The 57,009-nt window shown below is 71.7% G+C and carries 46 protein-coding genes and 1 pseudogene (1 of these 47 only partly in view); 22 read left to right on the top strand and 25 right to left on the bottom strand.

Annotated features, from left to right (window positions below):
• From ACIBJG_RS06945 to ACIBJG_RS06915, 7 genes are all read right to left on the bottom strand, one after another.
• Positions 1-3,849, bottom strand: the 5' end (the start) of a protein-coding gene (locus ACIBJG_RS06945; protein ID WP_399304765.1) for an amino acid adenylation domain-containing protein. Its footprint begins 7,053 nt before the window's first position; only the first 3,849 of its 10,902 coding nucleotides appear in the window; its start codon is at positions 3,847-3,849; the stop codon falls past the left edge of the window.
• Between the two features lie 58 nt (positions 3,850-3,907).
• Positions 3,908-5,698: an ABC transporter ATP-binding protein gene (locus ACIBJG_RS06940; RefSeq protein WP_399304762.1), complete on the bottom strand. Its 1,791-nt coding sequence runs from the start codon at positions 5,696-5,698 to the stop codon at positions 3,908-3,910.
• 40 nt (positions 5,699-5,738) lie between these two features.
• Positions 5,739-6,800: an iron-siderophore ABC transporter substrate-binding protein gene (locus tag ACIBJG_RS06935; RefSeq protein ID WP_399304759.1), complete on the bottom strand. Its 1,062-nt coding sequence runs from the start codon at positions 6,798-6,800 to the stop codon at positions 5,739-5,741.
• Between the two features lie 114 nt (positions 6,801-6,914).
• Positions 6,915-7,754, bottom strand: a complete 840-nt coding sequence (locus tag ACIBJG_RS06930; RefSeq protein ID WP_399305385.1) for an ABC transporter ATP-binding protein — start codon at positions 7,752-7,754, stop codon at positions 6,915-6,917.
• A gap of 45 nt (positions 7,755-7,799) precedes the next feature.
• Positions 7,800-8,861 carry a FecCD family ABC transporter permease gene (locus ACIBJG_RS06925; protein ID WP_399304756.1) on the bottom strand — a complete coding sequence of 354 codons (1,062 nt, stop codon included), beginning with the start codon at positions 8,859-8,861 and terminating at the stop codon, positions 7,800-7,802.
• On the bottom strand, positions 8,858-9,916 hold the full coding sequence (locus ACIBJG_RS06920) for a FecCD family ABC transporter permease (RefSeq protein ID WP_399304753.1): 1,059 nt from the start codon (positions 9,914-9,916) through the stop codon (positions 8,858-8,860). The genes ACIBJG_RS06925 and ACIBJG_RS06920 overlap by 4 nt, the downstream gene beginning before the upstream one ends.
• 63 nt (positions 9,917-9,979) lie before the next feature.
• Positions 9,980-11,314, bottom strand: a complete 1,335-nt coding sequence (locus ACIBJG_RS06915; protein WP_399304750.1) for a lysine N(6)-hydroxylase/L-ornithine N(5)-oxygenase family protein — start codon at positions 11,312-11,314, stop codon at positions 9,980-9,982.
• Between the two features lie 248 nt (positions 11,315-11,562).
• Between ACIBJG_RS06915 and ACIBJG_RS06910 the strand changes: the two genes are divergently transcribed.
• The 6 genes from ACIBJG_RS06910 (at position 11,563) to ACIBJG_RS06885 (ending at position 16,248) form a co-directional block, all read left to right on the top strand.
• Positions 11,563-12,510, top strand: a complete 948-nt coding sequence (locus ACIBJG_RS06910; protein WP_399304747.1) for a methionyl-tRNA formyltransferase — start codon at positions 11,563-11,565, stop codon at positions 12,508-12,510.
• 216 nt (positions 12,511-12,726) lie between these two features.
• Positions 12,727-13,068, top strand: a complete 342-nt coding sequence (locus tag ACIBJG_RS06905; RefSeq protein ID WP_399304744.1) for an ArsR/SmtB family transcription factor — start codon at positions 12,727-12,729, stop codon at positions 13,066-13,068.
• A gap of 68 nt (positions 13,069-13,136) precedes the next feature.
• Positions 13,137-14,780: a SulP family inorganic anion transporter gene (locus ACIBJG_RS06900; RefSeq protein WP_399305382.1), complete on the top strand. Its 1,644-nt coding sequence runs from the start codon at positions 13,137-13,139 to the stop codon at positions 14,778-14,780.
• A complete protein-coding gene (locus ACIBJG_RS06895) occupies positions 14,777-15,241 on the top strand; it encodes an ATP-binding protein (RefSeq protein ID WP_399304741.1) in 465 nt (154 codons plus the stop codon). The genes ACIBJG_RS06900 and ACIBJG_RS06895 overlap by 4 nt, the downstream gene beginning before the upstream one ends.
• A gap of 62 nt (positions 15,242-15,303) precedes the next feature.
• Positions 15,304-15,678, top strand: coding sequence for a zinc ribbon domain-containing protein YjdM (locus ACIBJG_RS06890; protein WP_399304738.1), 375 nt, complete (start codon positions 15,304-15,306; stop codon positions 15,676-15,678).
• Positions 15,679-15,879: 201 nt separating this feature from the next.
• On the top strand, positions 15,880-16,248 hold the full coding sequence (locus ACIBJG_RS06885; protein WP_399304735.1) for an ArsR/SmtB family transcription factor: 369 nt from the start codon (positions 15,880-15,882) through the stop codon (positions 16,246-16,248).
• Positions 16,249-16,667: 419 nt separating this feature from the next.
• Here the strand turns inward: ACIBJG_RS06885 and ACIBJG_RS06880 are convergent, their stop codons facing one another.
• From ACIBJG_RS06880 to ACIBJG_RS06865, 4 genes are all read right to left on the bottom strand, one after another.
• Complete coding sequence (locus ACIBJG_RS06880) at positions 16,668-19,418, bottom strand: alkaline phosphatase family protein (RefSeq protein ID WP_399304732.1); 2,751 nt, start codon at positions 19,416-19,418, stop codon at positions 16,668-16,670.
• Positions 19,419-19,422: 4 nt separating this feature from the next.
• Positions 19,423-20,796 carry an ABC transporter permease gene (locus ACIBJG_RS06875; protein WP_399304728.1) on the bottom strand — a complete coding sequence of 458 codons (1,374 nt, stop codon included), beginning with the start codon at positions 20,794-20,796 and terminating at the stop codon, positions 19,423-19,425.
• Positions 20,793-21,737, bottom strand: a complete 945-nt coding sequence (locus tag ACIBJG_RS06870) for an ABC transporter ATP-binding protein (protein ID WP_399304725.1) — start codon at positions 21,735-21,737, stop codon at positions 20,793-20,795. Before ACIBJG_RS06870 ends, ACIBJG_RS06875 begins: the two co-directional genes overlap by 4 nt.
• 371 nt (positions 21,738-22,108) lie before the next feature.
• Positions 22,109-22,720, bottom strand: a complete 612-nt coding sequence (locus tag ACIBJG_RS06865) for an endonuclease (RefSeq protein ID WP_399304722.1) — start codon at positions 22,718-22,720, stop codon at positions 22,109-22,111.
• A 291-nt stretch (positions 22,721-23,011) separates the two neighbouring features.
• Between ACIBJG_RS06865 and ACIBJG_RS06860 the strand changes: the two genes are divergently transcribed.
• A complete protein-coding gene (locus tag ACIBJG_RS06860; protein WP_399304720.1) occupies positions 23,012-23,338 on the top strand; it encodes a plasmid stabilization protein in 327 nt (108 codons plus the stop codon).
• A 71-nt stretch (positions 23,339-23,409) separates the two neighbouring features.
• Here ACIBJG_RS06860 and ACIBJG_RS06855 read toward each other — a convergent pair whose 3' ends face one another.
• The 4 genes from ACIBJG_RS06855 to ACIBJG_RS06840 all read right to left on the bottom strand — a co-directional run bounded on the left by ACIBJG_RS06855 (position 23,410) and on the right by ACIBJG_RS06840 (position 26,748).
• Positions 23,410-24,378 (bottom strand): LLM class F420-dependent oxidoreductase, encoded by a 969-nt coding sequence (locus tag ACIBJG_RS06855; protein ID WP_399304718.1) that lies wholly within the window; start codon positions 24,376-24,378, stop codon positions 23,410-23,412.
• A complete protein-coding gene (locus ACIBJG_RS06850; RefSeq protein WP_399304715.1) occupies positions 24,354-24,950 on the bottom strand; it encodes a cysteine hydrolase family protein in 597 nt (198 codons plus the stop codon). Before ACIBJG_RS06850 ends, ACIBJG_RS06855 begins: the two co-directional genes overlap by 25 nt.
• Positions 24,951-25,202: 252 nt before the next feature.
• Positions 25,203-26,183 (bottom strand): iron-containing redox enzyme family protein, encoded by a 981-nt coding sequence (locus ACIBJG_RS06845; protein WP_399304712.1) that lies wholly within the window; start codon positions 26,181-26,183, stop codon positions 25,203-25,205.
• 82 nt (positions 26,184-26,265) lie between these two features.
• Positions 26,266-26,748, bottom strand: a complete 483-nt coding sequence (locus ACIBJG_RS06840; protein WP_399304709.1) for a hypothetical protein — start codon at positions 26,746-26,748, stop codon at positions 26,266-26,268.
• A gap of 517 nt (positions 26,749-27,265) precedes the next feature.
• Here ACIBJG_RS06840 and ACIBJG_RS06835 point away from each other — a divergent pair.
• On the top strand, positions 27,266-27,844 hold the full coding sequence (locus ACIBJG_RS06835; protein ID WP_399304706.1) for a type 1 glutamine amidotransferase domain-containing protein: 579 nt from the start codon (positions 27,266-27,268) through the stop codon (positions 27,842-27,844).
• A gap of 134 nt (positions 27,845-27,978) precedes the next feature.
• Here ACIBJG_RS06835 and ACIBJG_RS06830 read toward each other — a convergent pair whose 3' ends face one another.
• Positions 27,979-28,548, bottom strand: coding sequence for a DUF5133 domain-containing protein (locus ACIBJG_RS06830; RefSeq protein WP_399304703.1), 570 nt, complete (start codon positions 28,546-28,548; stop codon positions 27,979-27,981).
• Between the two features lie 451 nt (positions 28,549-28,999).
• On the opposite strand from ACIBJG_RS06830, the gene ACIBJG_RS06825 reads away from it, so the two are divergent.
• Complete coding sequence (locus ACIBJG_RS06825) at positions 29,000-29,782, top strand: VOC family protein (protein WP_399304700.1); 783 nt, start codon at positions 29,000-29,002, stop codon at positions 29,780-29,782.
• A 48-nt stretch (positions 29,783-29,830) separates the two neighbouring features.
• On the opposite strand, the gene ACIBJG_RS06820 is transcribed toward ACIBJG_RS06825, so the two are convergent.
• Positions 29,831-31,318, bottom strand: coding sequence for a SulP family inorganic anion transporter (locus ACIBJG_RS06820; protein ID WP_399304697.1), 1,488 nt, complete (start codon positions 31,316-31,318; stop codon positions 29,831-29,833).
• 408 nt (positions 31,319-31,726) lie between these two features.
• Between ACIBJG_RS06820 and ACIBJG_RS06815 the strand changes: the two genes are divergently transcribed.
• The 3 genes and pseudogenes from ACIBJG_RS06815 to ACIBJG_RS06805 all read left to right on the top strand — a co-directional run.
• Entirely contained in the window at positions 31,727-32,149 is a 423-nt protein-coding gene (locus tag ACIBJG_RS06815; RefSeq protein WP_399304695.1) for a MerR family transcriptional regulator, read from the top strand.
• A gap of 72 nt (positions 32,150-32,221) precedes the next feature.
• Positions 32,222-32,992, top strand: coding sequence for a uracil-DNA glycosylase (locus tag ACIBJG_RS06810; RefSeq protein WP_399304692.1), 771 nt, complete (start codon positions 32,222-32,224; stop codon positions 32,990-32,992).
• A 152-nt stretch (positions 32,993-33,144) separates the two neighbouring features.
• Positions 33,145-34,281: pseudogene (locus ACIBJG_RS06805) on the top strand (MFS transporter); the annotation flags it as partial.
• A 34-nt stretch (positions 34,282-34,315) separates the two neighbouring features.
• On the opposite strand, the gene ACIBJG_RS06800 reads toward ACIBJG_RS06805, so the two are convergent.
• Positions 34,316-35,551, bottom strand: coding sequence for a cytochrome P450 (locus tag ACIBJG_RS06800; RefSeq protein ID WP_399304690.1), 1,236 nt, complete (start codon positions 35,549-35,551; stop codon positions 34,316-34,318).
• Positions 35,552-35,835: 284 nt separating this feature from the next.
• On the opposite strand from ACIBJG_RS06800, the gene ACIBJG_RS06795 reads away from it, so the two are divergent.
• The 5 genes from ACIBJG_RS06795 (at position 35,836) to ACIBJG_RS06775 (ending at position 41,937) form a co-directional block, all read left to right on the top strand.
• The gene (locus tag ACIBJG_RS06795) at positions 35,836-36,024 is read left to right on the top strand and encodes a hypothetical protein (RefSeq protein WP_399304687.1); all 189 of its coding nucleotides are present in this window, start codon (positions 35,836-35,838) and stop codon (positions 36,022-36,024) included.
• 109 nt (positions 36,025-36,133) lie between these two features.
• Positions 36,134-37,330 (top strand): radical SAM protein, encoded by a 1,197-nt coding sequence (locus tag ACIBJG_RS06790; protein WP_399304685.1) that lies wholly within the window; start codon positions 36,134-36,136, stop codon positions 37,328-37,330.
• Positions 37,327-38,640 carry an MFS transporter gene (locus ACIBJG_RS06785; RefSeq protein ID WP_399304683.1) on the top strand — a complete coding sequence of 438 codons (1,314 nt, stop codon included), beginning with the start codon at positions 37,327-37,329 and terminating at the stop codon, positions 38,638-38,640. Before ACIBJG_RS06790 ends, ACIBJG_RS06785 begins: the two co-directional genes overlap by 4 nt.
• A gap of 55 nt (positions 38,641-38,695) precedes the next feature.
• Positions 38,696-40,828 carry a prolyl oligopeptidase family protein gene (locus tag ACIBJG_RS06780; protein WP_399304681.1) on the top strand — a complete coding sequence of 711 codons (2,133 nt, stop codon included), beginning with the start codon at positions 38,696-38,698 and terminating at the stop codon, positions 40,826-40,828.
• Positions 40,825-41,937 carry a glycosyltransferase gene (locus tag ACIBJG_RS06775; protein WP_399304679.1) on the top strand — a complete coding sequence of 371 codons (1,113 nt, stop codon included), beginning with the start codon at positions 40,825-40,827 and terminating at the stop codon, positions 41,935-41,937. Before ACIBJG_RS06780 ends, ACIBJG_RS06775 begins: the two co-directional genes overlap by 4 nt.
• 67 nt (positions 41,938-42,004) lie before the next feature.
• Here the strand turns inward: ACIBJG_RS06775 and ACIBJG_RS06770 are convergent, their stop codons facing one another.
• From ACIBJG_RS06770 to ACIBJG_RS06745, 6 genes are read right to left on the bottom strand one after another with little or no spacing between them, the layout of a single operon-like run.
• The gene (locus tag ACIBJG_RS06770) at positions 42,005-42,670 is read right to left on the bottom strand and encodes a GAF domain-containing protein (RefSeq protein WP_399304677.1); all 666 of its coding nucleotides are present in this window, start codon (positions 42,668-42,670) and stop codon (positions 42,005-42,007) included.
• Positions 42,667-43,527, bottom strand: a complete 861-nt coding sequence (locus tag ACIBJG_RS06765) for a S8 family peptidase (protein WP_399304675.1) — start codon at positions 43,525-43,527, stop codon at positions 42,667-42,669. Before ACIBJG_RS06765 ends, ACIBJG_RS06770 begins: the two co-directional genes overlap by 4 nt.
• Positions 43,524-46,679 carry an AAA family ATPase gene (locus ACIBJG_RS06760; protein WP_399304673.1) on the bottom strand — a complete coding sequence of 1,052 codons (3,156 nt, stop codon included), beginning with the start codon at positions 46,677-46,679 and terminating at the stop codon, positions 43,524-43,526. The genes ACIBJG_RS06765 and ACIBJG_RS06760 overlap by 4 nt, the downstream gene beginning before the upstream one ends.
• Positions 46,679-46,888, bottom strand: coding sequence for an aroma-sacti cluster domain-containing protein (locus ACIBJG_RS06755; protein ID WP_399304671.1), 210 nt, complete (start codon positions 46,886-46,888; stop codon positions 46,679-46,681). The genes ACIBJG_RS06760 and ACIBJG_RS06755 overlap by 1 nt, the downstream gene beginning before the upstream one ends.
• On the bottom strand, positions 46,881-47,573 hold the full coding sequence (locus ACIBJG_RS06750) for an iron-containing redox enzyme family protein (protein ID WP_399304669.1): 693 nt from the start codon (positions 47,571-47,573) through the stop codon (positions 46,881-46,883). The genes ACIBJG_RS06755 and ACIBJG_RS06750 overlap by 8 nt, the downstream gene beginning before the upstream one ends.
• Positions 47,570-48,619 carry a radical SAM protein gene (locus tag ACIBJG_RS06745; protein ID WP_399305379.1) on the bottom strand — a complete coding sequence of 350 codons (1,050 nt, stop codon included), beginning with the start codon at positions 48,617-48,619 and terminating at the stop codon, positions 47,570-47,572. The genes ACIBJG_RS06750 and ACIBJG_RS06745 overlap by 4 nt, the downstream gene beginning before the upstream one ends.
• Before the next feature lie 406 nt (positions 48,620-49,025).
• On the opposite strand from ACIBJG_RS06745, the gene ACIBJG_RS06740 reads away from it, so the two are divergent.
• Positions 49,026-50,903 carry a BTAD domain-containing putative transcriptional regulator gene (locus ACIBJG_RS06740; protein ID WP_399304667.1) on the top strand — a complete coding sequence of 626 codons (1,878 nt, stop codon included), beginning with the start codon at positions 49,026-49,028 and terminating at the stop codon, positions 50,901-50,903.
• Positions 50,904-51,205: 302 nt separating this feature from the next.
• Here the strand turns inward: ACIBJG_RS06740 and ACIBJG_RS06735 are convergent, their stop codons facing one another.
• Entirely contained in the window at positions 51,206-52,150 is a 945-nt protein-coding gene (locus tag ACIBJG_RS06735) for a LuxR C-terminal-related transcriptional regulator (RefSeq protein ID WP_399304665.1), read from the bottom strand.
• A 208-nt stretch (positions 52,151-52,358) separates the two neighbouring features.
• On the opposite strand from ACIBJG_RS06735, the gene ACIBJG_RS06730 reads away from it, so the two are divergent.
• The 4 genes from ACIBJG_RS06730 to ACIBJG_RS06715 all read left to right on the top strand — a co-directional run bounded on the left by ACIBJG_RS06730 (position 52,359) and on the right by ACIBJG_RS06715 (position 56,873).
• A complete protein-coding gene (locus tag ACIBJG_RS06730; RefSeq protein ID WP_399304664.1) occupies positions 52,359-52,547 on the top strand; it encodes a hypothetical protein in 189 nt (62 codons plus the stop codon).
• A 178-nt stretch (positions 52,548-52,725) separates the two neighbouring features.
• Entirely contained in the window at positions 52,726-53,787 is a 1,062-nt protein-coding gene (locus ACIBJG_RS06725; protein WP_399304662.1) for a TauD/TfdA family dioxygenase, read from the top strand.
• Between the two features lie 3 nt (positions 53,788-53,790).
• Positions 53,791-54,957 carry a capreomycidine synthase gene (gene vioD / locus ACIBJG_RS06720; protein ID WP_399304660.1) on the top strand — a complete coding sequence of 389 codons (1,167 nt, stop codon included), beginning with the start codon at positions 53,791-53,793 and terminating at the stop codon, positions 54,955-54,957.
• Positions 54,954-56,873 (top strand): amino acid adenylation domain-containing protein, encoded by a 1,920-nt coding sequence (locus tag ACIBJG_RS06715; protein ID WP_399304658.1) that lies wholly within the window; start codon positions 54,954-54,956, stop codon positions 56,871-56,873. The genes vioD and ACIBJG_RS06715 overlap by 4 nt, the downstream gene beginning before the upstream one ends.
• The last annotated feature ends 136 nt before the right edge of the window (positions 56,874-57,009 follow it).

Genomic DNA, 57,009 nt, shown 5'->3' with positions numbered 1-57,009 from the left:
GTCGGTGATGCCGGGGCGGTCCAGCGTGGTGAAGGGTGCCTCGGCACCACTCTCCAGCACGGAGACCACCCGGCCGTCGGCCAGGGCCACGAACCGGGCGGCCAGGTTGGGGTACAGCGTCAGCAGCCGGGTGGCCGCCGCCGCGAGCCGTCCGGCGTCCACCTCGCCGTCCAGCGTCAGCAGTTGCTGCTCCACGTAGCTGCCCGCCGAGTCCTCGTCGAAGACCGAGTGGAAGTACAGGCCCTCCTGCAACGGGGTCAACGGCAGGATGTCGTACAGCCCGGGGCCGTCCAGGGCGTCGACATCGGCCTGGGTGAGCGGAAGCGGGCCGAAGTCGCTGGGCGAGTGGCCGCCGCGGTCGAGCGCGGCGAGCCCGGCCAGGGCATCCCGGAGGTACTCACCGACGACGGCGATGTCCTCGTCGGTGAACATGCCGTCGGGCCAGGAGATGGTGGTGACCAGCTCGTACCCGCCGGTCGCGGCCGGTTCGGCGATGAGGTTGAACTCCAGGGCGCGCGGCAGGCGCATCCTCGGGTCGCGCTTCTCGCCCAGCTGCCCCGCCGTCCCGGCGAGCTGCCAGTCCCCGGAGGTGCCCGAGTCGAAGCGGCCCAGGTAGTTGAACAGCACCTGGGGCGCGGGCGTGTCGAAGCGGGTGCCGGCCATGTAGCGCAGGGCGCCGTAGGAGAGACCGTTGCCCGGTACGCGGGCGAGATCCTCCTTGACCGCCTTCAGCGCGGCGGCCAGGTACTCGGATGAGGTGAAGGAGGCTGCGGTGCCGGGGTCGACGGTCACCGGGAAGAGAGTGGTGAACCAGCCCACGGTCCGCGAGAGCTCCGGTTCGAAGCCGGCGGTGCCCGCGACGAACCGCCCTTCGCGGCCGTGGCCCTCCAGTTCGATGTGCGCGAACGTCTGCTCCTGGCCGAGGTCGCGGCGCCAACGGGCGAGGGCGACCGCGAGCGCGGTCAGCAGCACGTCGTTGACGCCCGCGTGGAACCTGGCGGGGATCTCGCTCAGCAGCGCCGACGTGATGTCGGCCCCCACCGATACGGTGCGCTCCCGCTCATGGGCGACGGTGTCCGTCTCGGACAGCGAACGCCTGCCCAAGGGGCCGTCCACGCCCGGCAGGGGATGCTGGAAGTAGGTGCGGCCCGTGTCGAACGGGGTGCGTCCGAGCAACTCGGTCCAACGTCTGAACGACGTTCCCACCGGAGGCAGTTCGACCGGCGTGCCCGCGTGGCACTGCCGCCATGCGGTGGCCAGGTCGTCCATCAGGATCCGCCAGGAGACACCGTCGATCACCACATGGTGGACGACCACGACCAGTTGCCGCGCCTCTCGGCGCCAGACGGCGCGCAGCATGACGCCGTTGTCCGGGTCGAGTCCGGCGGTGGCCGAATCGACGCAGGCGTCGAGCGGCAGACCACTCTCCTGCCACGCGGCGACCGCCCCGTCCGCCGCCGGGATGTCGAAGCTCCAGCGCTCCCCGCGCACCAGCCCGGCCCGCAGCATGTCGTGCCGCCGGACCACGGCGGTGAGGATCTCGTCCAGGGCGTCCGCGGTCAGCTCCGGCGGAGTGTTCAGCACCACCGACTGTACGAAGCCGTCGACCGCGTCCGTGGTCTCCCCGAGCCACTGGACGATCGGCGACCCCACCACGGGCCCGGTCGCCATGTCGTCGTCCTCCACCGTGGACACGTCCTCACGGCTCGCGACCGCGGCGAGGGCGCCGACGACGCCGTGGGTGAAGATCTGCCGTGCCGTGACGTGGAGACCGGCGTCGCGCAACGCGCTCAGCAGCGAGATCGCCAGAATGCTGTCCCCGCCGAGCCGGAAGAAGTCCTGGTCGACGCCGACCTCGTCCAGCCGCAGCACCGCCGCGACGGCCGCACAGACCACGCGCTCCTTCTCGGTGGTGGGCGCGACGAACTGCCCGGTGGATGTCACGGGTTCCGGCAGCGCGGCCCGGTCGAGCTTGCCGTTGGCGGTGAGCGGGAACTCCTTCATCACGACGGTGTGGGCGGGCACCATGTACTCCACCATGTGCGCGGCGGCCCACGCCCTGACCTCGTCGGCGCGCAGGTCCTCGTTCCCGGCCGCCGGGATGACGTAGCCGACGAGGTAGGTCCCACCCGCCGTGTTCTTCTTCGCGACGACGCAGGTGTGCCGTACGCCGGGGTGCTCGGCGAGACCGGCCTCGACGTCCTCGATCTCCAGGCGCATCCCCCGGATCTTGATCTGGTTGTCGGCCCGGCCGAGGAAGTCCAGGGAGCCGTCCGCGGCGAACCGGGCGAGGTCGCCGGTCCGGTACAGCCGGGATCCGTCGGCCGCGAACGGATTCGCCACGAAGCGCGACGCGGTCAGGCCGGGCGCGTTGACGTATCCGCGTCCCAGGAGGAAGCCGCCCGCGTACAGTTCGCCGCCGACCCCGACCGGGACCGGGCGCAGTTCGTCGTCCAGTACGTACAACTGGGTGTTGGGGTTGGCCTTGCCGATCGATGTCGACAGGCGTTCCGCCACGCCCCGGTAGATGACGTGCGAGACGCCGATGGTCGTCTCGGCGGGGCCGTAGCCGTGGTACATGGGGATGTCGAGGCGCGTGCGGAAGCGCTCGTAGAGTTCGGGGGTCAGCACCTCGCCGCCGCACCACACATGACTCAGGCTGTCCAGCCGTCCGGAGTCCCCCACCATCTCCAGCAGGACGTCCAGCATGGACGACACCAGGTAGGTGAAGGTGACGCGCTGTTCGGCGATCACGCTCAGCAGGTGGTGCGGGTCGCGTTCGCCGCCGGGCGGCAGGACCACCAGCCGGCCGCCGCACACCAGCGGCAGGAAGATCTCGTTGATGGAGATGTCGAAGGAGAGCGGCGCCTTGAACAGGGACGCGTCGTCGTGGCCGAAGTGCAGGATCTCGTCGACCTGCCACAACAGACGTTCACTGATGGCCTCGTGACGGATCATCGCGCCCTTGGGGCGGCCGGTCGAGCCGGACGTGAAGATCACGTAGGCGAGGGCGGGTCCGGGGACGGCGACCTCAGGGCCCTCGGCGGGGTACGAGGCGAACCGCCATTCGTCGAGGTCGACGGCCACGGCCTCCGGCTCACAATCGGCTTGCTCGCCCGAGCTGTTGAGCTGGAGCACCACCCGGGCGTCCTCGATGACGACGGCCCGGCGCGCGGCGGGCCACAGCGGATCGAGCGGGACGAAGGCACATCCTGCCCGGAGCACTCCGAGCAGTCCGATGACCATGTCGGCACTACGCCCCAGGGAGATTCCCACGACCTGCTCGGCCGTCAGTCCGCGCTCGACCAGATGGTGGGCCAGCTGGCTCGCGTGGGCGGCCACTTGCCCGTACGTCAGCGAGCGGTGCCCGTCCACGATCGCGACCGCGTCAGGGCGTGCCCGCGCCTGCTCATGGAACATCTCCACGATGGTCGGACGGACTCGGCCCGCCCCGGTGTCGTTCCACCGGGCGAGGGCCTCGATCCGTGCCGCGACGCCGGAGGTGCTGATGGTCCCGAGGGGCCGGTCGGGGAATTCGGCGAGGTCGTCCAGGGCGAGCTGGGCATCGGCCGGAGAGACACCTTCAGGGACGGCGATGCTGCGGCCGTCGGTGCCGACCTCCCAACCGGCAGCCCCGGAACCGCCGTTGCCGACCCATCCGAGGACGTCGGCGAACAGGGTGCCGGGGACGAGGCCCATCCCGTCAGGGCCCCGTCCCGTTGACCAGTAGGCCAGACCGATGGCGCACGCGGTGGCGAGGGTCCGGTCGCTGTGGTCACCGGTTCGCCGGCGCAGGGCAGCGAGGCCCGATTCGGAAAGCAGTACGAGACGAGCGCCCGGTTCCATCATCGAAGACTCCGCATCCCATCCGAGGTGTTCAACTTAGCCTAGCCTAACTAAGGTTCACCTAACTGCCTTCTTGCCAGGCCCGCCACAACCGTGCGTACCGGCCGTCCAGAGCCACCAGCTCCTCGTGCGTCCCCTGTTCCACGACCCGCCCCGCGTCCAGGACGGCGATCCGGTCCGCGGCCATCGCCTGGGTCAGCCGGTGCGCCACGAACAGCGTGGTCCGGCCCGCACACGCGGCGAGCACGCCCCGCTCCAGCTCAGCGGCGCCCTCACTGCCGGCCTCCGCCGTCGACTCGTCGAGGACCACCACCGGCGACCGGGCCAACACCAGCCGCGCCAGGGCGATCTGGGCGACCTTGGTGACGTCCAGGCGCTCGCCGCCCTCGCCGACCGGGGTCCGCAACCCGTCCGGCAGCGCATCGGCCCACACTCCCGCACCGACCGTCCGCAGCGCGTCCGTCAACTCGGCGTCGGTCGCCTCCGGCGCGGCCAGCCGCAGATCATCGGCGAGCGGACCGGAGAACACGTGTGTCTCCTGCGTCAGGATGCTCACCAGGGCCCGCGCCCCGGCCTCGTCGAGATCCGCGAGATCGTGCGGCCCGATCCGCACCGAGCCGGACTGCGGCACCCCGATGCCGGCGATCAGTGCGGCGAGAGTCGACTTGCCCGCGCCCGTCGCCCCCACCAGAGCGAGTGAACCCCCGGCCGGGATCGTCAGACCGACGTCCCTCAGGACCGGGTCCTCGGTATCGGGGTATCTGAACGTCAGCCCTTCCACCGTCACCGGGTACGGGGCCGCGGCCGCGGCCGCCACGGTGGCATCTCCCACCAGGCGGTCCTCCGCGTCCTCACCCAGCACCCCGACCAGCCTGGTCAGGCTCGCGCCCGACTTCTGCGCCTCGTCGAACGTGAACATGATGGCGCCGAGCGGCGTGAACAGCCGGTGGAACATCAGCGGGGCGGCCGACACCTCGCCGAGGGTGGCCACATCGCCTTCCAGCAGGGCGTATCCGACCAGGAGGATCAGGACCAGTCCGATGAACTCGGCGCGGTTCTCCCTGCCGACGAAGCGACCGAAGAACCGGAACACCTCGATGCCGAGCTCACGCACCCGCCACGACTCATTCGTGACCTTCTCGCGGAACGCGTCCTCCAGGCGGTACGCCCGGACCGTGTCGATCCCGTTCAGGCCGCTGATCAGCGCCTGGGCCCGGTCGGCCTGCGCCGCCCGCTGCTTCCGGTAGAGCGGTGCGGACCGGGGAAGGTACCAACGCAGGGCCAGTGCGTAGGCGGGGAGCGCGCCGGCGCCGGCCAGGCCGAGCCGCCAGTCAAGACCGAACATGCCGGCCGTGGCGATGGCGACGAGCACGCCCGCCGTGAACACCGTGGGAATGGCTGACCGGATCCCCCGGGACAGCACGGCCACGTCGTCGCCCACCCGGGACAGCACGTCCCCCCGGCCGACCTGCTCGATCCGCGCGCTGGGCATCCCGAGCACCGCACGGACGGCGTCTTCGCGCAGCTGGGCGAGCAGATCCGCGCCCAGCCGCCCGATCAGATACGTCGATCCCGCGGTGGCCGCCGCTCCGAGGAGCGCGGCGGCCACCATCAGCACCCCGATCCTGACGAGGAGCGAACGAGGTTCACCCTCGACCACCCCGTCGACCACCTGGCCGAGCAGCAGCACCGGAAGGACCTGGAGCGCCGCACCGGCCACCGTGGTGAGCACGGTGGCGGCCGTCAACCACGGCACCGCGCGGCAGTGGGCCGTGAGCCACCGGGTGGCCTCGCCCCCGGTGGCCGTGCGCAGGGTCGCCGGGGCGATCGCGCGGGTGCCGGCGGCGCTCACACGCGGACCGGGGCGGGCCGGCCGCGGGTGTCGGGCGGTGTCACTGGCCGGCCGACTTGACGAGCTCGTCGATGGCGTACGGCATGGACAGCAGCGTGCCCTGGGAGATGGCCGCGCCGACTGCCGGACCCTCGCTGTCGAGCAGGTACGACACCCGGCCGTCCTTGACCGCCTTCAGGTTGTTGAACAGCTCGGACTTCTTCAGGGCTTCCTGGTCCGCCTTGTCGTTGATGACGAAGATGCGGTCGACATCGACGAGGTCCATGCGCTCGGGCGAGAGCACGGTGTAGAACTTGCCGCCCGCGATCTTGTCGATCTCCGTCGCACCCTTGTAGCCGATGCCCGTCACCAGGCGTCCGCGTACGTCGGTCGTGGTGAACGGCGCCACGGACTTCTCGTACCAGGACAGTGCGACACCGGTCTGCGTCGCGAACTCGGGGTGGGCCTCGGCAGCGGCGTCGAGCTTCGCCTGGATGCCCTTCACCAGGGCCTCGCCTTCGGCCTCCTTGCCGAGCGCCTTGGCGATGTGGACCGCGTTGTCCTGCCACGGGGCGCTGAAGGGCTCCTTCTCGGCCCTCGTGCGGCCCACCGTCGGGGCGATCTTCGAGAGCTTGTCGTACGCGGCCTGGTCGACCTCGGAGTAGACCGCGATGATCAGGTCCGGCCGAAGGACAGCGATCTTCTCGTAGTTGGGGCCCGCGTCACCGTTCTTCATGATGACCTCGGGGCGCGCGTCTCCCCACTTGCCCTTCACCCAGGGCCACTGGGTGTTGATGTCGGGGGACTTGCCCGCGGGGTTGGGGTACTGATCGACCATGCCGACCGGCTTGATGCCGAACGCCAGGATGGTCTGGTCGTCGGTGTATCCGACGGAGACGACCCGCTCGGGCGCCTTGGTGATCTTCGTGGATCCGAACGCGTGCTCCACGGTGACCGGGAACGCACCGGCGGCGGCAGCGGGCACCTTGTCGCCCGCCTTGTCCGCGTCGTCCGTCGAGTCGGAACCGCATCCCGCCAGTAGGCCGATGCCAAGGGCCGCGGCGGACACCGTGGCCGCCAGCCGCCGCCAGGGCTTCATGAGCATCGTTCTGTGGAGGAGCATCCGGAATCCCTTGCTTTCGCACTGTCCACTGAGCCCCGTACAAGGGCAGCCAAACCTTACCCCGACGAAGTGAGGGTAGCCTAGCCTAACTGACGTATCCCCTTTGTTCGAGACCTAGTTGAGCCCTACGTGAGTCCGGCCGATGGGAACGATGAGGGGCCGGTCGCCGACCGGATCGTCGATCACCATGGCGCGCAGTCCGAACGCCTCGTGCAACAGCTCGGCGGTGATCACGTCGCGCGGGTGACCCTGTGCCAGGATCGCCCCCTCCCGCATCACGACGAGGTTGTCGCTGTACCGGGTGGCCAGATTGAGGTCGTGCAGCACCATGACCACGGTGCATCCCGACTCGTGCAGGTCGTCCACCAGGTCGAGCACATCGATCGCGTGCGCCAGGTCCAGGTAGGTGGTCGGCTCGTCCAGCAGCAGCAGATCGGTTCCCTGGGCCAAAGTCATCGATATCCAGACGCGTTGACGCTGTCCGCCGGACAGTGAGTCGACGGGACGGTCCGCCAGTTCGGACACCCCGGTCATGGCCAGCGCGTCCGCCACGACGTCGGCGTCGTCCGACGACCACTGCCGCAGCCAGCTCTGGTGCGGATGGCGCCCTCTGGCGACCAGGTCGGCCACGGTCAGGCCCTCCGGCGCGACGGGGGTCTGCGGAAGCAGGCCGAGCTTCTTCGCCACGTCCCGGGTCCTGAGCGCGGCGATGTCCTCGCCGTCCAGCACCACCGCGCCCCTGGTCGGCTTGAGCAGCCGCGTCAGCGTGCGCAACAGGGTCGATTTCCCGCACCCGTTGGGGCCGATGATCGTGGTGATCACGCCTGACGGAATCGTGACGTCCAGCTCGTCGATGACGGCCCGGCCGCCGTACCCGACCGTGACGCCTCTGGCCGCCAGCCGTGGAGCGTCCCTGCGCACCGGCTCGACCTCGGTGGTGGTGCTGTGGTGAATGGCCACGGGGCCTCCTCTGTCCGGGTGGTCCAACTCGTCTGTTATCTATCGGAGGTTCGCCCGCACCAGCAGATACACCAGGAAGGGTCCGCCGATCACGGCGGTGACCACCCCGACCGGCAGACCGATCGGCAGAGCCGAGCGCGCCAGCAGGTCGGATCCGATCAGCAGCAGCGCACCGGTCAGCCCGGAGGCCACCATCGGCGGCGTCGGGCACCTCGCCAGACGCATCGCCACCTGCGGCGCCACCAGCGCGACGAACGGGACCGGGCCGGCCGCGCTCACCGCCACCGCGGCCAGCAGGACCGCGCACAGCAGCAGGACGGCCCGCACCCTCGTGTACCGGACGCCGAGGCCCGCGGCGACCTCGTCACCGAGGTGCATCGGCTTGAACTGGAAGGCGATGCAAGCGACGACGGCCAGCAGGGCGAGCGAGCACCAGGACGCCACCCGCACCTCGTCCCACGACCGGTTGTCCAGCGAGCCGACCAGCCATGCCTGGGCCCGCGCCACGTCCCTGATGTCCGCCGAGACCAGCAGCCACGTCGTGACCGCCTGCGTCATGGCGCTCACGGAGATGCCGATGAGGATGAGCCGGAAGCCGTCGATCCCCCGCCGCCACGCCAGGAAGTACACCAGCAGCCCCGCCCCGAGACCGCCGGCGAGCGCCGCCGCGGAGAGGCCCACGGAGTTGATGACCGCCGCGGCGGTCCCGCCCGACACCGTCACCAGGAACACCGCGACCATGCTCGCACCCCCGGTGATCCCGAGAACGTCCGGGCTGGCCAGCGGGTTCCGCGCGACGGACTGGGTGATCGCCCCGGACACCCCGAGCGCGATCCCCACGACGAGGCCGGCCAGGGCCCGCGGCATCCGCAGATCCATGATCACGAACTCGTCGACCTGCTCGCCCCGGCCGAGGATGGTGGCGATGACCCGGGACAGGCCGATGGGGAAGTCCCCGATGCCGAGGGAAAGGCAGAACACCAGGAAGACCGCGGCCGCCAGCACCAGCGTGACCAGCACGATCCAGGGCCGCCATACGAACGACACCTGGCCGAGCCGTACACCCGGCGCCAACGAGGGCTTCGTCTCTGTCACGTTCATGCGCTCCTGAACTTTCCACGCCACACCAGAGCCGCGAAGAACGGGGCGCCGAGGAGGGCGACGACGACCCCCGCGTCCAACTCGCCCGGCCGCACCATCAGTCGGCCCACGATGTCGCAGACCAGGAGGACCACCGCGCCGAGGAGTCCCGCGTACGGCACCAGCCAGCGGTAGTCCGGCCCGGTCAGATGGCGGGCCACGTGAGCGACCATGAGCCCGAGGAACGCGATGGGGCCGCACGCCGCCGTCGCCGCGCCCGCCAGCAGGGTGATGGCGAGGATGCCGACCGTCCGGGTCAGCGCGATGTTGACGCCGAGCCCCCGGGCCACGTCGTCCCCGAGGTTCAGCAGGTTGAGCGAGGGCAGCATGGTGAGCGCGAGCACCAGCCCGACCGCGACGAACCCGGTCACCGGCCAGATGACCTCGAAGCCGACGCCCGCCACGGACCCCGCGTTCCAGAACCGCAGCGCGTTCAGCGACTTCTGGTCCGAGAGCGCGACCGCGGTGGTCATGGCCGCGAGGAACACGGTGATCCCCTGACCGGCCAGGGCGAGCGTCAGCGGATTGCCGGCGCCCCGGCCGATGCTCGCCAGTCCGAACACGACGACGCCGGCGACCGCCGCCCCGAGGAAGGCGAACCAGACGTACTGGAACGGATCCGTGAACCCGAACACGGCGATCACCGACACGACGGCGAACGAGGCGCCCGCGTTCACCCCCAGCAGGCCGGTGTCCGCGATGGGGTTGCGCGTGTAGCCCTGGATCAGCGAGCCACCGGCTCCCAGGGCGAAGCCGGCCACGACGGCGAGAACCGTCCGGGGCACGCGCACGGTCTGCACGATGAGCCGGATCTCGGTGAGCCGCTGGTCGGACTCCGGCGCCGCGAACAGCCCGTGCCACACCTCGGCGGGACTCAACGCCCTCGCACCCACGGCCAGCGACACCGCTCCCGCGATCACGAGGATCACCAGAAGCGCGCCCATCCCCACAACCCGCCCTCGGCGAACGGTTGTTGTGCCTCTGGGCGCGGGGCGCTCCACTGCAGTCGTGCTCATGTCGGCGTTCGTTATCCCTTTGATCCACTCGGAAGGTGCGGCGGTCCGGACGGTGATGACCCGCTAGCGGGGTGCGCCGGCCGCTCCGCCGACAGCGGGTTCGGCGCCCCGGCCGAGCAGCGAGTCCAGGATCTCGCCGACCCGGATCGCGGTGTTGGACAGCAGCGCCGACGTGATGCCGTGCGTGTGCTCGGTGCCCCCCTGGAGGTAGATGCCGCAGCGCAGGCCGGAGTCGGTCGCGATCCGGTAGTCGCGCTCGACGCGGACACGGCCCTGCTCGTCCCGCAGGCAGCGGTCCGCGACATCACCCAGCAGACCGAGCGGGTCTGCGGGACTGTAGCCGGTGGCGAGCACCACCACGTCGGCGTCCAGGAGCGTCTCCTCGCCCGTGACGAGGGACCTCACAGTGGCGCGGACGTGGTCCGGCGTCTCCTTGACCTCTTCGAGCCGCGACACGTTGAGGAAGCGCAGCCGCTCGGCCCCCAGCACCTTCTCCTGGTACATCTGGCGGTAGAGGTCGTCGATCAGGTCGATGTCCACCACGGAGTAGTTGGTGTTGCCGTGGTAGTCCATCAGCCGGCGCTTGATGCCCTCGGGGGCGGCGAAGTACTCGTCGACCGCCCCGGGGTCGAAGATCTTGTTGGCGAAGCTGCTGTCGTCGGCGGGGCTGTAGCCGTACCGGGAGAAGACGGCGCAGACCTCGGCCCCGGGGAAGCGGCGGTGCAGATAGGCGACGTTCTCCGCGGCGCTCTGCCCGGCGCCCACGACCACGAACCGCGAGGGCGAGGTGCCCTCCAGCGCGTCGACCCTCGCCAGCAGTTCGGAGTTGTGCCAGACGCGGTCGCCGCGTTCCACGCCCTGCGGCATGAGGGGGCGCAGACCGGTGCCGATGACGAGGTTGCGGGCCCGGTGGACGGTGAGCCCCTCGCCCGAGCGGACCGTCACGTCCAGGTACTCCACATCACCGTCATGGACGACGGGCGTGACCCCGACGACCTCGTGGTCGTAGGAGACCAGGCCGCCCACCTGCTCCGCGGCCCACTCGAAGTAGTCATGGAACTCCACCCGCAGCGGGAAGAGGTTCTTGTGGTTGATGAAGTCGATCAGCCGCCCCTTGCTCTGCAGATAGCAGAGGAAGCTGAACTCACTGGACGGGTTCCGGAGCGTCACCAGGTCCTTGAGGAAGGAGACCTGCATGGTCGCGTCGTCGATGAGCATGCCGCGGTGCCACCCGAACCGCGGCTGCTGCTCGAAGAAGTGGGCGCTGAACGCCTCCTGGGTCCCGCCGCGGGCGTTGTGCTCGCTGATCGCGATCGCCATGGCCACGTTGGACGGCCCGAAGCCGATGCCAATGAGGTCGTGGACCGGTGGTGCGTCGCCAGGACGAACCTGTGACATGTCACTCCCATCGTGCGGGGAAGCCGCCTGTCAGGTGTGGGGAACGTACGAGAGACGGGCCCGCCGAGGGAGCGACCCGGTGAAACTTAGGTGAGCCTAAGCTAATCCTGTGACGCTGTCGATAGACCGAAACCGGCCAACCGGGAACACGGCTCCTGCCAACTGCGGCACCAGGCCCGCCCGTTGCGACATTAGGTAAGCCTTGCTTTACTGATTTCGCTCCATCCCTACGCTGAGGAGGAACCCCTATGCGGGTCGTCATGTTCGGTTACCAGACCTGGGGGCACCGCACCCTGCAAGCCCTCCTGGACTCCGAGCACGACGTGGCGCTGGTCGTGACCCACCCCAGGAGTGACCACGCGTACGAGAAGATCTGGAGCGACTCCGTCGCCGACCTCGCCGAGGAGCACGGCGTTCCGGTCCTGATCCGCAACCGCCCCGACGACGAGGAGTTGTTCGAGCGCCTCAAGGAGGCCGACCCGGACATCATCGTGGCCAACAACTGGCGGACCTGGATCCCTCCGCGCGTCTTCGCCCTCCCGCGCCGCGGCACGCTGAACATCCACGATTCACTGCTGCCGAAGTACGCCGGCTTCTCGCCACTGATCTGGGCCCTGATCAACGGCGAGCGCGAAGTGGGCGTCACGGCGCACATGATGAACGACGAGCTCGACGCCGGCGACATCGTCCGGCAGGAGGCCGTTGCGGTCGGACCGGCCGACACCGCCACCGACCTGTTCCACAAGACCGTCGCCCTCATCGCCCCGGTCACCACGGACGCACTCGACCTCATCGCCGACGGCCGGACGGAGTTCACCCGGCAGGACAGGTCCCGGGCCACCTTCTTCCACAAGCGCTCCGCCGAGGACATCCGCATCGACTGGACCTGGCCGGCCCAGGACCTCGAACGCCTGGTGCGCGCCCAGTCCGAGCCGTACCCCAGCGCCTTCGCCTTCCACCGGGGCAAGCGCCTGGAGGTCCTCGCCGCCGTGGTGTCCCAGGGGCGCTATGGCGGAACACCCGGCCGCATCTTCTACCGCGAAGGGGAGGGCGTGGTGATCGTCGCCGGTGCGGACGCCCGCACCGGCCGCAACCACGGCCTGGCCCTCACCCGCGTACGGACCGAGGACGGCCAGGAGATGCCCGCGACGGAGTACTTCACCTCGATGGGCGGCTACCTGACCAGCCGCCCCTGACCCACGGGGTTCCGCGCGGCCTCGGACTCACGCCGCATCGGCCGCGAACGGAGAGGTGGCGGGATCCTCCGGGAGTCCGCCACCCTGTTCGCGAATCTACGAATTGCACATTTCTGCAATTCACTACATGCTGTTCTGGCTGTGTCCGCAGCCGGCCGCGAGCGCGGCACCTGATGATGCCCCGGTCTCCCGGGGTCGTGAAGGGGGTCCGCCACCGTGCAGGTCCCGCTGTACCAGGCCAAAGCCGAGTTCTTCCGCATGCTCGGGCACCCGGTCCGCATACGCGTACTGGAGCTGCTGCAGGGTGGGCCGATGCCGGTGCGCGACCTGCTCGCGGCGATCGAGGTGGAACCCGCCGCTCTGTCGCAGCAACTGGCGGTCCTGCGCCGCTCGGGCATCGTGTCGTCGACCCGTGAGGGTTCGACGGTGGTCTACGCCCTGGCGGGCGGGGACGTCGCGGAACTCATGCGGGCCGCGCGCCGGATCCTGACGGAGATGATCACCGGGCGGAACGAGCTCCTGGCGGAGCTGCGGGAAGCCGAGGTCTCCGCCCAGTGACGAAGCTTCTGCTCCACCCCTGGACGCGAGTGCGGTCGCTGCTGCCCGCTCGCGCCGATTTCGTCGCGATGGGGAACAACCCTCGCCGCGATCTGCTCGCCGGCCTGACCGTCGCGATTGTGGCGCTGCCTCTCGCGCTCGGTTTCGGAGTCTCCTCCGGACTCGGCGCCGAGGCAGGGCTCGCGACCGCCGTGGTGGCGGGCGCCCTGGCGGCAGTGTTCGGCGGCTCCAACCTCCAGGTCTCCGGCCCCACGGGGGCGATGACGGTGGTCCTGGTCCCCATCGTGGCCCAGTACGGACCGGGCGGGGTGCTGACCGTCGGTCTGATGGCCGGCGTCCTGCTGATCGTGCTCGCGCTGCTGAAGGCCGGCCGGTACATGCGGTACATCCCGGCGCCGGTCGTGGAGGGCTTCACCCTCGGCATCGCCTGCGTCATCGGCCTCCAGCAGATCCCCGGAGCCCTCGGAGTCGCCAAGCCGGAGGGCGACAAGATCCTGGTGGTGACCTGGAAGGCCGTCGAGGCGTTCGTGTCGGCCCCGAACTGGACGGCCGTGATCCTCGCCACGGCGGTGGCGGCCATCATGCTGCTGGGTGCCCGGTGGCGCCCCACCGTCCCGTTCTCCATCGTCGCCGTGGCCGCCGCGACTCTGGCCTGCCAGTTGCTCCCCCTGGACGCGGCCGTTCCGATCGGTGATCTGCCCTCCGGCCTCCCCGCGCCTTCGCTGGGCTTCCTCGATCTCTCCGCACTGGGGTCGCTGCTCGCCCCGGCCGTGGCGGTCGCGGCGCTGGCCGCACTGGAATCCCTCCTCTCGGCGACCGTCGCGGACGGGATGACGGTGGGACAGCAGCACGACCCGGACAAGGAACTGTTCGGTCAGGGCATCGCGAACCTGGCCGCTCCGCTGTTCGGCGGGGTCCCGGCGACCGCGGCCATCGCCCGTACGGCCGTCAACGTCCGTACCGGCGCGGGCTCCCGCCTCGCCGCGCTCACCCACGCCGCCGTGCTCGCGGTCATCGTCTTCGCGGCCGCACCCCTCGTCTCCCGGATTCCCCTCGCCGCTCTCGCCGGCGTGCTGCTGGCGACCGCGGTCCGCATGGTCGAGGTCGGTGCGCTGCGCGCGATGGTCCGCGCGACCCGCTCGGACGCGGTCGTCCTCGTGACCACCGCTGTCGCCACCCTCGCACTCGACCTCGTCTACGCGGTGGTCATCGGACTCGCCGTCGCCGGCGCCCTGGCGCTGCGGGCGGTCGGCGCCCAGGCACGCCTGGACCAGGTCGACTTCCGCGCCGATCTTCCCGGCGAGCACAGTGAGGAGGAGCACGCCCTGCTGGCGGAGCACATCGTGGCATACCGGATCGACGGGCCGTTGTTCTTCGCCGGTGCCCATCGCTTCCTCCTGGAGCTCGCCGAGGTCGCCGATGTCCGCGTCGTCATCCTCCGTATGTCGAGGGTGTCGACGATGGACGCCACCGGCGCGCTGGTCCTCAAGGACGCGGTGGAGAAACTGAACCGGCGCGGCATCGCCGTGATGACCTCGGGAGTCCGCCCCGGACAGCGGCGCGCCCTGGACTCGGTCGGCACGCTGGACCTCCTCCGGATGGAGGGCAGGGAGTACGCCACCACTCCGCAGGCCATCGCCGGAGCCAGAGCCCATCTGCACCGGGACGGGTTCCCGGTGCCCGCTCCCGTCACGGAAGAGGTGTCCCGATGACCGGAGTTCCGCCCGGCCCGTGCGGAGACCATCCGGTGGACACACGGTCCCGAGCCCTGCCGCTGCGGCACGTGCTGACCCTGCCCACGATGGGCTCGGCGGTGCGGATCGCACGCGAGACGACCGAACAGGTACTGGCGGAGTGGGGGATCAACGGTCGCCACCCCAGCGTGGGCCCGGCGCTGCTGATCCTTTCGGAGCTGGTGACCAACAGCGTCCGGCACGCCGCCGGTCTGTCCCCGACGGTCACCGTGATGTACGCGGCGGGGGCGGACACGTTCGCGTTCGCCGTCCACGACCGGCATCCGTACCGGCCCGTGCTCCTCTCGGCGGGCACCGCGGCCGGCGCCACCGGGCTGGGGACCGTCATGGAACTCACGCTCGGACTGGGCGGCTCCGCCGTTGTCCGGGGTGACGCGGACGGCAAGGGAAAGAGCATCTGGATCACGCTCCCCCTGTGACAGGTGGCGACCTGACACCTGCCATACCAGATACACAGGAACGAACAAGGCAAGGAATCACCATGAGCGATGCAACCGAGGCACTTCCCCCGTGTCCCGAATGCTCCGGCGCGTACACCTACGAGATGGGCGCGCTCCTGATCTGCCCCGAGTGCGGCCACGAGTGGTCACCCGCAAGCACCGGCCCTGCGGAAGCCGGTGAGGACGGCGGCGCAGAGGGGACGATCAGGGACGCTGTCGGCAATGTGCTCGCCGACGGCGACACCGTCACCGTGGTCAAGGCCCTGAAGGTCAAGGGCAGCCCGAGCGGGATCAAGGCCGGGACCAAGGTGCGCAACATCCGTCTCGTGGACGGTGTGGACGGCCATGACATCGACTGCCGGATCGACGGCTTCGGCTCCATGCAGCTCAAGTCCAGCGTGGTCAAGAAGGCCTGACCGATACCGGCGCCCACGGCCCCGACGGGTGGTCCCGTCGTCCGCGGAGGACGGGACCCGCTGCCCCGAGGTCATCCAGGACGGCCCGGGGCGGGAAGATGTCCCCATGGCGAAGAGTTCTGGGCGGGCGCGATGCGCGGTGCACACACGACTACGGCCGTCGGGCATCCCGGCGGCCCCTCCCGGCGCGGGGCGGGTGCGGTGAGCGCTCCTCTGTACCAGCTGAAGGCGGAGTTCTTCAAAACACTCGGCCACCCGGTCCGGATCAGGGTGCTGGAACTCCTCAGCGAACGCGAGCACGCCGTCTCGGAGATGCTCACCGAGGTCGGCGTGGAGCCGGCCCACCTCTCGCAGCAGTTGGCCGTCCTGCGCCGGGCCAACCTCGTCGTCACCCGCCGGGAGGGCTCGACCGTCCACTACTCGCTGGCCAACCCACAGGTCGCCGAGTTGCTGCGGGTGGCGAGGAGCATCCTGTCCGGAGTCCTGACCGGCCAGGCCGAGCTGCTGGCTGATCTCAGAGCCGCCGAGCCCGGCTCCCGGCCGGCGTCCCGTCGGCGCAGGTCGTCCTGAGCCACGCACGTGACCGGCGGCGGCCGGCCGGCAGGCTTCGTGGAAGCGGCCGACCGCGTCGTCCGGCAGCAGCACCCAGGGCAGCCGGACGGCGAGGTCGCCGCCGAGCCGCCACAACCGGTGGTCCCCGCCACGCGCACCGAGCCGCACGGCAGGCCCGGCCGGATCGGGGTGCTGGTCGCGCAGCGGTTCCCGTACCGGCTCCGCCGTCATCCCGGTCTCGGTGGTGGTGTCGGTGTGCGTCATGCGGACCCACCGCAGCCGGACCTGCCGCCCGTTCCGCGCCGGTGCCGAGGTCCCGGGCGCGAGAGCCCCGCCGGACAGCGCCCTGCGGGGCCGGCCGGTCTCACCGGCTCGGCCCCGCAGGTCCATGTGTCCGCGCGTTCGGGTGTTCGGGTGTTCGGGTCGTTGCCTCCGGATCAGCCGTCGGACTCCGGCGAGGGAATGAAGGCGCCGGGTACGTCCTCGGGGGAGAAGATCTTCTTCTCGCCGGGGTAGGGCTGCTTCCAGTTGTGCGTCTCGTACCACGTGAAGTGGTTCATCTGCGCGGGGTTCGCGTAGTCGGGCACGGCCCGGGAGCCGCTCAGCCGCTGCTGCGACTTCCAGTCGTCCCACTGCGACGCGAGCGGCCGCATGGCCGCGGGCACCTTCGCCGCCGGGACCGCCGCCGCGCTGGGGTTCTGAGGTGCCGGTGTGTCGAGGCCGCAGGCGGGCGGAGTGGCCAGTCCGTCGGTCAGCGGGGTCCGGTTGGCGAGGGCGTCGAACGGCGTGAAGTCCGCCTTCTTGGTGAACGCCCCGGTCATCGGTGTGGCCGCACTGTCCTTCTGGTTCATCGGGTGGATCCCGAGGATCTGCTCGATGGTGCGCATCATCGTGATCTGGGTGTAGTAGTGGCTGTCGACGACTCCGCGCCGGGCGTAGGGGCTGATGATCTGGATGGGGGCCCGGTGACCGTCGACGTGGTCGAGGCCTGCCTGGGAGTCGTCCTCGACGACGAAGATCGCGGAGTCCTTCCAGTACTGGCTGTGCGAGATCTCGTCGACCATCCTGCCGACCGCGAGGTCGTTGTCGGCGACCTGGGCTGCCGCGTTGGCCGGGCCGCCGGTGTGGTCGCTGGAGAGCCAGAACATGTTCAGGTTGGCGGGCCCGTTCTTCTCGAAGTCCTGCTTCCAGATCCCGTACCGGTAGACGTCCGGGACGCTGGTGTCGAACTTCGGGAAGCCGTGGACCGACACGTCGTTGAGCGACGGGATCGGCGAGGACGACAGCATGGGGTACGCGGTGTCCTGGCCGGTCGCCTCCATGTTCTTGCTGTCGCAGTACAGGTTCTGCCAGCTCGCGCCCGCCGGCTTGGTCAGGAACTGCTGGAACTCACCGAAGTCCCGCACCGACTTGCCGGCCGCCTGCGCGCCGGTCCAGATGAAGCCCGTCCGCTGGTGGCCGAGGGCGTCGTCCTCCGTGTCGTAACTGCGCAGGTACTCGCCGGCCGAGGACTCCGTGTACTCGGGGTTGTCGGCCTGCATCAGCCAGTTGTGCCCCTCGGCGGAGTTCGTGCCGATGTCGTAGGTGTTGTCGTACAGCCCGAACTGCTTGGCGAGTGCGTGCTGGTTCGGAGTGACGTTCTCGCCGAACTGCGTCAGCGACGGGTCGCCGTTACCTTCGGGGATGTCACCGAGGACCTGGTCGTAGGTCCGGTTCTCCTTGACGATCATGAAGACGTGCTTGATCGTCGAAGGGTCGCCGAGCCGTGCGGGCACCGGTACCGGCTTGGCCTTGCTCTTCCCCTTGGCAACCTTGACGGCGCCGTTGGTCCAGCCGTTCTGCTTGAAGACCTTGGTCGTCTCGGACTTGATGGTCCTGTCGCTCGGAAGCGTGAACCGCGTCAGACTCGACGTCGTGTCGTGGGTGGCGTGCCCGGCGCCGGTGGTGGGGCGGCGGGCGTCGATGCCGCGGGTGTGGGAGACGACTACCTGATCGCCCACGGTGGCGATCTCCGCCGGGAAGTAGTCCGTCGGGAGCAGACCGACGTAACTCACCGGTTCCTGGGGGCTCGTGTACCGGTAGACGGCGACCGCGTTCGCGCGGCCGAGCGTCACCAGCAGGTGGCCGTCGTCGGTGAGCGTCACGGCGTCGGGCTCGTAACCCACCGACGCCTCCGGCCACGGCCGGGTCGCGATGGTCTGCACGACCTTGTCGTCGGCGGTCCTGATCACCGACACGTCGTTGGTGGCCGTGTTGGTGACGAACAGGGCCCCCTTCTTGGCATACATCGCGGTCGGGTGCAGGCCGACGCCGATGCTCCGGACCGCGGCGGCCGGCTTCTCCAGGTCGATGACGCTGACCGTGCCGGTGGTGGTGGCCGCGGTGACCGGGTCGGCCGGCACCTGCGTGTTGTACGAGTTGACCGTGGTGTCGCCGGCCCTCGCCGTGCGTCCGCCCTCGTTGCTGACGTAGAGCTTGCCGCCGACCTGGGCCATGTCGCGAGGCGCGTTGCCCACGGCCCAGCTCTGCTTGATGGTCCCGGTCGCCGCGTCGATGGCGACCACCCGGTTCTGGCCGTTGACCGCGCTGTACACGGTGGCGCCGTCCGGTGAGAACACCGCCTCGCCCACCAGCGCGTGTCGGGGCCCGTCCGCCGGGATCGTGACGGACGTCGGACCGGTGACGCTGCCGTCCGGGTTCACACGGAACCGCGTGTAACCGTCGGGCTGGCCCAGCCACAGCTGGGTGCCGTCGGGCGAGTACGTCGGGCCTTCCTGCCCCACGGAGTTGCTGCCGATGCGCGGGGTGGACGAAGCGGCGCTGCTGACGAGTTGCTGCACCTTCCAGCTCTTCAGGTCCACGATCGACAGTGCGGCACCGCCGTCGGTGACCGAGGCCGCGAGGTGGGTGCCGTCCGGGCTGACGGCGGACGACATGATCTTGCCGTTGTTGATGACCAGGCGCTCGCCGTACGGGGCGATGTGCTGGTCGCTGGAGATGACCTGGCCCCGGTGGGTGACCTGGCCGACCTGTTCGGTGCCGAACTGCTGCGTCTTCGCGAAGGCCGTTCCGGCGGCGGCCAGGGCCATGGCGGTGAGGCCCGCCGTCACCAGAGGGATCCGGCCGATGCGTCTGCCGGGAAGGCCGGAGCGGACCTTCTCTGCACGCCTGCGGCGTGTTACCTGCATGGAGTCATCCCTTCGTCGTACCGAGCAGTTCGACATTGCCGTCGAACTGCCAGAGCGGGTTCGGCGCGTCCCCGGCCGGGGTCCGCACCAGGAAGTAGCCGTTCACTTCCTTGGGGCCGTCGCCATCGGCCATGTACCGGCCGTCCGGGGTCACATCGAGTTGGTAGATCGCCTGCCCGGTGGCCTCGATGCCGGGGAGGTGCCAGGAAACGACGCACCGCCAGTCGTTGCCCGGCCCGAGTGCGCCGTCCGCGACGTCGCCCTTGGTGCAGGCCGCCGTCGCCCGCAACTGCGCTTCGGTGACGTCGGGCCGGTGCAGTTGACCCGTCTGCCCGCGGTACAGGTGGGCGAATTCCGTGGCGACCGAGCTTTCGATCTTCTTCTGCTCGATCCCGGAACCCTCGGCCGTGGTGGTCACGGCCACCACTCCCACCGTCACGGCAAGGAGCGCGACGAGCGGCAGGGCACCGGCGGTGATCGCGAGACGGGGTGAGGCGCCGTCGGTGGGGTGGGTGAAGTCGCGCCGCATGAACTGCACGTACGCCAGAACGGTGGCGGTCACGGCCCAGACGACGCTGACCACGGTGCCGATCACGAGCGGGCCGAGCTGCGTGGGACTCGTGAACAGACCGCTCCAAGAGATGAACGCGTAGCCGGGCAGGGCGAGACGCACCGTGACGGGCAGCGGCAGCATCTGGACGAGCTGCATCGAGAGCGCGACAAGTGCGGGCAGCAGCAGCCCCATCGGGGAGCGCCCCAGCGTGACGGAGCCGAGGAGCCCGATGGCCGCGAGGGCAAGCGTCGGTGCGAGGACGCAGACCCAGGCGAGCAGCACCCTGACCGCGGCGTCGGCCGGAGACAGCAGGTGGCCGTCGAGCCCGGTCAACGGCCGGTTGCCCACCGCCAGGACTCCGCCGGCCGCGCTGGAGCAGACCAGCCCGGCCACGAGCAGGAGGATGACGGTGAGGCTGGCCAGTGACTTGGCCACGAAGATCCGCCGCGGAGACCGCACGGCCACCAGCAGGTGGCGCCAGGTCCCGAGCCGGTCCTCGGAGGCGAACACGTCGCCGGCCACGAGCGAGGTCAGCAGCGGCAGCGCCCAGATGCCGGCGAATCCGAGTACCACCAGGGGTCCGGCCCAGCCCGTGGCGTGCATCCCACGGCCGAACAGGGTGTCGACCGGGAGGGAGCTCTGCCGGCTCACCGCGGCGACGAAGAGCGCCGGCGCGACCCAACAGGCCAGGATCACCAGGCGGATCCGCCATTGCGCGAGGAGCTTGACCACCTCGAAGCGATAGGCGCGCGTCACCGGGACGGGGCGTACGGCAGCATCCCCGACCGGGGCCACGGTCGCGGGACGCGTGTCGGTGGCGGTCATCGGCCGGCCTCCGGCTGCTGCTCGGTCAGTGCGAGGAACGCGGCCTCCAGCGGCGACACCACGGGAGCGAGCTCCCGCAGGGCGATGCCCGCATGGACGAGCTGCACCACCAGTTCGTCGAGGACCGGCACCCGGGCGCGCACGACCAGCTGTTCGGCGTCGGGAGGTGTCGTGCCGTCGTCGACGACCTGGATTCCGGGCGTCCCGGCGGCGAGCACGCGGGCCGCCTTCGGGTCGGAGGTGAGCACCCGGTAGTCGAGCTCACGGTTCTCGGCGGCCAGCCGGCTCAGCGGACCGGAGTAGACGACCCGCCCGGTGGAGAGGATGGTGACGTCGGAGCACAGTGCCTCCAGGTCATCCATGCGATGGCTCGAGAGCACGACCGCGGTTCCGTCCGCCGCGAGGCGGCCGAGGACGCTGTGTATGTGCTTCTTCCCTGCCGGGTCGAGGCCGTTGGAAGGTTCGTCGAGCACGAGCAGCCGGGGCTTGGTGAGAAGTGCGGCGGCGAGTCCGAGTCTCTGACGCATGCCGAGGGAGAAGCCGCGGGCCCTGTCGTCGGCGACATCCGTGAGCCCGACCTGGCCGAGCACGTCGTCGATCCCCGCGGTCGGCGCCTCGCGCCCGCGCAGGGCGGCCAGCGCGGCCAGGTTCTGTCGGGCGGTGAGCGAGGGATAGTGCCCCGGCCCCTCCACGAACCCGGCAACCCCTTCGGGGGCGACGAGGGTGCGTCCGACCGGCGTGCCCAGGATCTCGAGCCGGCCGCCGTCGGCGACGGCCAGACCCAGCAGGAGGCCGAGCAGGGTCGTCTTCCCGGCGCCGTTGGGTCCGACCAAGCCGTGGATCCGCCCCTGCGTCACCTCCAGATCGACGTCGTCGAGTGCGATGACGTCGCCGAAGCGTTTGGCGATCCCGCGCGCCCGGATTGCGGGGAGAGTGTCCATGAGTCCCTTCCTGGAATGACCACGAGGGACACTAGGTGCGACACACATCCTGTTCGGAGACGGCGAGTTGAACGGACAGGGAACGAATGGCGGCCGACGACGACCGCGCCGGCGACTTCCCCCCGTTTGTCGGGTTCATGCCCATCAGGTCTCGGCCGACCGGGACACCGTGCCGTCCAGGAGGGGATCAGGGGGCCGGCCACCTGATCGGCACGAGGGCTCGTGAACGTGCGCCGGGTCGAGACTTTCGATACCCCGGGCCGGGGCACGGCGACGGCGGCGGCATGCTCTTCGACCGGCCCTTCGACGGCGATGTGCCGCGTCCGGCGTCCGACGGTTTCCGGCTCAGTGAGGCCGAGGCCCCGAGCCCCTCACTTGGCCAGTGCGACCCGGACCAGCGCAGCAGCGAGTCTCGGCAGGTCGTCGTCGACGACGAGGCGGGCCAGCCCTTCGGGCGTCTCCGGGAGTCCCAGTCCGGCGGCGGCGTGGCGCGCCCGCTGGTCGAAGGCCGGGCGCAGCTCGGGCCACACGCCCTGTGCCTCACGGCTGAAGATGTCCGCCCCCACCGGCCCGATCCGGGGGAACTCCCGCAGCAGCCCGCGGATGCGCTCCGGGTCTCCGTCGGCCTCATCGCGCAGCCGTCGCAGGTCCCCCCGGTACCGGTCGAGAAGGAGTTCCGCCCCGTCTCCGAGCGCGGTGGCCGTGCTCTCGTCGTACCGGCGGTAGTGCGCGCGGCCCAGCGCATCCACCCGGTCCTGCCAGGAGGCCTTCACCATCGCCTGCGGCGTGCGCATCCCCGCTCCGGACAGCTCCCGGGCCGCAGCCACGGCGAGGTCGGCTTTGATGCGAACCGACAACAGCACGCAGAGCGTGAGCAACCGGTACAGCGGCGAGGGTGTGTTCCGGAGGCGGATCCCGGCTTCGCCGGCGTACGTGCGCCCGTACTCCTCCAGCAGGCTTTTCGCTGTCGTCGGCCGGGACATGGTGCACCTCCCATGAAGCGTGCTGCGTCGTTCCACGGTGCCGCCGACCGCCCCTCATTTTACTCGTTCGGGTGAGACCACGGCCTTGCACGAGCCCGGAACCGCGACGACCGGCCCCTGCACCCGGGGGTCACCCGAGCGCACGGCCCGATGGCGCACTCATGGCGGCGGTGCCATGTTTCGGACGTGGCCCAGTGGTAACCCGGTGGTACGGCGGCGACGCGTCACTGGGGCCGGGTGCGGACCGTACGCCCTGGGCAGAGTCCCGACGAGTACCAGGAGGAGAACGCCATGCCGGCAGGATCCAGCCGCAAGCGAGAGCGCCAGTACGAGCACGTGAAGGACAGCGCCGAGAACCGCGGTGAGTCGGAGAAGCGCGCGAAGGAGATCGCCGCCCGCACCGTCAACAAGGAGCGAGCACGCTCGGGCGAGGCGAAGACGTCGAGCAAGACGTCCACGCGCGACCCGAAGTCGGCCTCCCAGCGCGGTGGGGAGCGGTCGCACAAGGGCGCACAGGGCCGCACCAGGGACCAGTTGTACGAGGAGGCCAAGAGGAAGAACGTCGAGGGCCGCTCCACGATGAACAAGGAGCAGCTCCGTAAAGCGGTCAGCGGCTGACCGGACCTGTGGTCGCCGCCCGTCGGCCGCAGGGCTGTGACGACCCTGCGGCCGTTCAGGCGTTCAGGCGTTCAGGCGACAGTGCGGAGAGCGGGCAGGAGTTCCTCCCGTGCCCATCGGATGAAGGCCTGCTGCTGCGCACCGCCGACCTGCACGAGGGCGATCTCGGTGAACCCCGCGTCGATGAAGGCACGGACCGCTTCCACGAACTCCTCGACGTCGTCACCGCACGGAACCGACCGGGCCACGTCCTCGGGCCGGACGTGCTGGGTGGCCTGGTCGAACGAGGAGGGGCCCGGCAGTTCGGAATTCACCTTCCAGCCCCCGACCGACCAGCGGAACTGGTCGTGCGCCCGCTCGACCGCCGCGTCCCGGTCACGGTCGTAACAGACGGGCAGCTGGCCGACCCGTGGCTTTCCGCCGCCGCCGTGGCGGTCGAAGCCTGCGAGAAGCTCCCGTTCGGGCTCCGTGGCGATGACGAGGTCCGCCAGCCGGCCCGCGAGCGCACACGACCGGTCTCCGGAGACGGCGATGCCGATGGGGACGCGGACTTCCGGCACGTCCCACAGCTTGGCGTTGTCCACATCGAAGTGGGTGCCGTGGTGGCTGACGTACCCGCCGTCGAACAGCGCGCGGATGATCTCCACCGCTTCTTCGAGCATCTCCAGCCGCACCCGGGCCGCCGGCCATCCCGCGCCGACCACGTGCTCGTTGAGGTTCTCACCGGAGCCCAGCCCGAGGCGGAACCGCCCTTCGGACAGCAACTGCAGTGTCGCGGCCTTCTGCGCCACCACTGCGGGGTGGTAACGGGTCGTCGGGCAGGTCACGTACGTCATCAGCCGGATGGTGGAGGTGGCCTGCGCTGCCGCGCCCAACACGCTCCAGGCGTACGGGGCGTGCCCTTGGGACTCCAGCCAGGGGAAGTAGTGGTCGGAGGTCACCGAGAAGTCGAATCCCGCCTCCTCGGCCGCCACCACGTCGTCGACGAGTGCCCGCGGTCCCGACTGCTCGGTCATCATCGTGTATCCGAATTGCACCATATGGGAAGGTTTGCCGTTCCTTGGCGGGTGAAACACGGGCACGTCCGGGACGGCCGCCACCCGGGCCAGAGCGCGACGGCCGCGGCAGCGCGTACGCGGGCGCCCATGTAGCGTTCCATCATCCGCAGTGCGGCCTGCGCGAGATCCTGATGGATATGGGCCACCCCGTCCTCCGGAATCGTCAGGCTCATATGACGGATATGCGCATCCAGTGCGGAGTAGAGGATGCACTGCTCCGTCACCTGACCGCAGAGGACGAGGTGGTCCGCGCCCAACTGGTGGAGCAGATACGGGAGAGGCGTCTCGTAGAAGATCGAGCGCCGCGCCTTGACCACGAAGAGTGATTGATCATCGGGCTTCCTGTACGCGGGCATGGACGGCTGGCGGCGCCAGATGGTCCTGGACGGCCACGCGCTGATGTCCCGCACACTCGATCTTGCGGCCTCGGTGCGGCAGGAGATCGAGTCCATCGACGGAATGCACGTCAATGACCACGCCGACTTCAGGAGGCGCTTCGTCGTATCGGCGTCGTCGGCGTGCGTGAGTTGCGTACTGATGCGGCGATGGTCCATCAGATGTGCGTCGAGGTGATGGTGTTCGCGCAGCCAGTCGGCCGCCCGGTATCCGGATACCCGGAGCCCGGCGATGTCGATGGTGACGGGCAGCGGGTCGAACGCGGACCCCGCACCCGGCCCGCAGACCGATTGCCCGTTCTCGCGAATACCTCCCGCTGTGTCCGCGCCCCCGTGCCCCGCTCCAGTACGCGCCTTGCGGCGTCCTCGGCGGTCGCGAAGTCGCCGCTGCGGGGCGGGCAGGTGCGCTCATCAGCCGCCGACGGGTGAGGCGGGGTGCCAGTCGGAGAGCAGCCGGGCGGCCAGCCGGTCCTCCAGGCAGCCTGTCGCGTCGATCCCGAACACGACGTCCGCCTCCAGCTCCGGTTCCTCGTCCAGGAGCCCGCGGATGACGTCGTGCCGGACGATCTGTTCGTGCACCGCGTCCGCCTCGACGTGCTCGGTGTAGAAGTGCTCGGCGGCCGGGCCCGCCTGTGCCCGCTTCATCGCGAGCGCCAGGCGCCGTGACGAGGGCGACGAGGTGATCTCCACGGCGGCGAAGTGTCCGACCAGGGCGCCGCGCAGCCGGCGGTGCAGGCCGAAGAGCGACATGAGGTTGACCAGGGCGAGCATTTCCGCGTGGCCCTCGTCCACGTAGTGGCCGTACGACGTCTCCAGCCCCAGATCCGCCATGAGGTCCGCGAACAGGCGGGCGTGCACCCGTTCCGCCCGGCCGGCGCCGAACTCGTCGTACTCGACTGCGGCCATGCCCGCCTTGGCACGCCCGCTGAGGCGCGGAAGCACCCAGGCATGCGGATCGGCTTCCTTCAGGTGGTACAGGGAACGCTGCATGGCGTAGGCGCGGAGCTGGTCCAGCGTGCCGCTCTCCTGGAGAAAGTGCGAAACCCCCGTCCCCCGGACGGGCTCGACGAGCAACGCGTCGAGGGTCGCGGTCAGGTCCGCGTCGGGCGGGGCGTCGCTCCTCAGGGCGGTCTCGAATCGCCGCTCCAGCGCGGCCCGGACCTCCAGCAGGGGCGGATCCCATTCGCGCGCCGGATCCACTCCCGCGAAGCCGCGGTAGTGGAGTTCGTAGCAGACGTACAACGCCAGGTGCAGGTCCTCCCCGTAGGGATCGGCCTCGTCCGCCAGCGCCGGGGCCGGCAGCTCACCGCTCCCCCGCATGTAGGCGAGAACGGCCTCCGAAAGATCACCGCGGCCCCGCGGAAGTGTGGGTTCGCCTGTCCGACCAGCCATGTTGTCCCTCCTGAGAAGCCTGTGCAGCCGCTGCGGCCGCCCGGCGTCGCGTGGGCGCGCCGTACCGTACTCGATGCCTGGTCTATGGCTGCGTCAGCAGTTGCGGTGACAGGTTCTTGAGCATCGTGTTGCTCCATTTCATCTGGCGCAGTGTTTCCGGATGGCAGGCGGAGGCGAGACTCAGCAACCGCTGGTTCCCTGTCGCCTGCGCCGCTTGCGCCAGCATCTCCCAGCACAGTGAGTTGGCCACCGCACGGAGATGCAGATCCTGCAGATCGCGGAGAAGGACCAGCCCCCGGTCGTCGACGGGGCCTGCGTCCGCGAACCGGGTGGTGAAACGCTCTCCCGCCCCGAGTGCCTGGTCCGTGTCCGCCGGTGAGCCGTCCCGCTCGTCGGCGGCTTCGGTCAGACGCCGCAGGTGCTCTCGCGACCATTGTGCGAGGTCCATGGCGACATGGCGGATCTCGTGCTCGGCCCGGTGCCGGTCCGCCACGCTCTCCAGTGCCTCGGCGAATTGACGTTCGCCGCGGTCGAGGGCGGTGAGGACGAGGTCGGTTCCGGTCATGCGGAGTCCCTTCCGGCGCTGTCCCAGGTCGCGTCGCTCACCCGGGTGGCACGTGCGGCCGGCCCGCCCTCGGTGAGGGGTGCCGTACCGGCTGCCGCTGGGGCCTATGCCGTGGTCGTGGGTGCCGGCGCGTTCCGGCCGTCGGCTCGTGCGACGAGCGTGAGGGCCGCGGCGCCGGTCTTGAACAGGTGCCCGCGCCGGCGCGCCTCGGCTCCTCCCACAATGGCCGCATACCGCCTGTGCCGGCGCAGGGTCTCCGGGCTGGCCGGCGGGCGAGGATCGCCGCGTGGGACTCCGTCCGGACGGATCGTGCGCGCCCACCGGACGGGGGCGCCGCCCCCGTCCGGTCGTTGCGCCGTTCGGGTGACGCGCGGTTGCGGTCGCCCCGGGGCGGCCGCAGGCTGCCGGGGACCGGGCGGCCCGTGGGAATGACCGCCGTCACGAAGGGAACCAGAGGCTGCGGTCCCGAAGAAGCGAGGGCCGGGCGTACCCGCGCAGACAGGACGGACGACAGCTGATGAGCGACCACGACGTGAGCAGGCGGAAGGTACTGGCCATCGTCACCAACTACGGGGTGGAGCAGGACGAACTCGTCGTCCCGCTCGACCACCTGCGCGGATGGGGCGCCCAGGTCGATGTCGCCGCCGTGACGACGGACGACATCGAGACCCTCGTCGGCGACAAGGAACCCGGCAGGACGCTGCGCCCCGACCTCACACTGGACGACGTCGATCCGGCCGGATACGACCTTCTTCTCGTCCCGGGCGGGACGCTGAACGCCGATACGCTGCGCACGCAGAGCTCGGCGGGCCGGATCGTTCGCGCGTTCACCGGATCCGGCCGTCCCGTCGCGGCCATCTGCCACGGGCCCTGGGTCCTGGTGGAAGCCGGAGCCGTAGCGGGCAAGCGGCTCACCTCCTACGGTTCGCTGCGGACCGACATCCGCAACGCGGGCGGCGAGTGGGCCGATCAGCCGGTCGTCACGGATGATGCGGGCGGCTGGACACTCATCACCTCACGGAACCCGGACGATCTGGAGCCGTTCGTGCGGGAGATCGACGCGGCACTCGCCGTTCCGGGCCTTTCCGGCTCCTGATCCTCGGGACGGGCCCGTGCGCGCCCACGAGGCTCTCCGGAGTACCAGCCCGTGGGCGCGCCGCACGGGGCGACAGGTGTGGAGGGACAGGCGGCCGCTGCGGACCGCACGTCAGCCGGCCGGATCCGCCCTGCTCAGGTCGGACGCGTGCCGTCCGCGCGGCGGGGGACCGGCTCGGCCCAGGTGGTGATGTGCTGCTCCGCCGCCAGCACCGCGTCGTGTACGCCCGTTCTGCCCAGCAGCACGCACAGCGTGTACGCGGCGTCGTCCAGCTCCTGTCTGGCCCGCATGTCGGACGGGGCGGCGGTCAGCCGGGACTGGCAGCCGCGGAACTCCGCCAGAACCTCCGCGGTCCGGGCATGGCTCGGCATCAGACCGATGTACGCCGTCCGGGGCGACACGGTCCGGGCCGTCGCCACGGCCCGGTGCAGCGCCCGCTCCACGCGCGCCGGCATCGCGGTGCCGCGTGAGTGGGCGGCCATGGCGGCAGCCACCTCCGCCGACGTGATGCCCGCGGCCTTCGCCGCCGCGCCCAGCACCCGCCTGGCGTCCCGGGCCGAGCACGGAGTCACCGCCATGACCGTGCCGACCGCCCACGCCGCCCTGGGCTCGTCGATGGGGAGCTGTGCTGCGGGCACCGGCTCTTCGGGCGAGGGGCGGCTGCCACCGGAGTCGGGGTTGCGGGGAATGCGGGCAGACATCATCAGGGCCATTTCTCGACGAGGCGACGGAGGAGTTCCGCGACGACCGATGGGGACATGCCGGTCTTCGCCCGCCCCCGTGTGCTCATTTCCGAAACATGACATCCGGAACGGAAGTGCGCCCGTGGGCCAAGCCGCTCGGGTGACCACCCCGGCCGCTACCGGCCGGTCCTCCGTGCCCGGTTCGGGGAATGTGCGGTGTACGGAGCGTGCTCTGGGTGCGGCGGAGTCCCGGCCGTGCACACAGTTGAAATGGTCAGCCGGCGGTCAGGTCATCGCGGCAAGGGAAGCGAGGACCGCCTGCGGGCCCGCAGCGCGTTGTTTTCCGCTCATTGGGCCGGGAAGGTGAGAACCGGGTCCGGTGCCGCGCACGGCGCCCGCTCGGGCAGGACTGCGGCTGGTTGGCTCGGACCGCGCTCTCCGCGTGCTTCCGCCCCGATGCAAGGAGTTTTCGATGCCGGCCCTCGGAACGACGATGCCGGTGACCGGTGCGCCCTGCTGGGTGAGCATGGCGACGCCCGATCCTCACGCGGCCCGCTCGTTCTACGCCCGAGTGCTGGGGTGGGAGTTCCGCGAGAGTTCCCTCGGACACGACTTCTCGGTCGCCGTTGCGGACGGCGAACCTGTCGCAGGGATGGGGCCCTGCACCGCGCGCGGCCTCGCCGCCCGCTGGACGCCGTACTTCGCCGTGGCCGACGCCGACGAGACCGCGGACCGCGTCAGGGAGCGGGGGGCCACGCTCGCCGTCGGGCCGGCGCGGCTGGGCGGGGGACGTGCCGCCCTCGCGGCGGATCGCGACGGGGCCGCTTTCGGCTTCTGGGAGGGTCCGGCCCTGGCCTGGACGGTGGGGCAGGGGAGCGCACCCGCGCGTCTGGACCTCATGACGCGTCATGCCTTCGAGGCGGCCATCTTCTACGCCGGGATCTTCGACTGGGCGAAGCCGGACGGCGGGTGCACGGTGGAGTACGCGCAGGACCACGTCGCGGTCCAGGTGGCCGGACACACCGTCGCCACGTTGCGGGGCGGGGGCGTCGAATCCGCCCCCGACCCGAAGATGCGGCCGAGGTGGGTGGTGGACTTCCGTGTGGCGGACAGCCGGGCGACCGCGGCGGCGGCCGATGCGGCGGGCGGCGATTCCTCGCCGGCCCCTCCCCCGCTCGGCTGCTCGAAGGACGCCTACATCATCCGTGATCCCGGCGGCGCGCTGTTCACCGTCTCGGGGCCCGGCGGGCCGTGACGCCGAAGGCCCGCCCCGGGCTGCGGGCCCCCATGACCACCGCAGGGATCAGTGGCTGGTGAGTTCTCCGGAGAGCTTCCCGTGGAGATCGGCGCTGGGATCGTTGAGGCCGACGATCTCGACGGTCTTGCCGCGCTGGGCGTACTTGGTCTCGATGGCGTCGAGGGCGGCCACGGAGGAGGCGTCCCAGACGTGGGCGCCGGTCAGGTCGATGACGACCTTGTCGGGGTCGGTCGTGTAGTCGAACCGGCCGACGAGGTCGTTGGAGGAGGCGAAGAACAGTTCGCCGGTGACGGAGTAGACGACTGTGGTGCCGTCGGGGTCGGTGACCGAGGTGACGTCGGCGAGGTGGGCGACCCGCTTGGCGAAGATCACCATGGCGGTGACGGTGCCGACGACGACGCCGATGGCGAGGTTGTGGGTGGCTACCACCACGGTCACGGTGATGACCATGACGGCGATCTCACCCGCCGGCATCCGCTTGAGGGTCTTCGGGGCGATGGAGTGCCAGTCGAAGGTCGCGAAAGACACCATGACCATGACGGCGACCAGCGCGGCCATGGGGATGTCGGACACCACCGGGCCGAAGACGATGCACAGCACCATCAGGAAGGAACCGGCGAGGAAGGTGGACAGCCGGGTGCGGGCGCCGGAGACCTTCACGTTGATCATCGTCTGGCCGATCATCGCGCAGCCGCCCATGCCGCCGAAGAACCCGGTGACGATGTTGGCGATGCCCTGCCCGATGGATTCGCGGGTCTTGGAGGAGTGGGTGTCGGTGAGGTCGTCGACCAGCTTCGCGGTCATCAGCGACTCCATCAGCCCGACCAGCGCCATCGCGAACGCGTAGGGGGCGATCGTCGTCAGGGTGTCGAGGGTGAAGGGAACGTCCGGCAGACCCGGCACCGGCAGCGAGGAAGGCAGGGCCCCCTTGTCCCCCACGGTCGGCACGGCGATCCCCGCCGCGACCGTGATGACGGTGAGGATGACGATGGAGACCAGCGGGGCCGGGACCACCCTGGTGACCCGCGGGAAGAAGACCATGAGCGCCAGACCGCCGGTGATCAGCGGGTACACGGCCCAGGGCACGTCATGCATCTCGGGCACCTGCGCCATGAAGATCAGGATCGCCAGAGCGTTGACGAAGCCGACCATCACCGAGCGCGGAACGAACCTCATGAGCCTCGCCACCCCCAGGGCGCCGAGCACGATCTGGAAGATCCCGGCCAGGATCACGGCGGCGATCAGGTAGCCCAGGCCGTGCTCGCGGTTCAACGGTGCGATCACGAGCGCGACGGCGCCGGTGGCGGCGGAGATCATGGCCCGGCGGCCACCGACGATCGAGATGACCACGGCCATGGTGAACGACGCGAACAGACCGATGGCCGGATCGACGCCCGCGATGATCGAGAACGAGATGGCCTCGGGGATCAGCGCGAGCCCCACGACCAGCCCGGCCAGCACCTCGGTGCGCCAGACCTTCGGGTCGGACAGCCAGTCGGGCTTCAGGCCGCGAAGAACAGCGGCGGGCGTCATGACGGAAGAAGACAAGGAGGTGAGTACCTGTCGTGCTCGGGCAGACCCCGCCGACAGGCCGGGGGCGTGCGGAGAAGGAGCGAAGGGGCCGGACCGGCACCCAGCGGACGGCCCGCAGGGGCCGGAGATCGAGAGGAGGGGCGAGGACCGGCCGCACGGCCGGGCCACTCGTATCCGGGGGCGAACGTCACGGCGGGCAGGGGGCGGCGATCAGCACCATGGACTCGCGCACGCTCACTCCTGCAAGAATCGGATCTTCGCCGGGGGCGCCATCGACCCTGGAACAGCAGGCGCGGGAGGGCAAGGCCGCCCGCGCCGCCACCAACTCTACCCTAACGTTAGAGTAGAGGTCGGTCGCGGTCGTGCCGCATGCGGCCGGCGACGAGAAGAAGGGCCAGGACCACGGGCGTGGACGACAAGCACATGCAGATCGGCGAGGTCGCCACGCGGACCGAACTGTCCCTGCGCACCATCCGCCACTACGAGGAGACGGGGCTCGTCGTTCCCTCCGCCCGCTCGCAGGGTGGCTTTCGGCTCTACACCGAGAGCGACGTCCAGCGGCTGATGGTCATCCGCCGCATGAAGCCGCTCGGCTTCACCCTCGACCAGATGCGCGACCTGCTCGACGCGACGGACCGCCTCGACGCCGGCCATGACCTGGACACGCACGAACGCGACGGCCTGCTGGACCGCGTACGCGAGTACGAGCGCGCCGCCGCGGAGCAGGTCACCAGGCTCCGTGTCCAGCTGTCCCGGGCCGAGGACTTCGCCGGCACCCTCCGCGCGCGCCTGCCGCGGGAGACTCCGCCCTCCTCCCCCGCACACCCCTGAACGACCGCGCCGTCCCGGGAAGGAGTGTTCGGCCAGGCATTTCCTCACCCACTGCTCCGAAACGGGTTGATCGTGACCAGCGCCAAGGATTACCCGGCATCGGCCGCCGCCGAGACCCGCACGCTGACCGGCCTGGACACGCGGTTGGTGTCCTGCCGCGCCTGCCCACGTCTGGTGGCCCGGCGCGAGGAGACCGCTCGCGTCAAACGTGCCGCGTTCCGTGACTGGGAGTACTGGGGGCGCCCGGTTCCCGGATTCGGGCCCAAAGACGCCTCGCTGGTGATCGCGGGGCTGGCGCCCGCCGCGCACGGTGCCAACCGGACCGGCCGGATGTTCACCGGTGACCAGGCCGGCGATCTGCTGTTCGCGACGCTCCACGATCTCGGCCTGGCCTCCCGTGCCACGGCGACACACCGGGACGACGGACTGGAGCTGCACGGGGTGAGGGTCACCGCGCCCGTGCACTGCGCACCGCCGGCCAATCTCCCCACGACCGGTGAGCGCGACACCTGCCGCTCCTGGCTGGTGCGCGAGTTGCAACTGCTCCGGCCGACGGCACGCTCCGTCGTCGTGCTGGGCGGCTTCGGCTGGCAGGCCACTCTGCCGGCTCTGCGGCAGGCAGGGTGGAACGTGCCTCGTCCGCGCCCGTCGTTCGGCCACGGCGTACGCACGACCCTGGCGCCCTCGGACGGGACCACCACGCCGTTGACCGTATTCGGCTGCTACCACGTGAGCCGGCGCAATGTGTCCACCCGCCGCCTCACCCCGGCCATGCTGCGCGAGGTGCTCGCCGAGGCCGCGCACGCTGCCGGGCTTCCCGTCGTACGGCCGAGGGCGGAGTGACCGGGGGCCGGGCGATGCTCCCCGGGTGAAGCCTGGCTGCCGCACGCGCGCGCCCGTGTGGCCGAGCGCCGGAACGTGTGCGGCGGCGACGCCCGGGCACCTGGCCGATATTGGATGTACTGCGGTCGTACAGTGCGCATCCGCCGCACACGACCGCGATGACCGCCCTGTCCTTCCGCGCGTGGTGGTTCTTCCTCTTCCGCTTCCTCACCGGCTTCGGCATCGGTGGGGAGTACGCGGCCATCAACTCGGCGATCGACGAGCTGATTCCCTCGAAGTTCCGGGGCCGGGTCGATCTCATCATCAACGGCAGCTACTGGCTGGGCGCGGTCGGCGGGGCGCTGTTGTCGATCGTCATGCTGAACACGGACTACTTCCCGAAGGATCTGGGCCGGCGGCTCACTTTCGCCCTGGGCGTCGTCCTGGGCCTCGTGATCCTGCTCGTACGCCGGCACGTGCCGGAGAGTCCGAGGTGGCAGTTCATCCACGGGCATGGTGAGGACGCCGACAAGCTCGTCGGTTCGGTCGAGCGGGAGATCGAGGAGCAGCGTCACGAGAAGCTGTCGCCGCCGGCCGGTGAGATCACGATCCACGAGCGCAAGAGCATCGGCTTCGGGCCCATCGCGAGGACCGTCTTGCGGAGCTATCCCAAGCGTGCGGTGCTAGGGCTCTCCCTCTTCATCGGGCAGGCTTTCCTCTACAACGCCATCACCTTCGGCTTCGGCACGATCCTCACGACGTTCTACGACGTCGAGAGCAGTCGGACCGGCTACTACTTCGCGGTCATCGCGGCCGGCAACTTCGTCGGACCCCTCGTACTGGGGAAGCTGTTCGACACGATCGGGAGGCGCGTCATGATCGCCGCCACGTACATCGTGCCGGGCATCCTGCTGTTCATCACGGCTTGGCTCTTCGACCGGGGCTCTCTCGACGCCACCACCCTGACCGCGTGCTGGTGCGTGGTGCTGTTCTTCGCCTCGGCCGGGGCGAGCAGCGCCTACCTGACCGTCTCCGAGGTCTTCCCGATGGAGACCAGGGCCATGGCCATCGCCTTCTTCTACGCGATCGGTACGGCGGTCGGCGGGATCAGCGGCCCGCTCATCTTCGCCGACCTCACCGCGTCGGGTGTCCCCGGTGACACGGCCCTCGCGTTCTCCATCGGTGCCGGGCTGATGTGCGCGGCCATCGTCGCGGCCTTCCTCGCGGTCAACGCCGAGCAGCGCTCCCTGGAGGACATCGCGAGGCCGCTCTCGCAGACGGAGAAGGCCGGCGAGGGCGCGGCTCCGTAAGGGGCACGGTCGAACGAATCTGCACCCGTCCGCCTCAGGGCAGTACGGGCAATGCGGCCAGGCGGCGGTGCAGGTAGCCGCCGCCCCAGGTCAGTTCGTGCAGCGGCACCGCCGGCGCCAGCCGCTGCCAGCGGCCGAGAAGGGTGGTCAGGGCCACCGTGAGCTCCAGCCGGGCCAGTGCCGATCCGGGACAGTAGTGCGGGCCCAGGCCGAAGGTCAGATGGCGGCTCGCGGTGCTCCGGCCCGGGTCCAGCGTCCCGGGGCCGGCATGGCAGCCCGGGTCGTGATTGGCCGCCGCCACGGACAGCAGGACACCGCTGCCCGCCGGAATGACCGTGTCCCCGAACCGGATGTCCCGCAGAGCCAGCCGCTTGGTGGCGAAGGGGCCCGGGGTGTCCCACCGCAGCAGCTCGTCCACCGCGCGCGGGATGCGCCACGGCTCGTCCCGCAGGGTGCTCCGCACGTCCCTGTGGCCCAGCAGGGCGACCACGCTCATGCCGATCGCCTGCACCGTGCTGTCGAAGCCCGCCAGCAGCAGCATCGCCAGGAGGGAGGCCACTTCGTCCTCGGTCGCACCGCCCTGCTCCCGCCACGCCACGAGCACGCGGGATACGACGTCGTCACCCGGAGCCGCCGCGCACACGGCCATCCTGCGGCGGACGAAGGCGTCGATACGGGCGACGCTCTCCTCGACTTCGCCGGCGGTGCAGCCCGTCTTGTCCGCGAGGCGCGCCACCGGCTCGTACAGTGCGGCCCGCTCCTCCTCCCGTACGTCGAAGACCTCGCACAGCGAACGGAAGGCGAAGGGCCGTGCGAAGGCGTCCATCAGCTCGACCGGTCCGTCGCCGCGGGCCGCGTCGGCCGCGTCGAGGAGTTCACCGGCGGCTCGCTCGATCCGCTCGCGATGAGCGGCCATGCGCGCCGGGGTCAGGGCCGGCGTCGCCAGGCGGCGGATCCGTGTGTGGTCGGGCGGGTCGTAGTTCACCAGCGTCACGTCGAGGGCGCGACGGCGCACTCCGGGGTCGGGGACGCGCCCGCCGCTGAGGGAGAGGCGGGGGTCGAGGAAGCCGGCCCGTACGTCCTCGGCACGGGTCACCAGCCACACCGGCCTCCCGGCCGGCGTCCTGACCCGGGCCACGGGGCAGGTCTCGCGGATTTCGGCCAGCACCTCGGCCGGCCCGCTCAGGAACTCGGCCCCGAGCGGCTCCGGCAGCCGCGGCTGCCCGGCCGGCGCGGGCGGTGCAGTCGTGACGGCGGGTTCGGTGTCCATGCGGAGGCGTCCTCTCGCGGTCGCGGACTGTGCGGCGGCCACCGTAGGAACGGCCGGTTGTCCGCCGGTTCGCGCCCGGTGCGATTGCGGTATGCGGTCGCCCCGGCTCGCCGCTCGGCCCGCCGGAGACGAGCGCGGTCGGCCACCGAGGCGGCGACCAGGAGGTTTCACCGCGGGACAACCAGCGGCGAACCGGTGCCGAACCCGCTGCTCCTAGCTTCCTGGCGGTCGGCGCAATGGCGCCGCTCTTCGTCCCGATCGCCCCCGTCGTATGGAGGACCATCATGGCCGAGAACGTCGAGCCCACCGAGACCCCCGCCGAGGACGCCCCCGAGGTCGTCGCGCACGTCGAGTCGCCCATCGGCTGGTGCGGTGTGCACCAGGAGGTGGCCGAGGAGCCCGAGGTGATCGCGCACTCCGAGGAGGGCGAGGACACCCCGTGGTGCGGCGTCCACCAGGAGCAGAACGCCTGATCCGGTCACCCGACCGGTCCTCCTCGGCCGCAGCGGCGCACGCCGCCGCTGCGGCCGGGGTCCGCGCCGGCCGTCCCCCTTCTGCCACCGCCCCGACCCGGAGGTTGCCGTGCCCGGTACGCAGTCTGTCGCCGTCCCCGCCGCCGGGGCCCGTCTGGTCCGCGCCGACAGGGGGTGGTGGTTCCTGGGCGCCGGCGGATACGCACTGATGCGCCCCGGCCAGGTGGAACCGGACGGCACCCTGCGGCCCTCGTCCGAACGCTACTTGCGCGAGGCGGGGCTGTACGACGTACGGCCCTACACCTCGTACTCCCTCACCGTCCTGACCAGTACGGACTGCAACCTCGGCTGCGGCTACTGCTTCCAGAACACCGCGCAGGACCCCAAGGGCGGCAGTCGGCCGCCACGGATCCAGCACGCCCGTCTGACCCCCGAAGCCGTCGGACAGGTCCTGGACTTCACGCGCGAGCGCATGGACGCGGCGGGTCTTGACCGGCTGGCGCTCCTGCTCTTCGGCGGCGAGCCGCTGCTCAACCCGCGGGGCTGTCGGGACCTGCTCACCCGCGCGGGGAAGCTGGGCACCCTCACCGCGTCGATGACGTCCAACGGCACCCTGCTCACCCCGCTGATCGCCAAGGAGCTCAACGCGGCGGGTCTCGGCTCCGTCCAGGTGACCTTCGACGGCGACCGGGCCGACCACGACTCCATCCGGGTCAAGCGCTCCGGGGGCGGCACCTTCGACGTCATCGTCTCCAACATCGCGCGCGCCATCGAGAAGACCTCGCTGCGCTGGATGCTGCGGGTCAACGTCTCGCATCTGAACCGGAACGGCGTGGACGAACTGGTCGAACGTCTCGGCTCCCGTCTCGATCCGGCACGCTGCGGCGTCCACTTCGCACGGGTCGGCGACGTCGGCGTCGGCTACGCGAACAACCTGCTGCACGAGGACGGCCTCGTCTCGGACTTCGTCCGCTGGCACGCCCGCGCGCTGGAACTCGGCTTCACGGTGGCACGGCCGCGCGCCCATGTCCCCTGCCAGGCCTGCTCCTTCGCCGACGGCCGTTACGGCGCGGTCATCAACGCCGACGGTGTCCTGGCCAGTTGCTGGGAGACCGCGGGCAAACCCGGTATGGAGGTCGGCACCGTCACCGACGGCTATCTCACCGCCGAGGAGACGGAGGGCCGCTGGGTCAGCTGCCACGACCACTACCGGTACGACGAGGAGGCGGCCGTCCGCGCCACCTTCCAGGACCGGGTCGACGCCGGTGTGCTGGACTGCCTCAACGCCGCCGGACGGCTGGGATGAAGAGCGGCGGCATCCTGCGCACCAACCCCGACTTCCGCCGCTACTGGATCAGTTCGACGCTCTCCACCCTCGGATCCCAGCTGTCGCTGCTGGCCTTCCCGCTGCTCGTCCTGTCCATCGGCGGGAGCGCCGCGCAGGCGGGCACGGTGGCGACCTGTTCGATGGTGACCCGGACGCTGCTGCGCCTGCCGGCCGGACATCTCGCCGACCGGTTCGACCGCCGCATGATCATGGTCGGGACCGACGTGGTACGGCTCGTGGCGCTGTCCAGCATCCCCCTGGCGTCGGGGCTGGGGGAGCTCGGTCAGGCGCATCTGCTCTGCGTGGCCGTGGTCGAGGGCACGGCCACCGCACTCTTCTCCCCCGCGGCCACCATCGCCGTGCGCGACGTTGTGCCGGAGAAGGACCTCACCGACGCGCTGAGCCGCAGTCAGACCGCCATGGCGTCGAGTTCACTGATCGGGCCGTTCCTCGGCGGCTGGCTCTTCACCGTGGACCCGATCCTGCCCTTCGCCGTCGACGCGGCCTCCTACGGGGTGTCCGCCCTGCTGTTGCTGCGGATCAGTACCCGGCCCGCACCGGGCGTCGCGGACAGCGAGCGCGACAACCGGCTCACGGCCGGCCTGCGGTGGCTCACGCACCAGCGGGCGCTGCTGGCCGCACTGCTCTTCGCCGCGGGCATCAACATCGTCTCGGCGGCGGCCCAGACGACCATGGTCGTCTCGCTGCGCCAGAGCGGCGCCGGCGGGACGGCGATCGGGGCCGTGATGGCCTGCGCGGGCGTCGGGGGGCTGCTGGGCGCGGCCGCCGCCCCCTGGCTGATCAAGAGGATCACCGCCGGCCGGCTGTTCCTGCTCATCGGTGCCGTCTGGGCGCTCGGTCTCGCCGCCTTCTCCCGGACCACGCACCCCTGGCTGATCGGCCCGGTGCTGGTCGTGGTCGTCTTCTTCAGCCCGCCCGCGGGCATAGTGGTCGGCCGCGCGGTCCTGGTGCTCGCGCCCCGCGACCTGCTGGGCAGGGTCAGCACCGCGACCGGACTGCTGATGGCCGGTCTGGCCTCCGCGGGACCGATCCTGGCGGGCTCGTTCGTGGACTCCATGGGAGGCAGCCGCACCTGGCTGATCCTGGCCGGCACCGCGGCGGTGGTCACGGTGGTGTCGTCGGTGCCCCTGCTGCGCGAGACGAGCCTGGACGCCAACGGCGAGGACGCCGGCGGGAGGACTCCCGGCCCCTCGGACGACGCCGACGCCGGTCCCGCGGGGCTGGTCCCGACGCCTCCCGTCCCGCGCCCGGGCACCGGCGGCACCTGATCTCCCCGTTCCTTCTCCCCCTGTCCGACGTGACCGTTCTCCCTGGAGCGCCGCGATGACCGTGTCCCCGCCCCGCGACACCGGGCCGACGCCGGCCCGGCACAGCTACCCGGCCGCTCCCCGCAGCGGACCGGTGGAGGTTTTGCACGGGCAGCCGGTGGCGGACCCCTACCGCTGGCTGGAGGATCCGCAGGACCCCGCCACCGCCGTGTGGAGCGCTGCTCAGGATCTGCTGTACGCCGGGGAGGAGGCGCGCTGGGCGGACCGGGAGGCGTTGCGCGGGCGGATGGCTGAGTTGCTCGGCGGGGGTGGCAGCGGTCCCCCGGTGGCGCGCGGCGGGCGGGAGTTCCATGTGCGCCGGGACCCGGGGCGTGAACTGTCGGTGCTCGCCGTCCGTGAGGGCGGCCGCACACGGGTGCTCGTCGACCCGCTGGAGGCCGACCCGTCGGGTACGACGGTGCTCGACGCCTGGGAGCCGTCGTGGGAGGGCGGCCTCGTGGCCGTGCAGTTGTCCTCGGGCGGTACGGAGCACTCGCTGCTGCGCGTGCTCGACGCGGTGACCGGCGAGGTGGTGGACGGGCCCGTGGACCGGGTCCGCCGTTCCCCCGTGGCGTGGCTGCCGAAGGGCCGGGCGTTCTACTATGTGCGCCGATTGCCGCCGGAGCGGGCCGGCGGGGCGGCCCGTCACCGCCGCGTGTATCTGCACAAGGTCGGCACCCCCGCCGACCGGGACACGGAGATCTTCGGTGCCGGGCGGTCGGAGACCCAGTACTACACCGTGGCCACCTCCCCCGACGGCCGGCTCCTGGTCATCGGTGCCAACGAGGGCACCGCGCCGCGCACCGACCTGTGGACCGCCGACCTGACCGTGACCGGCCCGGACCGGCCCGGGCTGCGCCGCTTCCAGCACGGCACGGACGCACGAACAGCCGTCCGCCTGCGGACGGGTGGCGGCCCGCTGCTGCTCAGGACGACCGCCGGCGCCCCACGCGGCCGGATCGCCGCGGCACGCCCCGACGCCCCGGGCCCCGGACACTGGCGCACCCTGGTCGGCGAGCAACCCGGCACCGTACTGCAGGACTTCGCGGTCCTGGACGGCCCGGCACTGGACCGGCCGCTGCTGGTGGTCGTACGGACCCGGCACGCGGTCGGCGAGATGACCCTGCACGATGCACGCAGCGGCGCCCCCGCCGGGACCGTGACCCTGCCGGGCCGGGGGTCCGTCACCGGCCTGACCGTACGTCAGGCTCCGGGACACGAGGCCTGGTTCGCGTACGCCGACCACATCACACCCACCACCGTCCTGCACTACGACGCGGTCACCGGACAGCTGCGCCCCTGGGCGGGCGGTCCGGCGGCCGCCGCGCCGGCCGCGGGCGTGAAGGTCACCCAGGAGGTCGTGCGTTCCCGTGACGGCACCGCGGTGCGCATGTTCGTGATGTCCCCCGAGGGCCGTCCCGGCCGGCCCCGCCCCGCCGTCCTCACCGGTTACGGCGGCTTCGGCGCCTCGATGAGCCCCGGCTTCACCCCGCAGGCCGTGCCCTGGGTGCGCGCGGGCGGCGTGTACGCGGTGGCCTGCGTACGCGGAGGGGGCGAGGAGGGCGACGAATGGCACCGGGCCGGGCGCCGCGAGCACAAGCTCAACACCTTCGAGGACTTCGACGCCGCCGCCGACCATCTGCTCCAGGCCCGATGGGCCGCGCCCGGCCGGCTCGGCGTCCTCGGCAGCTCCAACGGCGGTCTGCTGGCCGCCGCCGCACTGACCCGTCGGCCGGAGACCTACGCGGCCGTCGTGTGCGCGGCGCCCCTGCTCGACATGGTGCGCTACGAGCTGTCCGGGATGGGCGCGAGCTGGCGAGACGAGTACGGGAGCGCCGAGGACCCCGCCGATTTCGTGCGGCTGCTCGCCTACTCCCCGTACCACCGGGTGCGCGAGGGGACGTGCTACCCGGCCGTCCTGCTGGCCGTCTTCGACGGCGACACCCGCGTCGACCCCGCGCACGCCCGGAAGATGTGTGCCGCGCTGCAGTGGGCGGGCACGGGTGACGGGCCGGTCGTGCTGCGCACCGAGCGCGGTGTCGGCCACGGCACACGCGGCGCGTCGCGCAGCGCCCGGCTGTACGCGGACGTCATGGCCTTCCTCGCCCACCACCTGGGCCTCGACCTGACGAAGGACGGCCTGGCATGAACGTACTCCTGTGCCCGCTGAGCGACCCGGGTTACCTGTACCCGGCCCTCGCGGCCGGCCGGGAACTGCGCCGACGCGGCCACACCGTCGACGTCCTCGCCGGGCCACCGGCCGCGGCCACGGCCGCCGCGGCCGGACTGGCCGTGTCGGCCGTGACGGACGGCACCGCGCTTTCCGTGGCCCACTGGACGGTCCGGGGGGCCGAGCAGTACGCCGCCGTGGCCCGGGCGGTCCGGCGGCTGCGGCCCGACGTCCTGGTCACCTCGGTGCTCTGCCACGGCGCACTGGTGGCCGCCGAGGCCGCCGGACTGCCGGTGGTGGTCCTCGGGCTGGCGGCTCACCTGTGGCCCTATCGCGCCGGGCCGGCGGGCGCGGAGGGCCGTGCGTGGCGGCTGGCGGAGACCCTGAAGCACTACGGGGCGGTACGGGAGGCGGCCGGTCTCGCCCCGCGGCACGACCGGTTCCCCCAGACGCCGCTGCTCGGCACCGCCTTCCTGCTGCGCGGGCACCCCGTCATGGAGGTGCCCGGCGCCGAACTGCCCGGGGCCGTACGGCATGTCGGTCCCTGCTGGTGGGAGCCGGACCCCCCGGCGGCGGAGCCGCTGCCGGATTCCAAGCCCCTGGCGTACGTCCATCTCGGCCGCACCTTCGGCGGCAGCAGTCTCTGGCCGCGCCTCAACGCGGCCTTCACTGCGGGCACGCACCGGGCTGTCGTGGAACTGGGGCGGTCAGGCGCCCCCGAGGCCGCCGCGGACGCCGACCTGATCCTGGGGCGCCGCTCCTGGATGGGTCCGCTCGTGAACCGGGCCGACCTCGTGCTCACCAATGCGACGTCCGCCCCGGTACTCGCCGCGCTCCTCCACGGCAAACCGCTGCTCGTCGCGCCCAACGGCTCGGAGCAGCAGGTCCTCGCCGCCGGTTGTCTGCGCGCCGGCGTCGCCCGCGTCCTCCCGGAGCCGGGTTCTCCCGCCCAGGAACTGCGTGCCGCGGTCGACGCCGCCGCCCGTGATCCCGAGTTGCGTGCGCGTGCGAAGGAGGTCGGCGGCCTGCTCGCCGACGGCAAGAGCGAGGCGCGTGCCGCCGACGCCGTGGAATCGGCGGCCCGCTGACCCCGACAGCGCAGAATCGGCGGCTGCCCCCGACTCCGTGAAATCGGGGGCACGCTGACCCGACGCCTCAACTCCCGTGCGGGGCCTGGGGCGGCAGTCCGTCGAGCAGCACGTCCCGCAACGCCTCCACGAGTTCCAGGCCCCGTGCGCGGGCCACCGGCGCCGCCTCGTCGCGCCGCCTTTCGGCGACGACCGCGAGAGCCGCCGCGGCCTGACGGGCGAAGAGGGCCAGCAGGTCGAGTTCGGAGAGGCTGGACCGGGACTGCTCGACCGGATCGAGCACTTCGAGCACTCCGAGCACCCGGTCGCGGTGAGCGAGCGGCGCCGCCATCAGCGCGTCCGGCACATACCCCGTCGACTGCGCGACGTCCCGGGCGAACATGCCCTGCTTCCTCAGGTCGTCCGCGACCATCGGCTCGCCCGAGACGAGCACCCAGCCCGCCAGCCCCCGGCCGGCCGGGAACCGGGAGCCCACCAGTGACTCCTCACCCTCCCCCGCCACGGCCTGGAAGACCAGCTCGTCGGCATCCTCGTCGTGCAGCAGGACGGAGCTGGCCGCCGCGCCGAAGATGGCGCGCGCGGTCTCGACGACGGACTGCAGCAGATCGCGTTCGGCGCTGCCTGCCCGTGTCGCGGGGCCCACGCCGGTGGCGGGGACCAGGTCCTGTCCGGAGTTCCCGCGCGGCGTCGCGGGGGAACTCCGGACAGGACCTCGGCCGTGGGACTGGCTCATGATTCACCTCGGGTTCCTGGTTCGCCGATACGGACGTTCGCGGCGGAGAGGTAGAGTGCGTGCTTGATCTGGAACGGCGTCAGCTTCGGCCGGCTGCCGAGCAGCCGTGCGCACATCCCGCTGATGAACGGGGTGGCGAAGCTGTTTCCCGTGGTGCGGATGGTCCTGCCGCCCGTCCAGGCCACCTGCACGTTCTGGCCGGGTGCGAAGAACTCCACGGGTGGTGCGGGGTTGTAGAGGAAGAGCCCGGAGTCGTCCTCGCGGTGTGTACCGACCGAGATGACCGAGGAGAACCGCCAGGGGAAGCTCTCCACCGGTGTGTTGTGGGCCGACGCCACCAGCGTGGTCCCGGCGAAGAACGCCTGGTCGGCCAGGGACCGCAGGGTTTCGAGGAACTTCGGACGGGTCGTGGAGAGGCTGAGGTTGACCACGTCGAAGCCCTGCTCGACGGCCCAGCGCAGACCGGTGAGCAGGGCGTCGCCGCTGCCGGTGAAGCCCTCGCCCAGCACCCGCACGCTGAACAGGGAGCAGCCGGGCGCCACCCGCCGGACGATCCCGGCGCACGCCGTTCCGTGTCCGCAGCCGTCGCCGGTGCCGTCGGGCAGCGGTCCGCTGTCGACGACGTGCAGGGTCCCGTCGGGGGCGGGGGCCACCTCGTAGGAGCCCTGGACCGTGCCGACCGAGGGGTGGCCGCACTCCACGCCGGTGTCGACCACACACACGCGCACCCCTTCGCCGTCCGACCACGCCGACGGGTCGGCGGACAGCGCCGGCACGGTGTCGGCGAGCATCGTGAGTTCCTCGGGGGTACGGTCGCGCAGGCTCCAGGTGAGCCCTCCTGCCGTCCCGGTGGTCATGCGGTCCCCCCTTCGTGTCCGGCCGGGTGGTCCGTGCTCCGGGCCGCGGCCTCACTGTCGTCGGCGAACGCGGCGGCACGGTCCGCGCCGAGCCGGTGTCCCTTGGCCGTGAAGTGACGTTGCGCCGTGCGCGCCTCGCCGGCCGCCTCTCCGTGCCGGGCCAGCGTGCGCAGCGTGTGTGCGCGGTCGAGGGCGGCGGTGCCGCGGACGACCGGGGAGTCCGTGTCGCCGGCCGCGGCGGTAGCCCGGTCCGCGCAGGCCCGTGCGGCGACCGGCTCCCCGGTGAGGGCGAGGGCGCGGGCCCGCAGCCCGTCCGCGTCGGCGGACTCCGCCGGGGGCAGGCCGGCCTCCTGGGGGTCCGGCAGGGCCAGTGCCCGGGCCGGGTCCCCCCGGTCCAGGCGGATCCGGGCCCGCTCGCGGTCGATTCCGGGAAGCGCCCCCGTGGCACCGAGTTCACGGCAGGCGCGGGCGGCCTCGTCCAGCAGGGCGAGCCTGCGGTCCGGTGTCCCCGTCAGGGCTTCGACCTCGGCGGCGAACAGGGGGACGAACAGCGCGCTTTCGGCGTAGCCGAGACCGTCGGCGAGCCGTGCCGCCTCGGCCAGCCGCTCGTGTGCCTCGTCGTGGCGTCCCTGCAGGGCCAGGAGTACGGCCAGCGGGCAGGCCAGGGTGACCCGGACGGTTGGCCTGCCGCCGCCGTGGGCCGTCAGCAGTTCCTCGCAGCGGGCGACGGCACGGACGACCGGGGTGGGGCCCCGCCACAGGGAGATGCCGACCGCGCCCAGGGCCAGGGCCCGTTCGGGTTCGGCGTCGGCGCGGCCTGCGTGGTCCAGGGCCCGGCTCAGCAGGGCCTCGGCCTCGGCGTGCCGGCCGCGCCGCTGGCGGTCCTGGGCGATGCGGACGCAGGCGCGGGCGATGCCCTGGTCGTCGCCCGCCGCCGTGAACGGTTCGAGCGCGGCCTCGGCCACCTCGGCCGCGGACCCGTGCCGGGGGTCGAGGGCGGTCAGCGCGAGCCGGGCGTGGGCGGCGCCCAGCCGGTCACCCGCGCGTTCCGCCGTGTCGAGGGCGCCTGCCAGCAGTTCGCGGCCGCGCACCGGCTCGCCGCGCGCCACCTTCGTCTCGCCGAGCCGGCGGGCGGTCTCGGCCGCGGCGGGCCCGCCGGAGGCGGCCAGGTCCAGGGCCTGGGTGAGGAGGTCGTCGGCCCACGGCAGGTCGGAACGGGCCAGTGCGGCCGTCCCGGCCCGGGTGAGCAGGGCGGCGGCGCGCGCCCGCAGGATGTCGGTGCCGTCGTCGCGTATCCCCAGTTCGGTGAGCAGCCGGTGGGCGCGGGCCAGGTGGGTGCCGACGGCCGCGTCCCCCGCCTCGTGCCGGACGAGGACGCTGGCGGCGTGCTCGTGGCGCCGGGCCCGTACCTTCTTGGCCATCCCGCGGTAGGCGGTCTCCTGCACCAGGGCGCTGCCGAACCGGAGGGCGGAGCGCGCGGCCGGGGTGCGGCCCCCGGGCTCGATGAGCCGGCGCCGGATGAGGCCGCGCAGCAGACCGGCGGCGGACTCCGCGGGTCCTGAGTACTCGGCGGTGGCCAGTTCGGTCAGGTCGCCGCGGCGGAACTCACGTCCCAGGACGGCGGCCAACTGCAGCAGGGTCCGCTCCTCGGGGGGCAGTGCGTCGATGCGTGCGCCGAGCAGGGCGTGCACGGTGAGCGGCAGGTCGTCGCATTCGGCCGCCATGGCCGTCAGGTGCTCCAGGTACAGCGGATTGCCCTCGGCGCGGTCGAGGGCGCCCTCCAGCACGCCCTGCCGGTGGGCCGCCACCTCGACCAGCTCACCGGCGAGCGCGGCCGCCTCCTCGGGCGTGAGCGGAGTGAGCATGAGCGCCGCGGACCGCATCCGGCCGCTGCCCCACCCGGGGTGGGTCTCCAGCAGTTCGGGACGCGCGGCGCACACCAGCGCGACGGCCGAGCGGTCGAGCTCGTCCAGCAGCCGGTCCGCCATGTCGAGCAGCGGTGCGGACGCCCAGTGGCAGTCGTCCAGTACCAGCACCACGGGCCGTTCACGGGACAGTCCGTCCAGCAGGCAGGCCAGCGCCATGAGGGTGTCGTCGGACGAAGGACTGGGCGTACCGTCCGCGAGAAGACCGGCCCGCAACAGGCGCAGTGCCTGCTCCGCCTCTCTGCGCTCGTGAACCGGCAGCCCCGCGAGCCCGGCGTCCTCGCCGACGGCCGCGAGCACCTGACGTACGGCTTCGGCGAGCGGCGAGAGGGTGCCGGTCTCGCCGTACGGACGGCATCGGCCCTCGCCGTACGCCGGGCAGTCCCTCAGCCACTCGCGCAGCAGGCGCGTCTTGCCGAGACCCGCCTCGCCGTAGACGGTCACCAGGTGTGAGCGGGGGTCCGCCGTCAGTTTGCGCAGCAGGAGGCGGAGTTCGGCCAGTTCCTGCTCACGGCCGATGAACGGGGTGTCGAAGCGGCGGACCCGCTCCGGGTCGTCCTCGTGCAGGGCCACCAGGCGGTGTGCCGGTACGGGGGCGTCGACGCCCTTGAGGGACAGCGATCCGGCGGATTCGGTGACCGCCGAGGGCCCGGCGGCGCGGAGCGTGGCGGGGCCGATCAGGATCTCGCCCGGTCCGGCGTGCTGTTCGAGCCGGGCGCCGATGTTGACCACCTCGCCGGAGACCAGGGCCTGCCGGGCGGCGGGATCGACGCTCACCACGACCTCGCCGGTGTTCACGCCGATGCGGACGGCGAGCCGGACCCCGTGCTCCTGCTCCAGTTCGGCGTTGAGTCCGTCGAGGCCGGTGACCATTCCGCGGGCGGCGGCCAGGGCCCGGTGGGCGTCGTCCTCGTGGCGCGCGGGAACCCCGAAGACCGCCATCACGGCGTCCCCGATGAACTTCTCCACCGTGCCGCCGTGTTCCTCGATCCTGGTCCGCATCAGCGCGAAGTACCGGAGGGTCACCGTGCGCAGCGTCTCCGGGTCGAGCCGGCCGGACAGGGCGGTGGACCCGACGAGGTCGCAGAAGATCACGGTCACCACCCGGCGCTCCTCGGCGGCGCCGGGCCCTGCCGCGGCCACGCAGGCGGTTCCGCACCGCGGGCAGAAGGCCGCACCGTCGGGCGGTGGTTCGGGGCACTGGGGGCAGCTCGGCCGAGCGGTCATCAGAACAGCGCTCCGCCGGCGATCTCGCTGTGCGCCTGCACCTCCGGCTCGGCCGCGTCCAGCCGCTCCTTCAGGCCGAGCAGCAGGGTCAGTTCCTCCGGGCTGAGTTCCCGGAGCACCTCCCGCTGCTCGGCGGAGAGGCTGTGGAGCGGGAACCCGGCGTCCTCCAGCACGCGGAGGCGGTCGCGATCGTGCGCGGGATCAGACATGGGAGCTCTCCGATACGTGGGGTGCCGTGGCGATGCGGTCGAACAGCTCGGTGAGGGTCGCGACCGTGTGAAGTGCGCTGACGGCGACCAGGGAGCGCTGCGCGGGGTCCAGCGGCAGCCGGTCCAGCAAGCGGTCCAGGTCCGCGCTGTGCCCGTTGTCGAGATCGGCGTGGAGGCGCACGGTCTCGAAGGCTGCCTGCGGCAGCCCGGTCTCACGCGCCAGCCGGGGCGCCAGACCCGGCGCCGGCGCGTTGCCCTCCAGCACGGCGATGTAGCCGAGCAGGGCCACCGGGTGGCTGTGCTCGATCCAGTAGTACTGCGCGCCCACCAGGGCGGCGATATGGGCCGGCGGGACGGCGCCCGTCAGCTCGCCCGGAGCCGTCCCGGCCGCCGCGGCATCGGTGAGCAGCCAGTCGTCGTGGCCGCGTTCCTGTGCGGCGTGCGTCCGCAGATACCGTGCGAGAGGAGGCGCCAGCGGGTCCCGCGGCAGCGCCTCGCACCGGGCGGCTGCCCGCTCCATCAGCGGAACGGAGGCGCGGATCACCTGGTGCATGGCGCGCAGGTAGTGCCGGTACCGGCCGGGAAGCCCGGCGTCGGAGCACCACATGCGGGCGGCTGCGGCCCGCAGTACGGGTTGCGCGAGGGACAGTTCGAGTCGCAGGCTCGCGGCGGGCGACAGGCTCATGCGGGAGCCTCCTCGTCCCCGCGTCCGCCGAGCAGCACGAGCGGCGCGTACCGCTCGCTCCCGTAGCGCCGCACCAGCACCTCGGCCCCCGCGTCACGCTGGAGCCGGGCACCGAGCGTGTCCACCGCGCCGGATGCCGGGCGGGACCCGGCCCGTTCGGCGGCGGCCAGCGCGACGGGCCGCCGCGCCAGGCCGCGGCAGCCGGCACAGGACACGACGCCCGCGGTACGGATGGTGCGCAGCACGGGTGACTCCTGGCAGCGGTGCCGGATCCGCGGCCAGTCGTCCACGGCGATGTGTCCCAGCCGCAGGTGTTCCGGCACGGGGCGGGCGTCCACCACGCGCTGGTTGCAGCAGGCCGTCACCGTGCCGTCGAAGGCCACCACCGGCCAGGCCGCCATCGCGCAGGGTGCCGGCGGCCCTTCGGCGCCTTCGGTCGAGGCCGTGCGGGCGCCCGCCCAGCCCGCCGCGCGCCCGGCCGGCCGGACGTGATTGACGAGTACGGCGGCCCCGTCGCGGAACTCGGCGCGTATCGACGCGGTGATGTCCGCGAGATACGGATCGTCCGCCGCGTGACCCACCACGTGGAAACTCACGTCGATTCCGCTTTCCATGATGTGGTGCACCGCACGGAAGGCCGCCGCACGCGGGACTTCACGTTCGTGGAATACGTCGATGCTCGCCGAGAAATGGTCGACGGATCCGAGGGCGCGCATGATGCGGGCGGGTACCCGTCCGCCGGCCGCGAAGAACATGCCGCTGAGCACCGCCGTCCGCGTCCCGGCCGACGCGGCGAGCGCCGCGAGTTCGCCCACGAGCGCGGGCCGCAGCAGGGGCTCGCCGCCCGTGAGCATGAGGACCTCGGGACGGTCCCCGGCGGTGAACCCGCCGACGAAGCGGCGCAGCGCCTCGGCAGGAGTGTCCTCCCCCTGCGGTCCCGACGAAGTGGAGCAGTGGGCGCAGCTCAGCGGGCAGCGCCTGGTGAGGGTGGCGAGCAGCCCGGCGGCCGGAACCGGACGCAGTTCGATGATCTCCGCCAGTCGCATCGCGTCACCTCCGTCGGTCAGCGGGACATGCGGCGCCAGCGTGCGCGCCACCGGTTCGGTCCCGGTTGGTGCCGGGTTCGGGGCCGGTACGCGGCGCAGGGCCGGCCGGGTGTGCGGGTGACCGAACACGGCCGGTCGTTTCGCCATGTTCTGTACGCCTGTTGCCGCTTCATCCCGGCGGGTGCGTTGCTGCATGCACCTTGAACCATCCTCGGCCCCATGGCCCCGCCTCCGACTTGTGACCATGCTGTGAAGAACGGAAGGAATTCCATCGAATTCCCGCCGCTTTCACGGCTCCTCGCGGATTCGCTCACCCCCCCGACCGCTCCCCGGAGGCTTTCGTGCACGGAATTGTTCTCTTCTCCCGGAATTCCGACGACACCGGCTGGGGAAGGGGTTGAGGGAAATGACCGACACTTTCACCGAGGGTCGCGGCAGCGAGGCGGATCCCGGGATTCCGCGAGAGCGTGCCGTCCCGGCCGGCACTCTGCTGCGCATCGCCCTCCTCGGCCCGCTGCGAGCCTCCCGCAATGGCCTGCCCCTGCCGCTCGGTCCACTGAAACAGCGCCTCGTCCTGGCGGTCCTCCTCACCCGCCCGAACACCCCGGTGTCGCTGGAAGAGCTGACCGACGCCGTCTGGCCGGACGATCCGCCCCGCACCGCCCGCAAGAACCTCCAGGTGTACGTCTCGACGCTCCGCAGGGTCCTGGACCCCGACGACCTCGGCCGGCTGCGCCACTGCCCCGGCGGCTACGTCCTGCACCTCGGCGCGGACGAGTGCGACAGCCTGCGGTTCGACGAACTGGCCCGGCGCGGCGACGCCGAGGTGCGCGCGGGCGCCCCGAGCCGCGCCGCCCGGCTGTACCGCCAGGCACTGGACCTGTGGCGCCATGACCCCTTCAGCGACCTCGCAGCCCGTGCCGAGGTGCTGCACACCGCAGTGGAACGGCACCACGCCCGCCGGCTGGCGGTGTACGAGGCGTGGGCGGAGGCGCAGTTGGAGACCGGCGAGCCGGCCCCGGTCGCCGACACCGTGGACGAGATGGTGGGCCGCCACCCACTGCGGGAGAGACTGCGTGCAGCCCAGCTCACCGCGCTGCACCGGGTCGGCCGCCGGACGGAGGCACTGGCCGCCTACGACGACTGCCGCCAGCAGCTCTCGCGGGAACTGGGCCTGGAACCGGGTGCGGCGCTGCAGTCCGCCTACCGCTCCCTGCTGGACGACGTGACCCCGCCCCGGCCGCGCGGCGGCCCCACCGGGTCACGGCTGCTCCCGCCGGAACTCGCCGACTTCACCGGGCGGACGCGGGAACGGGAGTCCCTCAGCGCACAGTTGGTGTGTGAGGGCGGGCCTCCGGTGCTCCTCACCGGACCGGCCGGCGTCGGCAAGACGGCCCTGGCCGTGCATGTCGCGCACCGCCTCGCCGCCCGCTACCCCGACGGCGTGGTGGCGACCCGGCTGTGTGCCGAGGACGGCTCCACGCGCCCGTGGAGGTCGGTGCTGTCGGAGCTGGCCCGTTCCCTGGGCTGCGCCGAGCGGTTGTCCGCCGACCGGGAGGAGGCCGCCGCCACCTGGCGCACCTGGCTGTCCGGGCGGCGCGTCCTGCTGCTCCTGGACGACGCACCCGACGCCGCCGCCCTCGGTCCGCTGCTGCCGCCGTCGGGCCCCACCGCCGCACTGGTCACCTCCCGGAGCCGACTGCCCTGTCTGGAGTCCGCGCACCGGACCGAACTCCCGCCCCTGTCCGCCGAGGAGGCCCTGCACCTGCTCGGCGGAATCATCGGCCGGACCCGGCTGCAGGCCGAATACGCCGCCGCCGAACGCATCGTCACCGCCGTCGGGCTCCTCCCGCTCGCCCTGCGGGCGGGAGGGAACCGCCTGTCCGTGCTGCGCCACATGCCGCTCGGCCAGTACGCGGACCGCCTCGAACACCCTTCGGAGGCCTTGGACGAACTCTCGTCCGGCGGTCTCGGGGTCCGCGCCCGCCTCGCCGGCGCCTGGGCCCGGCTGCCCGGTCCCGCCCGCGTCACCCTCCACGCCCTGGCCACGCTGCCGGACCCCGCCTTCTCCCTTCCCGCCGCCGCCCGGGTCCTGGGCCTGGGCGGACGGGACGCGCAGCGCGCGCTGGAGGGTCTGATCGACGTCGGCGTCCTGGCTCCGCCGTCCTGTCCGCAGGTGACCGCGCACAGAGAGGCGGACGCGGAGCGCGTGCGCTACGAACTCCCTTGGCTGACCCTGTTGTTCGCGCGGGAGCAGGCGGCCGGGCCGGGAACCCGGTGCTAGGTCCTGTCTGGAGTTCCAGCGCGGGAGAAGGAGCGGCGTCCGGTGCCGTCGAATCCAAGGAGGAGGAGGGAGTCCACGCGGAGCGTCGGCGACTGACGACAACGCCGGAGGCGGCGGCACCGGACGCCGTGACGCCGCGGGGGAACTCCAGACAGGACCTAGGGCGTGTTGCGAAAGTCCCGCCTGCCCGGACCGGGGAGGCTCCCCCCGAGGGGGCCTCCCGGCCGCCTCCGGCCCGATCCGTGGGAGAGGGGCCGGGGCCGCCCGCGTCCGGTCGGGCGCGGGCGGCCCCGGTGAGGCGCTCAGGCGCCGCCCGGGGCCGGGGCGGAGGACTGCACCCGGGCCAGATAGCCGGCCTGGAAGCGGCTGGCCGCACCCAACTGCTCCATGATCTCGGCGATGTGCTTGCGGCAGGTGCGCAGCGACATGCCCAGCCGCCGGGCCACCATCTCGTCCTTCATCCCTTCCGCCAGCAGCCGCACGATGGCCTGCTTCACCTCGTCCCGCGCCGAACTCTCCGTCCAGGCCGGGTGATAGGGCTCGGCCAGCGACCAGGCGTGGTCGAACGTCGCACACAAGTAGGCCACCGTGGACGGCTCGTGGATGACGATGGCCGCGTCCAGGTCATCCTGGTGCGGAATGAACACCGTCTCCGCGTCGAAGGCGACCATGCGGCCGAACAGTTCGCTGAGCGTCCTGATCTCGGCCCCCTCGCCGGTCATCCGCCGGGCGTACTCCTGCGTCGGCAGGTGGTAGCGGGCGGTGTGCTGGTACAGCGTGCGCATCCGCACGCCTCGACGCAGCATGTCCCGGTCCTGGATGAACGCCTGCTCCAGCAGCGTCGGGGAGCGGCCCCCGCCGGGATGACAGGTGCGGACCTCCTGCCGGCACCGCATGGTCGCCTCGGTGATCATGCCCACGACGGTCCTCAGGTCCGTGACCTCCGTCAGGGGCGTCCGTCCCTGCCACCGGCGCCGCCCCTCCGCATAGTGCGGCGTCAGGAGGGCCATCTCGCCGCGCAGTTGGTCGATCTCCGCCAGTTGCCGGCGCAGCCCCGCCTCCTTCGGCGCGACCAGCGCGGCGATGGCCGCGTCCGGCGCGACCGGCACCAGCCGGTCGGGGTCCTCGGGCAGGTGCCGCAGCAGCAGCAGTCCGGTCAGGGTCGCCACCGCCGTGGCCGCGCAGCTCTCCGGCATTCCCAGTGCCGCGCCCAGTGTCCTCCCGTCGCACGATCCCTGGTCACTCACCCACCGGAACACCCGGACGGCGTCCTCGGACAACTGCGCGCCGGACGGCGCTCTGCCATCCGTTCCGCGACGACCCGGTAACTGGCCGTCCTCACCTGTGTCGCCCATCCAACCCCCTCATCAGCCAGATGGCTCCGCCCCCGCTCGCGCCGATGTCTATTGTTCAGATGCGCGGTAGATATTCCCAGACCCCCTGGAAGGAATCACCGTGGAACGGATCAAAGGGGCAATCACCCTGCTCCTGGGACTCGTCACCCTCCTCCTCGGGTACCGGGTCCGCTCCTGGTGGCATCGCGCCGCATGCAGTGGGGGCACGGCCCGCGAGGTACTCAACCAGCCGCCACGGCCTGTGCGCGGCGACGACGACACACCGGCCGTGCCCACGCCCCGCTGGTGACCCGGCCGGGTCCGGCACGTTAGTCGCCGGGAGCGGCGGCGCCGCGGCGGGGCGGTCCCGGCATTCACCGGTCCGCCCCTCCCCGTGGTGGCGGTTCGATATGCGCCGGAAGGGACATCGATAGTCGCCGTCGCCACGCTGAGCTCCGCCTGTGTCAGCCGAGCCGAGGAGTTGCCAGATGGTGAGTCATGTCGATGTCTTTGAGGACCGGGGCACGGAGGACTCGACGTCATCGAGCGGGCGGTCCGGGCCGCCTGCCGGCCGGGCGGGCGGACAGGGCCGTCTCGTCCGCCACCACCTCACCCCTGCCGAGGCGACTGCGGCGTTCGCCCTGGCGAAGGCCTGCGCGGCGGCCTATCGCAGCGCGCACGACGAAGGATTCCTCACCGAGGCCCCGGTGCTGGCGCACGACCTGCCGCCCTCCGTCCGCCGGGCGGCGAACGCCGCACGGCTCGACGACCGCAAGCACGCCTTCATCCTGTCCGGCAACACCGTCGAACCGTGGCTCGAGCCCACGCCGTCGTACTGGCGTGAGGCGGACACCGTGGCAAGCGGCCCGTACGGCTTCCTGCTCGTGCTGTACGCGGCTCTGCTCGGCGACCCGATCGGGTGGGGGACTCAGCAGGACGGCCGGATCGTCACCGATGTGCTGCCGGTGCGCGGGCTCGAACACAGCCTGGTGAGTGCCAGCAGCGAGCGGGAGCTGGGGTGGCACACGGAGGACGCGTTCTCGGAGAACAGGGCCGACCACGTCGGGCTGTTCTGCCTGCGCGGCCGCGGCGACATTCCGACGACCCTGTCGTGCGCCGATCCCTCGTCGCTGCCGCAGGACGTCGTGCGCGTCCTGGCGCAGAAGCGCTTCACCATTCACCCCGATCCGTCGCACAGCACCCTTACGGACACCGGGCCCGGCCGGGAGAAGGTCGCTCTGCTCAGCGGGCCGGGGGACGCGCCGGTCGTGCGGATCGACCGCGACTTCACCGTGGCCGACGAGGACGACCCCGAGGCGGTCCGGGCCATGGAGGCGCTGATCGAGCACCTGGACGGCAACACGTACGAAGTGGTTCTGGGCACCGGTGACGTGTGCTTCATCGACAACCGCAACGTCGTTCACGGCCGCCGCCCCTTCCGCGCACGGTACGACGGCAAGGACCGCTGGCTCAAGCGGGTCAACGTCGTCACCGACCTGCGGCGCACCCGGGCCGAACGGCCGTCGGCAACCAGCAGGGTGGTCGGCTGAGCCATGACCACAGGTGGCATTTCCCCCGCCCTCCTGGAGGACTGGCTGCGTGAGCGGTACTTCGCGGCCTCGATCGACATCTCCAGCTCGGGAGTCCTCAACTACACCCTCGGCGAACTGCGCGACCTGCTCGGCATCGACACGTCCGAACTGGACGACGTCGTCTTCCGGGACAGCCCCTCGACGGGATGCGAGCCGCTGCGCGAAGCGGTCGCCGCCCGCTTCGCTCCGGGCAGGGCCGACGAGGTGATGGTCACCCACGGCTCGACGGAGGGGATCTTCCTCGCCCTGTCCGCGCTGCTGCGCCCCGGCGACGAGGTCGTCGTGCTGGATCCGGTCTACCACGCCCTGTCCGCGGTGGCGGAGTCCGCCGGTGCGCGGCTGCGAGTGTGGGAGCTACGGGCACAGGACGACTTCCGACCCGATCTCGACCTGCTGGAGCGGCAGTTGACGCCCCGCACCCGAGCGGTCGTGGTCAACTTCCCGCACAACCCCACCGGAGCCTGCCTGGACGCGGCGGGGCGACGCCGGCTCGCCGGGATGCTGGCCCGTCATGACTGCTACCTCTTCTGGGACGCCGCCTTCGGCGAGCTGGTCCACGACGGTCCCCCGGTCACGGCGCCGACCGCGGCCGAGGGGCTCCCGCAGGACCGGGTCGTCTCGACGGGGACGCTCTCCAAGGCCTACGGCCTGCCGGGGATACGGGTCGGCTGGTGCGTGGCCGAGAGGCGGCTGCTCACCGAGATGGTCCGGATCCGCGACTACACCACGATCTCCACGTCACCGCTGAACGAACTGCTCGCCCTGCGGGTGCTGCGGGACGCCGACCGTGTGCTGCTGCCCCGGCTGGATCTCGCGCGGAAGAACCGTACGACGCTGCTGGAATGGGCGGACGTCCACGACGGGCTGGTCAGCTGCCCGCCGCCGGTGGGTGGCGTCAGTGCCTTCCCCCGGTTCCCCGCGGTCCCCGATGTCACGGACGCCTGCGAGTCGCTGCTCAGGCAGCACGGGGTCCTGGTCGTCCCGGGCGGGTGCTTCGGCCGTCCGGACCGGATGCGGATCGGGTTCGGCGGCGATGCCCAGGAGTTCACCGCCGGTCTGGAACGGGTCGCCCAGGTTCTCGGCGACGCGTCCCTCACCGCACCTGCCCGAGGAGGCTCTTCACGATGAACACCCAGCCGAACGAACCCCCTTCCTCCTGGGCACCCTGGGCGGAGTTCAACCGCACGGACCGCCGTTTCCCCTTCGAAGGAGGGCTGATCACCTGGATCGAGGCGGCCGTCGCGGCCCATCCGGACCGGCCCGCCGTGTACGCCGACGGTGTGGAACTGACCTACCGCGAACTCGACGAGCGGTCGGACCGGGTCAGCGACTTCCTGCGCCGGTCGGGGGTGGAGCCGGGCAGCATCGTGGCGGTCACCGCCGGCCGCACCGTGCATCCCTACGTGGGCCTGCTCGCCGCGCTCAAGTCCGGCTGCGGCTACGTCCCGGTCGACGTCCTGGACCCGGTGTCCCGGCTGGAGTTCATCGTCGAGGACGCCGGCGTCGTCGCGGTGCTGGCCGCGTCGGACGAGCTCGGCCGGCTCGACTGGCTGCCGGACACCCTCGCCGTCCGTGGCGTGCTCGACAACGGCGACGAGGACGACGACGGCCCCGGCGACCGGCGGTGGGCCGGGGCCCTGCGTCCCGGGGCGGGAGGACCGGGCCCCCGCCGCACGGCCGTCCCGTACGACCCGGAGCGGACCTGCTACATCATCTACACCTCCGGCACGACCGGGCGCCCCAAGGGCGTGCGCATCAGCGAGCACAGCCTGCTGAACTTCGTGCACTGGTTCGTCTCCCGGCACGAGGTACTGGCCGCGGACCGGCTCTGCCAGAACGCCCCGCTCACCTTCGACCCGTCGGTCCAGCAGATCTTCCCCGCGTGGGTGACCGGGGCCTGCCTGCTGACCCTGCCCGCGGCCGAGTTGCAGGACCCGTACGCGATGCTGGGGTGGCTGCGCCGGGAGCGGATCACGCACCTGGACGTGGTCACCGCCCACTGGCACCACCTGCGGGAGGCCGCGGACCAGGATCCTGCCCTGCGCGATCTGCCCCACCTGCGGTGGATCATCATCGGCGGCGAGACGCTGCACTACCACCACACCCGCCACTGGCACAGGATCGTGCGCTCCCCCGCGCTGCTCAACAACATTTACGGTCCGACGGAGGCCACCGTCAACGCCACGGAGGTCGTGGTGGACCCGGCGGCGGAATCCGGGCAGATCCCCATCGGAGCGCCTCTGCCCAACTACCGGATGTACGTGGTCGACGGCGCGGGCGCCCTCTGCGCGCCCGGCGTGACGGGTGAACTCCTGATCGCCGGGGACGGTCTGGCCCAGCGCTACCAGTCGGCCGCCGCCACCGAGGCCGCGTTCACCGAACTGGCCGTGCCGGGCGGGGTCGTGGAGCGCGTGTACCGGTCCGGAGATCTGGCCCGGCTGATCGATGTCCCGTCCCACGGCTGGATGCTGGAGTTCCAGGGGCGCGTCGACAGCCAGGTGAAGATCCGCGGGTTCCGCATCGAGCTGGAGGAGGTGGAAGGCGCGGCGAAGAGCTGTCCGCAGGTGCGGGACGCAGCTGTGCTCGTGCGCGGCACACCTCCGGACCAGCTCCTGTGCTGCTTCGTCGCGGACGGGGACCATGATCCGGCGGTGGTCAGGGCGCATGTGGCCCGGCTGCTCACCGCCTACCAGGTCCCCAACCTCTACCTCCGGGTGGACGGCTTCCCCCTGACGCGCAACGGCAAGCTCGACCGTGCCGGGCTCGCCGCTCTGGCCGAGGAACAGCTCGGTGGCCGTGTGCCGGCCGGCCGGCTGCCCGAGTCGCCGGTGGAGAAGCAGCTCGCGGAGGTCTGGGCATCGGTGCTCGGACTCACGCGCATCGGCGCCGAGGAGGACTTCTTCACCATCGGCGGCACGTCGCTCCTGGCCATGACGATGGTCAAGAAGTTGCGGGCGCAGGGGATCCGCCTGGATCCGGCGGCTGTCTTCGAGTGCCCGACCGTGGCCCGTCTGGCCGCCCACTGCGCCGCTTCCGCGCTCTGAACCGTACGACGCGAGAGGAGGGGGGCTGCCGGCCGGCAGCCCCCCCCCACACGGTCTACCCCGAGGTGTAATGACCCCCGCCCGCAGCCAGGACGGCCCCCAGGGCGGGGTCCGCCGCCATGCTCAGCAGGAGCGG

Source organism: Streptomyces sp. NPDC050422 (genome assembly GCF_044458665.1).
Lineage (GTDB): Bacteria > Actinomycetota > Actinomycetes > Streptomycetales > Streptomycetaceae > Streptomyces.
This window is presented reverse-complemented; position numbering and strand designations above follow the sequence as displayed.

Excerpts from the sequence above, each read along its gene's own strand:
- ACIBJG_RS06935 (WP_399304759.1), bottom strand. The coding sequence starts at position 6,800 with ATGCTCCTCCACAGAACGATGCTCATGAAGCCCTGGCGGCGGCTGGCG.
- ACIBJG_RS06925 (WP_399304756.1), bottom strand. The coding sequence starts at position 8,861 with ATGAACGTGACAGAGACGAAGCCCTCGTTGGCGCCGGGTGTACGGCTC.
- ACIBJG_RS06920 (WP_399304753.1), bottom strand. The coding sequence starts at position 9,916 with ATGAGCACGACTGCAGTGGAGCGCCCCGCGCCCAGAGGCACAACAACC.
- ACIBJG_RS06915 (WP_399304750.1), bottom strand. The coding sequence starts at position 11,314 with ATGTCACAGGTTCGTCCTGGCGACGCACCACCGGTCCACGACCTCATT.
- ACIBJG_RS06910 (WP_399304747.1), top strand. The coding sequence starts at position 11,563 with ATGCGGGTCGTCATGTTCGGTTACCAGACCTGGGGGCACCGCACCCTG.
- ACIBJG_RS06900 (WP_399305382.1), top strand. The coding sequence starts at position 13,137 with ATGGGGAACAACCCTCGCCGCGATCTGCTCGCCGGCCTGACCGTCGCG.
- ACIBJG_RS06895 (WP_399304741.1), top strand. The coding sequence starts at position 14,777 with ATGACCGGAGTTCCGCCCGGCCCGTGCGGAGACCATCCGGTGGACACA.
- ACIBJG_RS06890 (WP_399304738.1), top strand. The coding sequence starts at position 15,304 with ATGAGCGATGCAACCGAGGCACTTCCCCCGTGTCCCGAATGCTCCGGC.
- ACIBJG_RS06880 (WP_399304732.1), bottom strand. The coding sequence starts at position 19,418 with ATGCAGGTAACACGCCGCAGGCGTGCAGAGAAGGTCCGCTCCGGCCTT.
- ACIBJG_RS06875 (WP_399304728.1), bottom strand. The coding sequence starts at position 20,796 with ATGACCGCCACCGACACGCGTCCCGCGACCGTGGCCCCGGTCGGGGAT.
- ACIBJG_RS06870 (WP_399304725.1), bottom strand. The coding sequence starts at position 21,737 with ATGGACACTCTCCCCGCAATCCGGGCGCGCGGGATCGCCAAACGCTTC.
- ACIBJG_RS06865 (WP_399304722.1), bottom strand. The coding sequence starts at position 22,720 with ATGTCCCGGCCGACGACAGCGAAAAGCCTGCTGGAGGAGTACGGGCGC.
- ACIBJG_RS06860 (WP_399304720.1), top strand. The coding sequence starts at position 23,012 with ATGCCGGCAGGATCCAGCCGCAAGCGAGAGCGCCAGTACGAGCACGTG.
- ACIBJG_RS06855 (WP_399304718.1), bottom strand. The coding sequence starts at position 24,378 with ATGGTGCAATTCGGATACACGATGATGACCGAGCAGTCGGGACCGCGG.
- ACIBJG_RS06850 (WP_399304715.1), bottom strand. The coding sequence starts at position 24,950 with ATGGACCATCGCCGCATCAGTACGCAACTCACGCACGCCGACGACGCC.
- ACIBJG_RS06845 (WP_399304712.1), bottom strand. The coding sequence starts at position 26,183 with ATGGCTGGTCGGACAGGCGAACCCACACTTCCGCGGGGCCGCGGTGAT.
- ACIBJG_RS06840 (WP_399304709.1), bottom strand. The coding sequence starts at position 26,748 with ATGACCGGAACCGACCTCGTCCTCACCGCCCTCGACCGCGGCGAACGT.
- ACIBJG_RS06835 (WP_399304706.1), top strand. The coding sequence starts at position 27,266 with ATGAGCGACCACGACGTGAGCAGGCGGAAGGTACTGGCCATCGTCACC.
- ACIBJG_RS06830 (WP_399304703.1), bottom strand. The coding sequence starts at position 28,548 with ATGATGTCTGCCCGCATTCCCCGCAACCCCGACTCCGGTGGCAGCCGC.
- ACIBJG_RS06825 (WP_399304700.1), top strand. The coding sequence starts at position 29,000 with ATGCCGGCCCTCGGAACGACGATGCCGGTGACCGGTGCGCCCTGCTGG.
- ACIBJG_RS06820 (WP_399304697.1), bottom strand. The coding sequence starts at position 31,318 with ATGACGCCCGCCGCTGTTCTTCGCGGCCTGAAGCCCGACTGGCTGTCC.
- ACIBJG_RS06800 (WP_399304690.1), bottom strand. The coding sequence starts at position 35,551 with ATGGACACCGAACCCGCCGTCACGACTGCACCGCCCGCGCCGGCCGGG.
- ACIBJG_RS06795 (WP_399304687.1), top strand. The coding sequence starts at position 35,836 with ATGGCCGAGAACGTCGAGCCCACCGAGACCCCCGCCGAGGACGCCCCC.
- ACIBJG_RS06785 (WP_399304683.1), top strand. The coding sequence starts at position 37,327 with ATGAAGAGCGGCGGCATCCTGCGCACCAACCCCGACTTCCGCCGCTAC.
- ACIBJG_RS06780 (WP_399304681.1), top strand. The coding sequence starts at position 38,696 with ATGACCGTGTCCCCGCCCCGCGACACCGGGCCGACGCCGGCCCGGCAC.
- ACIBJG_RS06775 (WP_399304679.1), top strand. The coding sequence starts at position 40,825 with ATGAACGTACTCCTGTGCCCGCTGAGCGACCCGGGTTACCTGTACCCG.
- ACIBJG_RS06770 (WP_399304677.1), bottom strand. The coding sequence starts at position 42,670 with ATGAGCCAGTCCCACGGCCGAGGTCCTGTCCGGAGTTCCCCCGCGACG.
- ACIBJG_RS06765 (WP_399304675.1), bottom strand. The coding sequence starts at position 43,527 with ATGACCACCGGGACGGCAGGAGGGCTCACCTGGAGCCTGCGCGACCGT.
- ACIBJG_RS06760 (WP_399304673.1), bottom strand. The coding sequence starts at position 46,679 with ATGACCGCTCGGCCGAGCTGCCCCCAGTGCCCCGAACCACCGCCCGAC.
- ACIBJG_RS06755 (WP_399304671.1), bottom strand. The coding sequence starts at position 46,888 with ATGTCTGATCCCGCGCACGATCGCGACCGCCTCCGCGTGCTGGAGGAC.
- ACIBJG_RS06750 (WP_399304669.1), bottom strand. The coding sequence starts at position 47,573 with ATGAGCCTGTCGCCCGCCGCGAGCCTGCGACTCGAACTGTCCCTCGCG.
- ACIBJG_RS06745 (WP_399305379.1), bottom strand. The coding sequence starts at position 48,619 with ATGCGACTGGCGGAGATCATCGAACTGCGTCCGGTTCCGGCCGCCGGG.
- ACIBJG_RS06740 (WP_399304667.1), top strand. The coding sequence starts at position 49,026 with ATGACCGACACTTTCACCGAGGGTCGCGGCAGCGAGGCGGATCCCGGG.
- ACIBJG_RS06725 (WP_399304662.1), top strand. The coding sequence starts at position 52,726 with ATGGTGAGTCATGTCGATGTCTTTGAGGACCGGGGCACGGAGGACTCG.
- vioD (WP_399304660.1), top strand. The coding sequence starts at position 53,791 with ATGACCACAGGTGGCATTTCCCCCGCCCTCCTGGAGGACTGGCTGCGT.
- ACIBJG_RS06715 (WP_399304658.1), top strand. The coding sequence starts at position 54,954 with ATGAACACCCAGCCGAACGAACCCCCTTCCTCCTGGGCACCCTGGGCG.